Origin of the sequence: Mesorhizobium sp. M0678, assembly GCF_040320505.1 — a bacterium.
Taxonomy (GTDB): domain Bacteria; phylum Pseudomonadota; class Alphaproteobacteria; order Rhizobiales; family Rhizobiaceae; genus Mesorhizobium.
Genome location: NZ_JAMYPT010000004.1, coordinates 343,334 through 397,420, shown reverse-complemented (window position 1 = coordinate 397,420; position 54,087 = coordinate 343,334). Strand labels below are relative to the sequence as shown.

The window sequence follows — 54,087 nt, the reverse complement described above, 5'->3', positions numbered from 1 at the left end:
CGCTCGGGACAGCCGATCCGAATGTTAGCACTCAAGTCGGAAGTAAATCTATTCCCGGTGGTCCGGGTTCGGCTGGAACGGAGCGGCGCTTTTCGCAGTTGTGTCGAATGCTGTCTGCAGTCGAGCAACTGGCTCAATCGGTAAAAGAGCGGCGAGCGATCTTGTTCGTTGGAGCCGGGGTGTCGATGAGCGTCGGCTTGCCGTCCTGGCAAAAGCTCATCGAACACATGCAAAAAGAACTCGGTCTGGACGAGGATACGATCGGTGCGCCGGAGGCCAGCTATCAGGCGCTTGCCGAATACTACCGGCTGAAGCAGGGGAGCCTCGGCCCCTTGCGCAGCTGGATGGATCGTGAATGGAGCGTCTCGCGGGAGAAAGTGCAGGGCTCGGCGATCCACAAGCTCATCGTGTCGCTCGATTTTCCGATCATCTACACGACAAACTACGACCGAAATCTCGAAGTTGCCTTCGAGATCCATAGCCGGCCCTTTGTGAAAGTGGCCAATGCGAAGGATTTGCCCAAGGCCACTGGCGAGGTGACGCAGATCATCAAATTCCACGGCGATTTCGACGACGATAAATCTTTGGTCCTGGCGGAGACCGACTATTTCGACCGGCTGTCGTTCGATTCGCCGCTCGACGTGAAATTTCGGGCCGACGCGCTCGGGCGCACCATCCTGTTCATCGGCTACAGCATGTCCGACATGAACATCCGTCTGCTGCTGCACCGGCTTTGGCAGACCTGGCGCCGCTCCGGCTATGACAAGAATCGCCCGAAATCCTTCATCTTCATGTCGCAGCCGAGCATCGTCCAGGAGGCTGTCCTCGGCCACTGGGGCATCGATATGCTGACCGAAGAGGCAGACGATCCTGAGGACGCGCTGCTCGCGTTCCTTAACGAACTCGAGGACAGGGTGGGCCGGCCAGACGGCGCGTGAGAAAACTTGCCGAAACGGATTGGCCAGGCGCTGGGAACCGGCTGATCCGGGACCGAGTCTGAATGGGCGCACGCAAACACCAGCGAAAAATGCATGCCAAACACGACCTGTCGGCCGAGTTGCCTATGAGATCGATTGTTTTGCCCGCAGGTGCGGTCTGACCAGGGACGAAGCACTCAAGATGATGCAAAATGCCGGCAGGTCCAACGATGGCACCAAGGCATCTGGCGAATCCGGGCCGAAGTAGCCGCATGGATTCTACATAGCGGGCGGCCGGGACGGTCATCCGGCACAGCTGCTTCGTCGTCGGTCTCGGTATCCGCATTGCAGTCGGTGGTGGCGCGCACCGCTGAGGATCAAGCGATGCACCGGCCACCACCGATGGAACATCCGCCGACAATTTTCGTTGACATGCTCCACAAGGCGAGAGGTCGAACATGTCGAAGTTCCAAGCCGCTACTCCGGAGCGTTTGCAGCAGCTCAGGCTCGAGGCGACAGCGCACTTTGCGCCGCTCATACTGCGCGAGGCGCTGGTGCGTCTCTGCCGAGCGTGTGGAAGCGAGAGCCTCGAACGGTTCGAGAAGACCATGGTTGACCAAATCGAGGCATCGCGTGACGAAAAGGCCGATTTCGACACAATGAAGGAATTTGCCATCGAACAGCTCTATGGCTGGATTCGAGAAGTCAGGTCTTCACCGGACATGACACAGCCGCTGGAGAATGTAGACACCCGAAGGACCGCTGGCCGCTCGGAAGAGCCGCAGACGCTGGAAGACCAGCTGCAGGCGGGTCTGGAGGATTCTTTCCCCGCAAGCGACCCGCCGGCTGTTGTTTCCACCGCGATCCCCGGCGGATCGAAGAAGCTGGTCGGAACCGACGAGGTCCTCAGACAGCAGCAGGAGAAAAAGGCCGAGGAAGCCAGCCATTCGCGATAAACGGCTCTGCGGGGAAGCAGCCTGCCGGTTCACCCGCCGTCCGGCATGAAGGCTGTCCGGGCATGTGTGTCATGCGGCTCGCCTTCGACAAGAATCTTCGCTTCCAAAGCCGCGTCGATAAATGCTTCGCGGGCTTCCGCTGCCGTAATCTGGCCGATCTGGGCGCCATCCAATGCATCTCCCGCCATCAGCGACAACGGGGCATTGCGGGCAGGCCATTTCTCGCTTTTGAGGCAGTAAGAAGCCTCGAAAACGGAGCTGACCATTCGCGATCGTCCCGGTTTGCCGAAGTAGATGCAAACCGGAGCATCGAACTTTATCTCCAGCATGGCGGTCCTCCCGATTTAACCACCCTTGATATAAATTAGCCTCAGCGGGTCACATGGCCTGCTGGGCATTTTAGCCGACGTCGCGAACCGCAGTGGGATTGGTGCCTGCTGGTATTTCGGCGGCGACATCGTGCGCCAGAATGCCCGCCTTGCGGGCGAATGCTTCGAACGCCGCGCGCACGGTCTCGGCATCGACCTCGTCAGCCAGCCCGGCGCGACAGGCGTCGAACGCCGCCTTGTGCGCCGGGCCGCGACTCGGCCATTCGTTCAAGACGTCATAGGCCTGCCAGATATTTTCGACATGGCGAGGGAAACCAAGGCCGACGAGAATTGGAACGGGGCGGCCAAACGATTTTTTTGTCATCTGTGTCTCCGCGAAAGAGCCTGTCGCATCAACGCTGGGCGGACGCGAGGCCCATGCTCTTTAACGCGGGATTGCTGCACGGGTTGCAGCGGGTTTGTTCGATCGTGCGCCGGCCGATGCTGGCGTCATTTGTTGGTCCGCATCTTTTGCCGGGGATTGATACCGCCTTGAGGCGTGGTGTCGTTCTCGACATCGCCTTCGAACGTGTTGTCGCCCTGATCGAGCCGGTCGCCCTCCTTGATCGTGCCCTTGGAACTGCCGATGCCGGGATCGTTGGCAAGGTCGCTATCGGCCGGCGTTTTGCCTTTGGCGTGCTTGTTTCCTGTCATGGGTTCCTCCTGTTTTGAGGTGGCGGACTGTCCTTAAGGTGGCGGCCCAGGCTCGCTGCGAAAATCGCGTTTCGACACGCCAATGGCGGCGCCCCGGATTTTCGGACGGCCTGGATTCCAACTCCGCGATACCGGTGGTTGTTCCGTCAAAAATATCACCGCCGGCTGGGTTGCCCAGCCAAGCCGCTCCGGTTCCCGATCCGGGTGATTTTCGCCAGCCGGAACGATCTTTCGCCCAATGCATTTAACTGGTCTGCGCTCACGAACTCATTCTGGACGGGAGCTGGACCATTGCCACCTACAGCCTACGCCTTGGCGACTCGCGAAACCGAAGAAGTTTCCATCGTCGACCTCATACCCGCTTTGAGGGCTTTCGCCCGCACCTTCTGCCGCACTCCCGATGATGCCGACGACCTGGTCCAGGAGACGCTGACCAAGGGCTTGGCCAACATTGACAAGTTCGAAGCTGGAACGCGCATGAAGTCATGGCTCTTCACGATCATGCGCAACACCTACTACACGCGTGTCAGGGCCGCGGTGAGGGAAGCGCCCGGCCTGCTCGACTGCGCTTCGCTGCGGCCGATCTCGGAAGCGACGCAGGAATGGTCCGTACAGGGCAAGGAGGTCCACCAGGCCATCCAGAGTCTTCCTGAGCACCAGCGCGAGGTTCTGATGTTGATAGGCGTTCTGGGCATCAGCTATGAGGAAACGGCCGAAATATGCGGTTGCGCGGTGGGAACCGTGAAGAGCCGGCTCAACAGGGCACGCGCCGGCGTGCTGGAATACCTTGGCGAAAGTTCCTCGCAAACCCTGATGGAAAGGCGCAGCTATCTGTCCGAAGGACAACTGGACTTCGAAGCCGAGAGGCGCCGCTAATACACGTCACGTTAGTTACTGGCTTCGCGCAAGCGCCTTTCGATAAGCGCATGCTGCAATTCGATCGCAAGTTTGGTCAGCCGGTCAGGAACCCTTTCCTGCTCGATGGCCGCAAGCAAGGAAGCGATTTCCCGATCTATCGTCAGATCGGCACGCCTGCTGCCGGAATCTTCCCTTGAGCGAGACATCGCGTTCTCTTGGCAAATGTTGGTTCCTTCACCTCACTCTGGTGGCAACAGTGCGAGTTTGCAAGAATTTGCAGGGCGTCCATGCGACCGGCATCGGTCCTTGCACAGCTTCGTCAGCGGTTGGGCTCTCGCCGCCTTTCAATTGCTCACCGGCTGCAAGCCACATGCTGCCGCAACGATCAGTCTTCAGGCCGCCGATCCGCTGAATGATCCTGGTACTGCTCGGACTTGACCCGATTGCCGTCGAGCCCACGCTCCTTGGTGTGCTGCTTCTTGTCTCTGTTGGACAGAACGGCGTTCTCTCCGATCTTGTCCTTGGGAAGATCGGTCATCGCGCCAGCGCCAGCGCCTTTGCCGTGACTGCCGCGACCGATGTGCTTCTTGCTGCCGGACGCCATCTTGTCCTCCTTCATACTGTCGAATAGCGGCTTTTCCCGTTCGGCATCCGAACCATCGTTGGGCCGCAATGTTCCGCCGGAAATCGTAAGCAGGAAGGCATCGCCGTCCCAGTGCCGGAACGGCTTTTCGCCGTCGACGAGGACTTGCATGCCATTTGCGTTGGCGAAGTTATGGACATCGGCGCGATCCAGCGCCGGCGATCCGCGATATGAATAATTCAAAAGCGCGGCCATGCCCGGCCTCTTCAGCACGCGCGCGATTTCCACGAAATGTCGCTCCGCAAGGCCGGCCAGCACCAGATAGGGAAAGCTGTCGACGGCCAGCACGCGGTCGAAGCTGGCATCGCAAAAATCGGCAAGATCGAAACCGCGCGTAGGGCGGAATTCTACATTGCCGAGCCCGGCGCATCGCCGGCGGGCGATCGAGATCATCGCTGGGGATATATCGCTGCCGACGATCCGGTGCGACAGAGCGGAGAGCGCCTGTTCGAACCGACCGATACCACAGCCGATATCCAGTATGTCGCGGTCAGTGCCGGTAAAGCCTCGCCTCTCCAGCCATGCAACGATCTCAGCCGTAGCGGCAGAGAGCTTTTCCTCATTGCCCAGCGATGACAGCTGGATGCTCGCCGCCGGGGAGATCGCCGCCGCCGCGTCAAACCCGGCCGCCAGCCGCTTGACGACCGCATCGTCGGTCTCGCCCTCGCCACGCTCGTGCCGAACGGCAGCACCTATTTTGCGCAGCGTGGCGAAGATCTCGGGCCTGCGCTGAAGCAGGTCGGCAATCCGTCGTAGTTTTGCCGTCTTTCGCGCATCGGCCGAATGTGTGTTTTGTGCAATCTTCGCCAGTTCTGCGGCTTCGATTCCTGTCTCGAAACGGAGAGCCAGCCTGGCGATGACGGCTTCGACGCCGGCACCGTCTGCCATGCAGTCCTCCAGCACCCGCCTTGCTGATGTCGACCGCCGAGATCCTGGCTGCGTCGCGCTCATCGCCCTTTGCTCCGCGTCCAGATCTTGCGCATCGTCCACCGGTCTACGGCGCCCCAGCTGTACTTGTAGGCCTCTTGCCCGCGCAGAAAATCGAACTCTTCCGCGCCTTCGCAGATCGCCTGCCTTATCGCTTGGCCGATGAGCAGCGCGCCGGGACTTTCCTCGGCATAGGCCGGATCGAAGCCACCGAGATAAGCGCAAGCGCGGCCACGATGATGGAACCCGTAATAGGCGCCCACGATCGCGTTACCGATCGTGATAAGCCAGCATCGGGCAAGCGCTTGGGCAGCCATTTGCGGCAGCGCCTGACGGTGGAATTCTTCCACGCGGGAATCGGACAGCACGCCGTCGCCGTGTCCGGCCCAGCGCGCGCGGTGAAGGCGGATCAGGTGGTCGAGGAATGTCTGCGGATCGGACACGGGTTCGATGGAGACACTGCCGCGTCTCGACGCGGCCCTGTGGGCGCGGCGCAATTGGCGCCTCCGCCGCGCCGGAACACAGCCTTCAAGCGTCTGGTCGCCGGCGAGGGCGAGCACCGGGCAAGCGGCGTGACCGACGGCTTGGCACGATTCGAGCGCGGCATGCCTGATGGCAAGGCCGGCGCCGCCGGGAGGCAGATCCTGCAAGATCCACTGTGACCAGCCGACGGAAAGAACGGCGCCACCGATGACTGCGCCGACCGGTTCGGCGATCTCGGGAAGACAAAGGACATCCAGATAGTCGCTCAACGAAATGCCGAGCGGAAGCAATCGCGCGCCGGCGTCGTGGCGTTCCAGATAGAGTGGCGCCAGGCCGACCAGATCGTCGCCACGCCAGATGGCGACCGTCGCTAGCTCGCCGGGAGCAAATGTCCGCCACCATGGCAGCAACCATGCGGGAGACTGGAACGGCGTCGCCGAGGGACTGCGCGACCAGAGTTCCCACCAGTGCGGCTCGAGGGCTTCGAGGTCCGCCGGATCGTCGATGGTCTCACTGCGGAGCATGTCGCGCTCACTTTGCCGTCGCGAGCTGCCCGCTGTCTGTGCCGAGCCGTGCCAGCGCCCGATAGGCGTCCATGTAGGAGGAAACCATGCGGTCGAGTGAAAAGCGCCGCCGCGCCTCGGCCCGGCAGGTCTCGGGGTCCAGGCTGGGTGCGGCAGCGATGGCTTCGGCCATCTCGTCGACATCCCCGACCAGATACCCGGTCTTGCCGTGCTCGACCACATCCGGCAGTGCGCCATTCGGGAAGGCCACCACGGGGGTGCCGCAGGCGAGCGCCTCCATGGCGACGAGCGAACTGGTTTCCGCGGCAAGGCTCGGGATGACTAGGCAGCGGGCTGTGTTCAGCAGGCGCCGCTTGGCGACAAAGCCGAGCGGACCAAGGAAGCGGCGCCGGTCGTCCAGCCGGGGTTCGACCTCGTCGCGAAAATACGCTGTGTGCGTTTCATAGGGGTAGACCTTGCCACCGATGACCAGCGGCACTCTGGCCTTCTTGGCTGCGTCCAGCGCCAGATGGATGCCCTTTTCCGGGCAGACGCGGCTGAGCACGAGCGCAAAGTCGTGTTTGGCCTGCGGTTCGCTCAGCGCGTCGACGTCCACTCCGTTGGGAATCGGCCCGATCAGCCTGGCTCCCGGTGGTGCGGTTCTTTGCTGAGCCGCCGATACGGCATGCAGCCACAGATCGTTTCGCGCCGGACGCAGAGCGTCGGCCGGATACCAGTCGAGCGGCAAATGCAAGGTCACCAATGTCGGCCCGTCGCCCGGCAGATAGGCGTCGAAATCGATGCCGTGCAAATGAACCACGTCGATTGGCCAACGGGCGCGCGCGGTAGCAATTGCGGCGCGATGAGCACGCTGTGCCCGGTGCCTCGCCGCTTCATCGAGCACGCCCGGTTCGGCCGGCGTCTCGATGAGGACACCCGCAGCGCTCGAGCCCTGGCAGCCGATCACGATCGAGCGGTGTCCGGCCTGTACGAGCGCCTGGTCGAGCATCGACAGCACCTGCTCGGCACCACCGACCGCATCCGGCCCGACCGGGGCGAGGGGATAGGCGACGTTGAGGACGGTGAGCGTCATGGCTGGAGAGCCGAAGCTCCTCACGCTGCGGAGGCGCGCAGCCTGCCGACCGAAGGGGCAGCGATGCTGCCGGCATATCGGCGCGTCATTGCCGCGCAGAAGTCGGCGAATTCCTCCGGCACCAGCGGCGGACTGCTGTGGTGCGGCATCATTCCGCGGTGTTCCGGCGTGAAGCAGAAGGTGACCGTCACGTCGAAGTCGGCCAACGCCTCCATCTGCCTGTCGAACCAGTCAAGTGCGTTCGGCCTGAAGCTGTCGGCCCAGGAAAGCCCGGTGCGCAGATTGGTGACGCCGAGCCGTTTCATCCAGGCGACGGCGTCACCCAGCCGGTGATCTTCGAAATGGAACCACTGCACCAGTCCCATTGCCGGCGCGTGGCGCAGGAATTCCTCGAGCGCGGGCTTTGGCGTGCCGTCCTGGCGCAGCAGGCCCATGTAGAAATGGCGGTAGTAGGAAGAGCCTTCCGCCTCGCGATGGCGCGTCGTCGCTTCCCATTCTCGCGGCAGGTCGTAGAGGCTATACCATTGGATGCGCGGTGCGTTGCCGATCAGCAGTTCCGCGGTCCGGCGCAGGCCCCAGACCTGCACCTCCTCGGCGCCGAAGGTCGACACGCCGACCTCGCTGACCCATACCGGAAGATCGGTGACAGCCGAAATCTCCCCGATCTTCTGCGGCCATTCGTGGATCTGCCAGAGGTTCCAGTCGAGCGGGAAACCGTGCACGGCGACAGCATCGACATGATCGAGCACGTCGAACTCCTTCATCCGTGTCATGAAACCGGCATCGATCGGCGAGATGCCGCCAAGAACCTTGGTCAAGGCCGGATTCTCCGACGCGATCGCGTCGGCGGCCAGGATTGCCATGTTGGCGAAGCGGCTCCAGTCGGGGTCGAGCTCGGGATCCCAGTGGGATTTGTTGTTGGGCTCGTTCCAGATCATCGCGGCTTCAATCATTTATCGGTCCTTTCGACGGGTAGACGGCGGCGCCGCCGGCCGGCACGTCGCCGGTGCGGCAGAAATAGACCTCCTGCTCCGGTTGCAGCACGATCTCGAAGCCGGCGCTGCGCAGCATGGCTTCGGTGCAGGCGCGATTGGGAATCCACCAGTTGGTCGGGTCGTCGGCATAGCGATGCTCGATGAAATGCAGCTTTGGGAACTCCGGCCGGTCGAACAGGTCGTGGGTCCAGAAATGATAATTCTGCTCGAGCGCCGGCACGTTGGTGCTGCCGCGCTGCATCGACTGGAAGATCATCAGGTCCCGGGCGACGTGCTCCCGGATCAGATCGAGTGCGAGCAAGGGATGGCGCAAATGGTAGAGCACGCCCATGAACAGCACGATGTCGAACCGCTCATGCAGGGCGCCAACGTCGTAGACCGAGAGCTGCCGGAATTCGATGTCGCAGTCTGCTACCTCAGCGGCAAAGCGCGCCTGCGCCAGGTAAGCCTCATCGAAATCGATGCCAAGCACGCGGCCGGCGCCGCGGCGTTTCATCTCGATCGAATAGAAACCCGCATTGCAGCCTATGTCGAGCACCGCCTTGCCGGAAAGATCGGCGGGGATGGCGTCGGCGAATTTGCGCCATTTGATCAGGGGGTAATTGCCGAGGAAATGATCGGGAGCCGTTTCGACGCCGGCCAATTCCATGTTGTGGAACCATGGGCCGAGCGCATCGATACGGCGGCGGATTTCGGCATCGGAATGCAGCATGGCTAGCCTCCTTCGCCTGCGAGGACAGGGACGTGCTGGTGGCCGGGCAGCGTAATGGCGACTTGGTCGTCCTTGGTACCGCCGGCGCTTTCAAGCAGGCGAAGTGCGGTGCGGTAGCCGTTGAAGGTGCCGACGTCGACATAGGCGGTGCCAGCCTTGATGCCATAGGCATCGCCTCCGGCGGCGAGATAGGCATTGACCAGCGTGCCGATATATTCGTCGCACCGGTCCCGTTCCCGCCACAGCGCGGCGAGCTGGTGAAGGGTGCGGCCGGGCATCTTGAACGCACCCCAGATCCAGTTCGATTGGGCATTCTGCTGCTTGACCTGGATTTGCTTCACCCGGTCGTCCTGGTCGACAACGACGGCATCGAAGAACTCCGGCTGGTCCACCGGAAACAGCAGGAAGGACAGGCCGTCGTCCGGGAGGGCCAGGAAGCCGTCTTCGGGAAACCAGATTGTATCGGGCAACCCGACCAGAACGGTCTCATCGGCTGTGACGAGCGGTGCGGCACGGAAGATGGCGTCGCAAAGGCCGACCGGAGAGGGCTGCACCACAAACAGCGCAGTCGCGTCGGCATAGCCGGCAGAATAATATTCGAGGATATCCGACTTACCCGAGCCGATGACGAAGCAGATCTTGTCGGCCCCCGCGCGCACCATGCGGCGCACCAGGTATTCGCTGACCGCGCAAGGCCGCTCGGTGTTGCCGTCGATGCGGCTGCCGACCGGCAGAAGCTCCTTCGAAAAGCCGAGCGGCTGGATGCGGCTTCCCCGTCCGGCTGCGGGCACGATGCCCAACATCAAACTGCCTCCTTCAACGGCTCGCCATGCGTGGAGCCGTGCAGTGCATCGGACAGGATGCGGTCGAATTCCTTCGCGCGCCGCGCCGAGGTGTGTTCGTCCAGCACCCGCTCGCGCGCTCGGCGGCGGATAGCGTCAAGCTCGGCGTCGGACAGGTCGAGCGCGGCGACCACGTCGTCGGTGCTGTTCGCCACGACGATCTCTTCGCCGGGCCGGAAAAAGGCCTCCAGTCCCGGCCATGTGTCGCTCACCATCGCGGCACCGCAAGCGGCGGCTTCGAACAGCCGGCCGGAAGGACACCAGCCCCTTTCGGCCATCGCCTCGCGGGTCACGTTCAGGGTCAGCCGTGATGATGAAAAGAAGGCGGGGTGGTCGGCCGGCGGCAGATGCCGGACGAAGAAAATATTGTCGCTCCACGGGAATTCCTGCGGATATTGTGCGCCGCCAATGATGAAGCGGCGCTCCGGCAGGCGCGCAGCCGGACTGACCAGCAGCCTCTCGACCCCGACCTGGCGGTCTGCCGCATAGGTCCCGAGATAGGAAAGGTCGCCGGCAAACTCCGGCCTGGGCGGAGCCGGCCGGTGTCGCTCTGGATCGACATGGCCGTAGAGCGGCATGACGCGGCGCGCACCCAGCATCGACTTCAATGCGTCGATCGCGGTGCCTCCCGTGTAGCTCAGCACGAGATCGAAATCGCGAAGCCCTTCCGGCCCGAAATAGGCCGGAGGCTCACCTTGTTCGATCCGCGCCAGTGTCACCGGCGTATCCAGATCGTAGAACACCTTCAGCCCGCGACAGGCCTGGAGGGCAAGGCGCGACGCGCTCACGGCATCGGGGCAATAGGAGGTGACGATGACCACATCGGCCTCATTCATCGCCTGCTCGGCAACGCGCTGGATGTCCTCCCAATCCTGATAAAGGACGAGGTTGCCGCCATCCAACTGGTCGAGGTCGCGCGTCCCGGCATAATAGGGAGTGTTGCGTTCGAAGAAGGTGATAGACCAGCCCAGCCCGGCCATCGCCCGGATCAATCCGCGCCACAGCGTAGCGTGCCCATTGCCCCACGACGATGTCACGGTAAGACCGAAAATGACCATGCGCATCCGGCAATTCCTCGTCAGGCAGCTTCGTTGAGTCTGATCAGCTTCGACCCCCAGTCCCCCCAAACAACCGTGGTGATCGACGCTGGGTCGATATCGAAGCGAAAGCAGTTTCCCAGCGACAGGCCGAGCACCTTGCACACGGCGGCCTTGATGACGTCGGCATGGCTGACCAGTGCGACGCCCTGGTTCTGGTAGGTGCCGCGGACCTGCTCGATCAATGAGACGACGCGTTGCTGCACGTCCAGCATGGTCTCGCCGCTCGGTGTTCTCGCCTGCTGACGCTGGTCGTTCCACACTCGCCAGTCGGCATCCTGGTTCAGCTCTTCGAAGGTCTTTCCCGACCAGGTGCCGAAGTCGATCTCATCGAGTTCCTCGCGGATCACGATCTCACCGGCATTGCAGGCGAGCGCGATCGGATTGGCAGTCTCCTGCGTGCGTTCGCGCGGGCTGCAGAAGATTGCCGCTATCGCGTCGCGTGCCATGCGGTCTGCCAGATGCGAGGCCTGTGCCTTGCCGGCTTCGCCGAGGCAAACGCCGGCCATCCGTCCGGCAAGATAACAGCCGACATTGTCGTGCGCGGCGTGGCGCACCAGAAAGAACGTCGTCGTCATTCCGCGGCATCGAGCATCGGCTCGTCCTTGCCGGCGATGAACGAGAGCGTGCGCTGGCGGGCTTCCGCGTCGGTGAACTGCTCGGGCGGCGATTTCATGAAATAGCTGCAGGGACCGGTCAGCGCGCCCGCGATACCGCGGTCGAGCGCCAGCTTGGCGCAACGCACCGCATCGATGACGACGCCGGCCGAATTGGGCGAATCCCACACTTCCAGCTTGAGCTCGGCATTCAGCGGCACACCGCCGAAGGTTGTGCCTTCGACCCGGATATAGGCCCACTTGCGATCGGTCAGCCACGGGACATGGTCGCTCGGCCCGACGTGAATGTTGCCGGGCTCCAGGGGAACGTCGATCTGGCTGGTGACGGATTGCGTCTTTGAGATCTTCTTCGATTCCAGCCGCTCGCGTTCCAGCATGTTGAGGAAGTCGGTGTTGCCGCCGAAATTGAGCTGATAGGTGCGATCGATGCGCACGCCGCGCTCGCGGAACAGGTTGGCGAGCAGCCGGTGGACGATCGTCGCACCGACCTGGCTCTTGATGTCGTCGCCGATCAGCGGCAGGCCGTGCTGCTCGAAGCGCCGGCGCCACTCCGGCCGCGAGGCGATGAAGACGGGTATGCAGTTGACGAAGGCACAGCCCGCCTCGAGCGCGCACTCGGCATAAAAGCGCGTTGCCTCCTCCGAACCGACAGGCAGATAGGACACCAGGATTTCGGCGCCGCTTTCGGCGAGGATCTTGCCGATGTTGGCGACCGGCTCGTCGGCCTCCACGATCTCGTCGCGCAGATATTTGCCGATGCCATCCAGCGTCGGTCCGCGTTCGACGCGGGCGCCGGTAGGCGCTACATTGGCAAAGCGGAAAGTATTGTTCGGCGCGCTGTAGATCGCGTCTGCCACATCGCGTCCGACCTTGCCGTTGGCGACGTCGAAAGCGCAGACCACTTCGATGTCCTTGACATGATAGCCGCCAAGATCGGCATGCATCAGCCCGGGTATGGGCTCATTGCTCCTTGCGTCGCGGTAATAGGTGATGCCCTGAACAAGGGAGGAGGCGCAGTTGCCGACGCCGACTATTCCGATCCGAACTTTCTTCGATCCCACGAAACCGCTGCCTATGCTGTTGAAGGTAAGTTCTTCGTGCCAAACCGCCTGCCTCGCTGATTGTTCCTTGCCGGCTGCAAAAATCGTGCAACCGATGGTGGATCAAAGTAGCGCTCGCCGAGTTGTGCAGTGAGGCCAACCGGGACGGGACAATGATCGTCTATGGCGACCACAAGCGAATTGAGAGCGCGCGATATGTTCGCGGCTCGGCCTGCAAAGCGGCCGGGCACATTGCGGATATGCCAAGCGGGATCGGACGGCACGCAGCCCTGGTCGGCCTGTTCATCAAGATCTCGGAATTGGTCCAGGGCCTTGCCGATGCTGAATTCGAGGCCAACGGCATGGACAGGAATTCCCGACAGCGGATCGCGGGCGCAAATCTCCTGGTCGGCTTGGCCCGGGACGTGGGCAGATCGTGGGCGGCCGGATTCGCCATCGACGGCCCGGTCGATGCCGAAGTGCCGCGAATGCTGGCCGAACTCGATTGCGATGGCGAAATCCTCATCGGCACGGCCGAGGGCTACGCCCATTACGCGCTCTATCCGGAGAGCTATTTCGTCGCCGCGCGGCAGTCGGGTCTCGATGCGAACACATGCGTAATCGGCATCCGCAGCATCGGCCTGGGGCTTGCAGCGATGGTGGCTGCAGCCATCGGCGCACCGGCACCCGTCAGCGTCCGTCCGACCGGTCATCCGTTTCGCAGGCGGCTTGCCGCCGATCCGGAACTGATCGGCGGCTGGAGGACAAGGCCATCGGCCCATTTCGCTGTCGTCGATGAGGGCCCGGGCCTGTCCGGCAGCTCGTTTCACGCAGTCGTCGCATGGCTGCAAGCGCTGGATATCGATGCCGGGCGCATCCATCTGTTCCCCAGCCATTCGGGTGGGCCGGGCCCCGAGGCATCGACGAACAGTCGGGAGGCATGGACGGTTTGCCAAAAACACAGCGTGGATTTCGAACGGACTTTCCCTGCTGGATCCGCTGTCCCGACGTTGCGGGATTGGGTGGCCAGGACGATCGGCCGCACAGCGGCCAGCCTGACCGAAACATCCGCCGGAGAGTGGCGTCGCTTGCACTATGGCTCGCTGGATCATTGGCCACCTGTTCACCGCGGCTTCGAGCGGCGAAAGTTCCTCGCTTTTGCGGGCCGGGGAAAATGGTCGGTCAAATTCGTTGGCCTCGGCGAAATCGGAATGCAAAAGGCCGAGACCGCCAGGAAGCTGCACGATGCAGGCTTTGGCCCGGAAGTCGCCGGGCTGTGCCATGGCTTTCTCGTCGAACGCTGGATCGACGGTGCAACGCTGGACCGGGCAAGGCTTTCGAAAGAAAAAATGGTCGCTCATCTCGCGCGCTATCTGTCCTGGCGCGCAGCCAATCTGCCCGCCTCCCAGCCGGGCGCCTCGCTGGAGGCCCTTGCCGACATGGCCGTGCGGAATACAAGTGAGACGCTGGGCGAAAACCGCGCGGCGGAGCTGCAGAACTGGTTTTCGACACGGGCTCCACCCAAGAACATGCAGCGGGTCGAGATCGACGGGCGGCTTCATCCGTGGGAGTTCATCCTTTCGCGCGGCGGAACGCTGATCAAGACGGACGCCCTCGACCATTGCCGATCGCACGATCTGATCGGCTGCCAGGACATCGCCTGGGACATTGCCGGCGCCCGTGTCGAGTACAGCCTCTCCGACGCAGCGACTGCGGCACTGTGCAAAGCTGTCGAGGCGACTACCTCTCGTCGCGTCGATGCCAATCTGGTCCACTACTACGAGCCCTGCTATCTCGCCTTCCAGCTTGGCTTGTGGAGCATGGCTGAGCGATCGGGCGATGATCGGGAACAGATCCGGCTGGCGGCCGCGGCAAGACGTTACGCTGCCGCGCTGCTTCGTTTCCTGGAAAGCCAAGGCGACCTGCCGCCGCTCGACCAGGATCAGTCCAGCCGGCGCAGCATATCCGCTTCCTTTTCGAGGATGGCCGCTACCTCCTCGCGCTGAAGATGCGTCATCATCAGGCTCACACAACATTCCAGATAGGTGATGGAGGCGCGCCGCAGGAAGGCAGCCGTCTCCTTTGCGGCCATTTGTTCGATGTCTTTGGCGGATCGCTTCGGATGCACAATCGTCTCCATGCCGGTACCTTGACAGAACCAGAAGCTGGACGGGTTGTTCCCGCAACGAGAAAAAGTGACCAAATCCGAGACGACGGCGCTTTCCGTCGTGACCAAGCAGCGGCCAGACGCTCCCCGCCTTCAGGCCGGCAGGTTTTGCAGCCGGCCTGATGCAGAACGCACGGTGGCGGCAATTCGACGTCTTCTGTCGACCATCTGCGCCGTCTCAAGCTCGGCAAAATAGCCGATTGTGCGCATCAAACCCTGCCTGAGCGGCACTTTGGGCGACCAGCCGAGAAGCTTCCTTGCACGGGAAATGTCGGGTTGCCGACGACGAGGATCGTCTTGCGGCAGCGGCAGGAATTTCAAGTCCGATTTGGTGGCGGTCATGCCTCTCACCAGGCCCGCCAGTTGCAGGATGGTGAACTCCCCCGGATTGCCTAGATTGATCGGCTGGCGCGGGTTGGGATTGACCTCCATCAACCGGATCAAGCCGTCGACCAGATCGGAAACGTAGCAGAACGACCTGGTCTGCAGCCCGTCGCCGAATATCGTCAGCGGCCGTCTCTCGAGTGCCTGCATGATCAGATTGGAAACGATCCGTCCATCCGCAGGATCCATCCTGGGACCATAGGTGTTGAAGATGCGCGCGACACGGATATCGGCCTTTCCCATTCTCAAATAATCGAAGCACAAGGTTTCGGCGGTGCGCTTGCCTTCGTCATAGCAGGCGCGGGGGCCGATGCAGTTCACGTGGCCGACATAGTCTTCCTTCTGCGGATGCTGTTCGGGATCGCCATAAATTTCGCTGGTGGACGCCTGCAGGAAGCGGGCGCCATTACGGGCGGCGAGCTCCAGCAGATTGAGCGTCCCGATGACGCAAGTCCGTGTCGTGTGGACCGGGTCGGCCTGATAGCGTGGTGGCGAGGCCGCGCACGCCATGTTGAAGATGCGGTCAACCGGTTCGCCAAGCTCCAACGGTCGGCAAATGTCTTGCTTGATCAGCCGAAAATCCGGACGATCGGCGATCGATGCTATGTTCTCCATGCGGCCGGTAAGGAAATTGTCGACGCAGATCACGCGCCAGCCGGCCTGGAGCATTGTCTCGCAAAGATGCGAACCGAGGAAACCTGCGCCGCCGGCGACAAGCACGGTCTTGGTCCGTTGCGCCTTTCTTGATAGCTGCATCTCTATCTTCTCCCGTCTGCGGGTCATGCTGCGCTCTCGACGTCCAGATCGAGAACAGAACGTGGCGATTTGGCCTGCGCCAGCAGCGAAACGAATTCGCGGGCTCTTGCGATGCTTGTGTGAGCTGCGAGGATGAGCACGCGCGCCTGCCTGGCCATGGCAAGCCGGGCGCCGTCGGATTCCCCAGACAGGATACCGATTACGTCCTCGGTCCTGCGCGCCGTGTGGATCGTCCGCTCTGGAAACAGGCTGTCCAGTCCGGCCCAGCTATCGCTGATGATCGCCGTGCCGCAGGCGGCTGCCTCGAAGAGGCGCACGCTGGGCGACCATCCGGCCGCGATCATGGAACTGCGCGTGACGTTCAACGTGTAGCGTTGGCGGCTGTAAAAGGCGGCGTGATCTGCCGGCGGCAGGTGTTCGATGCGATCCACATTGTCCGGCCAGGCGATTTCGCGCGGATATTGCGAGCCTGCCACGACGAAGCGGCGCTCCGGCATGCGACGCGCCGGTTCGAACAGCAGGGCCTCTAGCGTCGCCTGGCGGTCGGGGCTGTAGGTGCCGAGATAGCCGAGATCCCAGCGGATTGGATCACCGGTTCCGTGATGCCGTTCCGGGTCGACGGAGCAGTAGAGCGGCTCGGCCCGCCTCGCGCCGAATTCCGCCGTCAGACGGGCAAGCGTCGGCCCGCCGGTGAAGGAGAAGTAGACGTCGAAATACGGGACCTGCCGCCTGGCAATGTACTCGCAATCATCGGTCGAAAGCTTTGCCAGCGTGATCGGCGTGTCGATGTCGTAGAAGCAGAACTGACCCGTGCACAGCGATGCCACGACGTCGATGATTTCAGGGCCTTCGGGAACGAAGGAGCCGACGACCACGATATCGGCATCGCGCAGACAGCGCGCAAAATTGCGGCGAAGATCATCGATCGTTTCATAGTAGCGCAAGGCGCAGAAATCGGGATCGCGCAGATCCCGGTGACTTGCGTACCACGGCACGTCGCGTTCGAGAAAAGTGACGCGGTGGCCGAGTTCGTGGAGACCTTTAAGCAGCCCCCGAAAGGTGGTGGCGTGGCCGTTTCCCCAGGATGAGGAGAGCGACAGGCCAAGAAAGACGATGTCGAGCGGCTTTGTCATTCGGCCGCCTCCACGGTCGGACGCTCGAAATGGCGCCTGAAGATGGCGTCGGCTAAAACGGCACGTGTCGTGTAGGTATGTTCGCCAAGCACGCGCCGAAGCGCCGATGTCCCGATCGCCTTAGCCCGTTCGGCACTAAGGCTTTGCATGATCTCGGCGACGTCCTCGCCATCGCGCGCGACCAGGATTTCCTCGCCGGGTTTCAGGAACAGGTCCACGCCGAGCCAGGCGTCGGTGATGAGGCATGCGCCGGCGCCCGCCGCCTCAAAAACGCGCGTCGCAGGTGAAAAGCCATTGGCCGCCATGCTGTCGCGGCTGATGTTCAGCACCGCCTTGGCCGTGACGTTCAATGCATTGTGGTCGCGCGTGCCGACATGGCCGAGCCATCGGACATTGGCGGGCATCTGCTTGTCGCCCCAGCCCGATCCGCCGAGCAGGAAGCGCTGATCGGCGGAGCGGCCGGCCGGGTCGAGGAAGAAGGCTTCGACGCGCGCCTCGCGGTCCGGCAGCCGGTTGCCGAGAAAGGCGAGATCGCAGGCAAAGCGCATGTCCTTGCCGACCGGATGATGCGTTTCCGGATCGAGCGCATTGTAGATCGGCACGCATTCGGCCGCCCCCATTGCCCGATAGGCCCAGACCACCGGGTCGCCGCCGCCATAGGTCAGCACGAGGTCGATTTCCTGCAGCGCGCGATGCAGCGGATGGTCGGGCTCGTCGCGCAACTGGCCAAGCGTCGCCGGCGCATCGACATCCCAGAATACGGTGAGCGCATCGGCACGGGCGTGATCGAGCACCGCCCGCAACAGCGCGTCGTCGGCGAAACCGACGCCGCTTGCCTTGACGACGATATCTGCCTCCGCCGCCCGCGCCGCCACCTGCATCATGGCATGCGGAGTGGCCTCGTAGACGACGACGGCACACCAGTCCGGCGCCGCGATATCGCGGTTCTTCTGGCGATCGTAGACGTCCGGCTCGTAGAAGGTGATGTCATAGCCGAGCCTTGCCAGGGCCTTGAGCAGTCCGCGGTAATAGGTGGCCGCGCCGTTCCAATAGGACGACAGCAGGCTCGACCCGTAAAATGCGATCTTCATTCGGCGGCCTCCTTTGCAAGGATCGTGTCGGCGGCTTGGCGGTGCCCGCATTCGGCGAGCACGCCGAACAGCTCATTCGCCCGGTGCCGGCATGTGTGCCGCAAGCGGATGGTCTCGAGGCCCGAAGTCGCCAGAGAGGCGGCGAGATCCGCGTCGTGCAGCACGGCGCGAAGATGACGCCGCATCTCGGAACCGTTGTTTGCAAACAGAAAATCTACGCCGGGCCTGAACAGGCGTTCGACATCGGACCACGGCGCCGAAACCAGCGGGATGCCGCAGGCGAGCGCCTCGAACATACGGATGGTCGGGATGCCTGGCAGGCTTTCGCGGTATGGACGCCTGGGGATGTGCACTGTGATGCGGTTTGCTGCAAACGCCTTCGGCACGTCGGCGTTGGCGATCCAACCTTCGTAGTGCAGGCCGGCGGCCGCAAGGTCGGCGAGCGCTTGCCGTGGATAGCGAACGCCGTGGACAGTGCCGCTCAATCCGAGCTCACGCACCGGCTCGACCAGGAATTCCCTGATTTCGGCGCTGCGCTCGTCGTCGCCCCAATTGCCGATCCAGATCAGGTCGGCGCAGCGCTCGATTTCAGGATGGGGCTCGAACAGATGGTCATCGGCTGCCTCGTGCCAGGTAAAGACCCGCTTGCCCCATCCGGCGCGAAGATAGCTTTCCCGCAGCGCCGCGCCGAAGGCGAGCACGCCGTCGTAATGTTCAAGCTGCAAGGCAGAAATCGCTTGCGTGGCCGAGATGGCGCGATGGTGCGTGTCGTGGAACAGCAGCGTGAAACGGCCGCCAGTTGCTTTCGCCTTGCCCAGCCGCGCAACAAGGTCCGGCTCGGTCCACTCATGCACGATCACCACATCGGCATCGGATATCCAGGCTTCGTGGTCGAAAGCGGCATCGTAGGTCACCGGCATCAACTCGGGGAAATCCTTCCGGAATCGCTCGATCGCGAAGGACCCTTTCTCGGCTACCAGGTTCGACCGGCTCCAACCGTCGGCGGGTTCCAGCGCGATCGCCTGGTGCCCGCGCGCGACCAGCTCGCGCATGATGCCGCGCAGGAAATGTGCGTTGCCGTGGTTCCAGTCGGAAACGATCGAATGGGTGTAGAATAAAAATCGCATAATCAATTATCCGCCATGGTGGCCAGGGCCGCCTTGTCGTAGACGCCGCGCATGGCGGTCGCCTGCCTTGCCAGTGAAAATCTGCGGCTTCGGCGCGCCGCCGCCTCACCGAGCTCTCGCCGGCGCTGCGCGTCATTGCAAAGGCCATTGATGCAGCTGGCGAGATCACTCGGATCGCGCACGTCGTAGAACAGGGCCGCGCCGTCCCACAGTTCCTGGTAGGTCGCGATATCGGCGAGCACCAAGGGCGTTGCCGACATTGCGGCTTCCAGCGTGGCCAGGCCGAACGGTTCGTAGAGCGACGGCGATACGAAGATACCGGCCCGAGCCATCAGCGAGCGCACTTCCTCATGTGGCACCGGCCCGAGGGGAACGGCGCCACTGAAGCCAACATGCTGGCCGTCCGGCCCTTGCTGCGAGCCGGCGACGAAGACCGGCCATTGCGTCAGGGAGGCGGCCTGGTCAAGCACCGCCGCGTTCTTTCCTTCATCCCACCAGCGCGCAGCGGCGAAAACGATCGATTCCCGCCTTTCGCTCTTCAGGCCGGGCCGTGCGCCGTTGCCGACGACACTCAGGCGCGCGATCGGCCCGTAGCAGGTTTCCAGCATGTCGGCATGGCTGCGGCTCGGCGCAACGACCATTCCTGCTTTGTCGAGACCGCGCCGGTTGCGGTCCTTCTGCCAAGCCCATTCGCCGTCCGCCGCCTGTCCCTTGACGGCGTGGAACCATGTCACCACGCAGGAATGCGACACCGCCACGACGGGGCAGGGCACGTCGAGCCCCGCGGCCTGCGTCGGCGCGTTGAGATGGACGATTTCGACGGCGTAGTCACGTATGAGCGGGTGCAGCTCCTGCTGCAATGTGTCGAGGTCGTGCTCGTTGCGGGTCATCCAGTCGGGCGGCGTGTTGAGCCATGTCAGCGTTGCGAATGACTGGGCCTCCTCCGCCTGCTGCCTGGACGGTTCCGGACCAAGCCCGGCAAGCACGACGCTGTCGCCGCCGGCGACCAGTTGCCTGGCCAGATCGAGCGCATAACGCCAGACGCCCCCAACGGCATCGACAGTCATCAGGATACGCCGCGGCCGCGGGCTCAGTGTCCGCAACATGTGGCCTCCAATTCGGCCAGCGGACGCGGCCGCTTCTCCTGGATGTCGCTGAACGTTCGGAAGGATGCGAGATAATGTTCATGCGCGCGCTCCCAGGCGAGATCGTCCGGCTCGCCCCAAAGTTCGCGGTAGCTCGGCGAACTCGGATAAGGATAGAGCGGCACCGGTTCGTTGGCCCAAACGCCGTTGTCGATCAGGTGCTTCCGCCAATAATCGACGAGCGCGGGATCGTCCTCGACCACGCCGATCAGATTGGCCTGCACGAACGGCACGTGGCGCCTTGCGTCGACCAGCAACGCGGCTAGCTCCTCGGTGCCCAAACGGCAGCGTTTTGCCAGCATGGCGCGGCCTTCCACCGTCAGGCTTTCGAGCCCCGCCTCTATGGAGACGCAGCCGGCGGCGCCGAGCAGCTTCAGCAATTCCGGCTTCCAGAGGTCGATACGGGTCTGCACGCCGAACTTCACATCACGATCGACCAGCGCCTCCAGCAATGCCTTTTGCGGCAGGAAGATCTCGTCGATGAAATAGATGTAGCCGACGCCCTGTGCGATCAGCCGGTCGATCTCGGCGATCACTGCTTCGTGGTTCCGGCGGCGATAGGCATCGCGGAAATCGATCTTGGCGCAGAAACTGCAATTATACGGGCAGCCGCGCGACGCCTCGACCTCCGCTCCAAAGCCGACCTGGTCGTCGTCGAAGCGGTGATGATGGTGCGAATGGGCGGCAATCCAGTCTGATGGCCATTCGAGCGCTGGGTGATCGATGAACGAGCTCGCATGCACGCCGCCGTTCGAGACCAGTTCTCCATCCTCGAAGTGGGCGGTGGACGGCACCGCACTCCAGTCGTCGCGCCGGGCAAGTTCCGCGACCACTTCCTCGCATTCGCCGCGCACGACGATGTCGACGCCAAGCTTGCGCAAAGTCGGCGTCGGCGTCGCCGAGCCATGCGGCCCGACGGCGACGGTGCGACCGCCGCGCCCGGCAAGATGGTTGAGGAAATCGGCCGGCACGCGCAACTCGGGCGGTGCGCAGCGCCAGAACAGGTAGGTCGGCGCGGTGCTGACGATGGTCATGTCAGGCTCGAATGCGGCGACGCGATCGGCGAGCGCGGCGTTGTCGAGCTTCTGGATCTGCCCGTCCAGCATCAGCACCTCGTGGCGGGCTGCTTCGAGCAGCGCTTTCGAATAGCCGAGTTCGAGCGGCAGATGCGGCTGGCGGCAGCCGAAATAGATGCTGTCCTGGTACGTCCAGGACGGATTGACCAGAGCGACCCTCATGCCACGTACCTCGCCGGTTCGGGATGCGGGTCGAGGCGATGACGCTGCAGCCAGTCGGCGAGGTCGCGGATGCCGTTTTGCCACGGGACGTGCGCTTTCCACCCCAGCGCCGCCTCGATCGCGCGCGTGTCGGCGACGAAGAACGGTTGGTCGCCGGTGCGTTCGCGGTCGTAACGAATCGGAACGTCCCGTTTCGTTATGTCGCGAATCTCCTTCAGCAGCATGCGCAGGCTGACGGCGTTTTCCGGTCCGCCGCCGAGATTGAATGCTTGGCCCTTGATCGCCTCGATGCGGTCGAGCACGGCGCGATAAGCCGCGACCGCGTCGGCAACATGGAGGATGTCGCGCACCTGCTTGCCATCACCGTAGATGGTGATCGGCCGGTCGGAGAACGCGTTAAGCAGGAAATGGGCGACCCAACCCTGATCCTCCGTCCCGAACTGGCGCGGTCCATAGATGCAGCTCATGCGCAGCACCGCCGTCGGCAGGTCGTATGACTTGGCGTAGTCGAGGACATACTGGTCCGCCGCGCCCTTGGAGCAGCCATAGGGCGTGCAGAAATCGAGGCCGCGCGTCTCGTCGACGCCGTGCGCTCGGACGCCCGCGTCGCGAGGCGCGTATCTGCCGTCTTCTTCGCGCATAGCAAGGTCGGCGAGGCGGCCATAGACCTTGTTGGTGCTGGCGAAAACGACGGGGATGCGCTTGCCGCTGCGGCGAGCGGCTTCCAGGACGTTGAACGTCCCGCGCAGGTTGATGTCGAAATCCTCGTCCGGCCGAACCAGGCTCGTGGTGACGGCGGTCTGCGCGGCAAAGTGGAAAACCGCCCTCGAGCCTGCCACCAACGGCGCGAGCGCCTCGGCGTCACGGACATCGGCGATTTCGACGGCGAGGCGGTTGCCGTGCTTTTGCGTCAGCCATTCCAGGTTCTGCTCGACGCCGGGACGGCTCAGATTGTCGATGACCAGCACCGGCTCGCCGTCCGACAACAGGCTGTCGGCGAGGTTCGAGCCGATGAAGCCGCTGCCGCCGATAATGGCGACGGGCGCTTCGCGAAAATTGCGTGAATCCGGTCTCATGATACCAGCCCTCGCGCTTCGAGTTCCCGCTTCATCTCGGCGCTGCGATCGATGGCGACCGTGTTACGCACCCAGGCGACGAAATCGCCGAGCGAATGCTCCAGCCGGTGCTGCGGCTGGAAGCCGAGCAGTTCGCGCGCCTTGGAGATGTCGGCAAAGCAGTTGCGGATATCGCCGGAGCGTGCCTTGCCGAGGATTTCCGGCTGGCGTCCAGGCACGCCCATCGCTTCGGCGAGCAGCCGGGCGACCTCGCTGACCGCGTAGGCCCGCCCGCTGCCGATGTTGATGACGTGGCCGCGCGCCTGAGGCTGTTCCAGCGCCAGCCGGAAGGCGAGGGCGACATCGCGTACATGAACGAAGTCGCGCTGCTGTTCGCCGTCTTCGAAAATCAGCGGCCGCTGGCCATTGGCGATGCGCGAGGCGAAGTTCGCCAACACGCCGGTATACGGGTTGGAGAGTGCCTGTCCGGCGCCGAAGACATTGAACAGGCGCAGCGCCACCGCGTCGACGCCATAGGCTTCGCCGAAGATCAGCACGGCTCGTTCCTGGGCGTATTTCGTCAATGCGTAGATCGAGGCGAGGTCGACCGGTTTCTGCTCGTCGGTCGGCAGCGGCAACAGGACTTCACCTTCCGGCGACAGGGGATTCCATTGGCCGCTACGGATGTCGTCCGGCTGCCGTCTTGCATTGTCGATGCGCCGGCCGTCCGGCGTGGCATAGAGACCCTCGCCATAGACGCTCATCGACGACGCAACGACGATCCGTTCGATCGGCCGTTTGATCAGCACTTCCAGCAACGTGGCGGTGCCGAGGTCGTTGGCGCCGACATAGCGGGCGATCTCGTACATGGACTGGCCGACGCCCACTTCAGCCGCCAGGTGAATGATCGCGTCGACATCGTCGACCGCCTCTGCGATGGCGTCGCGATCGCGAACGTCGCCTTTGATCAGCTTCGCGCCTGGCGGCAGGCTGATTGCCTCGCCGCCATGCACCTGGTCCAGCAGCGCATCGAGAATTGAAACCCCATAGCCATGTTCAACGAGTTCCTGGGCGACGTGGCGGCCGATAAAACCGCAGCCTCCCGTGACCAGTATACGTTTCACGACAACTCCTCATACGAATGGCTTTGCCGCCCCAAACTTCCGGGCGAAAGGTTTGTTCCCTTGCTTCAACAAAGTTCAGGAGGCTCGCCGGGGTAGGTTCAACCAGGCGTGGGAACATCGAAGGCTGCTTGGTGTTAGGAGCCATGTTCGACCAACCGCGCGCACATGCCGGGCAGCGATGCATCTGCTGGTTGTGTGGAGGCAGACCGGCAACGCGGGGGTCTCGCGGTCTGCGGTGGAATCGAAGGGAGATTGCGATGTCTGAATCGAAGACGACCACCGATCACGACGAAATCCGCCGTTGGGCCGAGGATCGCGACGGGCGGCCGGCGGTGGTGCGCACCAAGGGCGAGGGCGGCATACTGCGCATCGACTTCGGCGAGCCTGAAGAGACGTTCGAGCCCGTCGAATGGGACGAGTTCTTCAGGATCTTCGATGAGAACGAACTGGCGTTCCTCTACCAGGATGAGACCAGCGGCGGAAAGACTAGCCGCTTCAACAAGTTCGTCGAGCGCAGCCGGAAAGGCTAACATCGTCTAGTACCCCTGCACAGAGGATTCGACGGGTTCGATGGGTTGTAGCCTGGGTAGGATATCGGGTTTGACGAGCAGTTCAAATGCTGCGCCGAGGCCCGGTTGCCTGCGGATCAATCCGACCCGCTCGAGGGTGAGCACCATCTGATGGACGGAAGGCGCGGTGACGCTGAAGAAGCGCTGCATGTCGCGTTGGCCGCAGAACTATTCGAGACGACGGAAGCGATCGAGCGCGTCCTCGTCATAAGGGATGCCTCCCAACTCTCGGGGTGCGCCGAGGCTAGACTTCGCCTGGAAAAGGCGACGACGCGCATCATCGACTATGGCAGCGGCGACCTCACGCAAGAACCCTTTCACGTGAGGATCGTGCTTGCAGATGGCGTCGCCGCCTACGTCGGATCGGCCAACCTGCTCAGGCGCTCGAAGGTAGCAAACCCGAGTGCGGAATATTATCGAGTCCGGCTGTTCATGCCGTCAAAGTGCTCGTCGATGCGGTTGCCAACATGGCGGAAGCAATCTCCACGAGGTGCTGACCACGAAACGGTATCATGGAACTATTGCCAATGCCGTCATGGCGAGAGTGTTAGCGCAATCTGTCACCGGAAGCGCGCGCTTATGTGCCGTGCTGGAATGCACATGAAGAATCCGCGTCCGCGCGGCCTCGTCGATTTCCTTGCCTTCGAGGAAATCGTCGATCTGTTCATACGTGACGCCATGGGCATCTTCGTCAGGACGAAGCGGGACAAGGTTCTCCAGGTCGGCGGTCGGGATCTTGTCGACGAGTTCGGGCGGAGCGCCCAGATGCGCGGCCAAGGCTCGCACCCTGCGTTTGTTTAGCCCCGAAAGAGGAAGGATATCGGCGGCGCCGTCGCCGAACTTGGTGAAGAAGCCCATCAGTGCCTCGGCCGCATGGTCGGTGCCGATGACCAGTCCTCGGCTGGCGCCGGCGAGCGCGAACTGGGCAATCATGCGCTGACGCGCCTTGATGTTGCCAAGCAAGAAATCCTCGCGGCCTGCGTCGCCGAACTCGACACCAGCCCGCTTGATCGAATCTAGCATTGCGTCGGCAGCCGGCTTGATGTCGACCCGATGCACTTCGTCCGCCCCTATGGTGTCCAAAGCCCGCTGGGCGTCGCTCTCGTCGGCCTGGTTGCCATACGGGAGCCGAACGGCCAGGAATTTGGCGTCGTATCCAGCCGTTCGCAGTTCCTCAACGGCCCGTTGAGCCAGAAGGGCCGCGGCAAGTGAATCCACCCCGCCGCTGATCCCCAGTACATAGGTGCTGAGCCCCGATGCACGCAGATACGTGCCGAGAAAGTCGATACGCCGGCGTGCCTCCAGCGCGACGTCAACACTGGGAGCGACACCCAACGCGTTGATAATCATTTCCTGTTCGGTCATTGGCAGTGGGTGCTCCTGATATCACAGCAATGACGGGTTCGATGGGTTGTAGCCTGGGTAAGATATCGGGTTTGACGAGCAGTTCAATGCTGTGCGCGAGGCTGGGTTGCCTGCGGATCAATCCAGCGCGCTCAAGGGCGAGCACCATCTGATGGACGGAAGGTGCGGTGACGCCGAAGAAGCGCTGCATGTCGCGTTCGGCCGGCGCGCGATCGTTGAGCAGGCCGTAGGTCCAGATGAAGGCGAGGTACTGGCCCTGCTTTTCGGTGAAGCGGGGTCGGTCTGGCGGCCGTCCGTCACCTAATTGATTCATTTTCTGATTCTTCCGGAACCTCCGCAACCGAAGGAGGCCTTCCGGGATGAATGTACGCTATCGCGTCGATCTCGACCAACCCGAACGCGACGAACTCACAGCCATGCTGGCAGGCGGCAAGCATCCGGCGCGCAAGCTCAAGCGGGCGCAGATCCTGCTTGCTGCCGATGCCGCCCGCAGTGACGAGACCATTGCCACAACGGTGGCGGTCGGCGGCTCCACTGTCTACCGCACCAAGCGCCGCTTCGTGGAGATGGGCCTAGAGGCGGCGCTCAGCGAAGAGCCACGCGCAGGCGCGCAACGCAAGCTGACGGGCAAGGAAGAAGCCCTGCTGGTGGCCACCGCCTGCTCCAGTCCGCCGCCGGGTCGGGCCTGTTGGACACTGGATCTGCTGGCCGATGCGTTCGTCAAGCTGACCGAGCACGAACAGCTGGCGCGCGAGACGGTGCGCCGGCGCCTGGCCGAGAACGATCTCAAGCCGTGGCGCAAGGACATGTGGTGCATTCCAAAGGTTGACGCGGAGTATGTCGCGCGCATGGAGGATGTGCTCGACCTCTATGCCGAGGCACCGGACCCGAAGCGGCTGGTGGTGTGCTTCGACGAAAGCCCGACCCAACTCATCGGCGAGGTGCGTCAGCCAATCCCGGCCGCGCCGGGAAGGCTGGAGCGCTACGACTGCGAGTACAAACGCAACCGCACCGCAAACCTGTTCGTCTTCCTCGACGCGCATCGTAAGCGCTGTTTGCCTCGCACCTTGACCACGACGCCGTTGTGCCGTTTCGAAGACTGCCGCTGTGACGGAGATGGCAACAAATGCGCCAACAGCGGACGTTGTTGGATTGCGATCCGCAGCACCAAGGTGACGAAGGCCGTCAATATTCTTCGCGTTGACAGCGGTTCTGTGGGACGCGAAAGCTGCGTCCAATAGGAAGCTCGCGCTACCTCTTCTCCAGGCCTTTGAGATGTTCGATGAAGGCCCGCAGTTTGGGGTGAACTTGAGACCGCTGCGGGTAGTAGAGGTACACACCCGAGCTTGTCCCGGTGAAGTGGTCCAGAACGACTTCGAGCTTGCCGCTCGTCAACTTGTCGCTGATCGCTTCTTCAGGGCTGTAAACGACCCCTAAGCCGTCGACGGCCGCATCGATCGCCAGCAGAACATCATTGAGGATCAGCGGCCCCTTTACCTGAACCTCAAATTCCTTGCCGTCGCTCTCGAACTCCCACCGATCGTACACACGATTGCCAGCTCCCGCGCAGATGCAAGGATGGGCCAACAGGTCTTTTGGATGTTCAGGGTGCCCATGCTTGTCAAGGTAGGCCGGTGCAGCAGCCACAACCCATCGGACGGGACCGAAGAGTTTGAGCGCCACGACATCTTTGGCAAGGATGTCCGACACCCGTATTCCTGCATCAAACCCGCGCTCGAATATGTTGGTGGCCGCGTTCTCGAAGAAGATCTCAACCGTCACATCCGGGTACTTTTCGATAAAGGTCGCGATCAGCGGCCTAAGGAAGTTCGGATAGACGGTCTGCGGGACATTCAAGCGCAGACGACCGGCAGGCTTGTCCGCTGCGCTTCCCGCGTCCTTCATAGCGGAAAGGATCGCATCCAGCGCCGGTCCCGCCTGTTGCAGGAATTTCTCCCCGGCTTCGGTCAAGCTCGTAGCTCGTGTCGTTCTTGTAAGCAGGGTGACGCCCAGGCGAGTTTCGAGGTGTCTGATCATCTTGCTTATCGCAGGCGGCGAAACCCTGAGTGCTTCTGCCGCCGCCGTGAAGTTCCGCTTCTCGGCGACAAGCGCAAACGCCACAAGCCCATCAAGCTGATCCTTGTCCATTATGAACCTCTGGTTAATGTCGCATCAACCCGAATGCCATTTTTTGAAAGGAACGGCCATCGTATTCTGCGCTCACTCACGAAGACACAGCCGCAAACGCTGATGTGTTTCGGAGGTTGATCAAACCCAGTGGAGGTGCAGCACCATGAAGAACTATGCAGACGATTTCGAAACAGGCGCTCCCGAGATGCCAAGCCGCCGTAAATTGTTCGCCGCTGGGCTAGGCATCGCCGCAGCGTCGCTGCTGCCTCTTTCCCGAGTCGAGAGCTCAAACGGCAACATCGGGTGCCGCAGCCACAGGTGCAAGGTCATCGAACCTTCAGCGTCGCATGCTCGGCTCGCTGGAAGTCTCTGCCATGGGGATGGGCTGCCAAAACTTTGCCGGGATGTACAGCCCGCCCACGAACAGGCAGGAGGCCGTGCGGATCATCCGGGCGGCGCATGACCGGGGCGTGACCTTTTTCGACGTCGCTGAAGTCTATGGACCCTTCCTGGGCGAGGATATTGTTGGCGAGGCGCTTTCGCCGATCCGCGACCAGGTGATCATCGCGACCAAGTTCGGCTTCGACATCACGCCCGAAGGCCAGGTCACAGGCGTCAACAGCCGCCCTGACAATATCAAGCGGGTGACCGAGCAACAGCTCCGCCGCTTGAAGACGGACTACATTGATCTTCAATACCAACACCGTGTCGATCCGACCGTGCCCATCGAAGACGTGGCCGGAGCGGTGCAGGAATTGATCCGTGAAGGCAAGGTCCGCCACTTCGGCCTGTCCGCTGCAGGCGAAGCGACCATCCGCCGCGCCCACAAAGTGCAGCCAGTCACGGCGGTGCAGAATGAATACTCTGTCTGGACCCGCGATCCGGAGGTGGAGGTTCTGGCGACCTGCGAGGAGCTTGGCATCGGGTTCGTGCCATGGAGCCCGCTCGGCATGGGATACCTGACCGGTACTGTCACCCCCATGTTCGTGCATGGCCCTGCCGACCTACGGGCCAACCTGCCGCGCTTCACGCCTGAAGCCCGCCGCGCCAACTGGCCGGTGGTCGAACTGCTACAGCGTGTAGGCGCACGTCATCAGGCTGCGCCCGGCCAGGTCGCCCTTGCCTGGTTGCTCGCCCGCAAGCCGTGGATCGTGCCCATTCCCGGCCCGATAACGGAGGACCAGATGGACCAGAACATGGACGCGCTGCAGGTCCAGTTGAGTGCGGCCGATGTCAAGGAGATCGATGACGGCTTTGCCCGGATCACGGTCCAGGGCGCGCGTCTGAGCCCACCAATGCTCGCGATGATCGATACCGGCGCAAAACTTGGAACGAGTTCCAAGGGCGGAACCGGCATGTCACCGGTCAGGTGACCAACCCACAAGAACCGACGGGCTGAAGTCTAGCCGGGTACCGGCGGCGCTTCTTGTCCGAGGCGCTGCCACCTCTGTGGTCCTCGCTCCGGTCTTTCCGGATCGGTAGGGCCAGCCAGAGAGCACAACGAAGGGGACTACCATGAATAACAACAATCGGGTCGCTGTAATCACTGGTGCATCCTCCGGAATCGGTGAGGCGCTGGCACGTGAGCTTCTTTCAGAAGGATATCGCGTAGCCCTTCTAGGGCGGCGCCTCGAGCGTGTCGCGGCACTCGCAGACGAACTCGGCGAAGGCGCTATCGCGATCCAGGCTGACGTGACCGACCGGGACTCCATCGCTGGAGCCGCCGCGCGCGTCCAGGAGTTCGGCGGCGCCGATGTTCTAGTCAACAACGCAGGCGTGATGCTCACAGCGCCGTTTGGATCGGCCAAGCGATCCGAGCATCGGCAGATGGTCGAAACCAATCTCCTGGGTGTCATGACTGTGACTGAGGTTTTCCTTGACCAACTCCGCGCCAAGAAGGGAGATCTGGTGAACATCTCTTCTGTGGCAGGTCGCGTAGCTCCAGCCGGGTTCGCTGCCTATTCGGCAACCAAATGGGGGATCAACGGCTGGTCCGAGGCGCTTCGCGTCGAACTCCAGCCAGACATCCGCGTGATAGTCATCGAGCCTGGTGCGGTGGCGACAGAATTATCCGACCACATCACACACGAGGAAAGCAAAAAGTCTGCTCAGGACTACCGCGACAATGTTGCAATTCCGGCTCAGGACATCGCCGAAATCATAGCCTTTGCTCTCAGCCGGCCGAAGCGGACGTCCCTCAACGAGATCCTGGTCCGCCCGACCGTGCAGGCGATGTGAACAACTGTCTTACAGCCCCATGCGCCGCAAGATCGGTGAAGGGCTGACAACATGAAAGGACACATGAGATGAGTAACAAAGTGTGGTTCATCACCGGGGCAGGACGTGGCCTCGGCCTGGACATTGCCAAGGCGGCCCTGGCAGCCGGCCACAAGGTGGTCGCGACTGGCCGTAATCCAGACAAGGTGGCGAACGCTCTAGGTGCTTCCGACGACCTTCTTGTCGTGAAACTCGATGTCACCAAGGCCGCTGACGCCGACGCCGCCGCGCAGGCGACCCTTGAGCGGTTCGGACGGATCGACGTGCTGGTCAACAACGCGGCCAGCTTCTACGCCGGGTATTTCGAGGAACTGTCTCCCAAGCAGATGCAGTTGCAGCTAAGCACGAGCCTTGACGGTCCGATGATCGTGACGCGGGCGTTCCTTCCGGTCATGCGCAAGCAGCGCTCCGGCCAGATCGTCTCGATCTCCTCGACGGCAGGTCTGATGGGCTTTGAATTCTGCACAGCCTACTCTGCTTCGAAGTTTGGCCTCGATGGCTGGATGGAAGCGCTGCAGACTGAAGTCGGTCCGTTCGGCATCGAGACGATGATCGTCAACCCAGGCTTTTTCCGCACGGAGCTTCTGACGGAGGAGTCCACCAGTTACGCGGAAATCGCGATCGAAGATTATCACGAGCGACGCACGGCACAGATTGCCTTCTGGAAGTCCCAGAACGGCAAGCAGGGCGGTGACCCCGCTAAGCTGGCACGCGCTCTAATCACGCTCGCTGAGCAGGACGAACTGCCACGGCGCTTCCTCGCTGGCTCTGACGCTATCCAGGTGGCGGAGCAGAAGATTGCTCTCTTGCAGCAGCAGATCGAAGCGTACCGAGAACTGTCGAGTTCTCTCGCCATAGACTGAGGACGCTGGAACGCCCTGAGTCCACACCCTGCGTGCGGGCTTTGGGGCATTCGCCGATCCTCTATCTGCGTACCTTCCGAAGTCCGCTTTGGGCCGACTGTAGTCTTCGGGGCCACATTACTTCCCCTTGTAAGCCCAAGGCAGCAGCTCATCGATCCGGCTCTGCTTGTGACCGTTGACGATGGCGGTGAGCGTATTGGTCAGGTAGGCCTGCGGATCGACGGCGTTGAGTTTGCAGGTCTCGATGAGCGATGCGATGGTGGCCCAGTTCTCGGCTCCAGCGTCGTGCCCCGCAAAGAGTGCATTCTTGCGATTGAGGGCTATCGGCCGGATGGTTCGCTCGACGCTGTTGTTGTCGATCTCGATGCGGCCGTCGGTCAGGAAGAGCTTCAAACCATCCCAATATTTGGCGATGTACGCCAAGGCCTCGCCGAGTGGAGACTTGGTCGCGACACGGGCGCGGTGATGGACGAACCAGGTCTGCATGTCGGTGACCAGTGGTGTTGATCGTTCCTGTCGTCCGGCGAGGCGAGCCTCCGGATCAAGGCCACGCAGTTCGGCCTCGATCCGACCCAGTTCGCTGATCCGCTTGACGCTCTCTTCGGCGATAGGTGCTGCTCCGTTGCGGGTTATCTCCACCAGCTTGCGGCGAGCGTGTGCCCAACAATAGGCAAGCCGGATGTCCGAGCCGACACGGTCAGGTGCGATCAGTCTGTTGTATCCGGCATAGCCATCGACCTGCAGGATGCCGGAGAAGCCCTGCAATATCCGTTCGGCATGAATGCCCCGAGCGTAGGTGAAGGCCACACCAGGCGGAGCACCGCCGCAACTGGATGTTCTCAACCGAACAGGCGCGCCTCAAATTGGCCAAGGCCTATCCAAAGCCAACCGCCAAAGAGTCATAATCCATGTGCAGAGATACTAGTTGCCGGCGGGCATGGTCAGTGCAGCAGGTTTGCTCCGCGTGCCTTGACGATGTTTCGCATGATGCCGTTAAGCCAGTCCTCGGTGGAGGAACCGGATCGTCTCCTGTCGATCTCGCCGATCGCCTGCTCGAGCGTCCGCTCGACCAGCCGGTCGGAAGCGTCAACGTCTCCCAGCAGCAGACGCGCTGCGAGCCTGAGCTTAGGCAGCAGGGAAAATACGTCGTCTGACGGCTCGGTCGCCAGATTTCCGCTTGATGCTTTGGGCTCGGAGGGGAAGAGAGCATCGAAAACAGCCTGGCCGTCCGAGGATTTTCTGAGGCTGCTGGCATACCGAAGGCGCTCAGGAATAACGATGTCTTCGTCGCCGCTGAAAAACACGAACGGCACGCCGCGGCGCATCAGTTCGTCCGCGATCGGGAATACCCGTCTTCCATTGAGATTGACGTCCAGGATTGCGGCTTCCGCCTCATCGGTATGCTTCGACGCCTGTTCGACCGTCGCCACGGGGCCAAGCACGACGGCGCCCATCTTGCTGAAATAACGTGCAAGATCGCCCGCCAGCATCCATTCGTCCTCGACGATCAGGATATGCAAGCCTTGCAGGTCGCGCACCTCTTTGTTCCTTCTTTCTGCGGGAGTCACGGCTGTCGGCGCGGACTTGTACAAAATGACGGGACAAAGCCTCTTGCAACCGTTCCGCGCGCGCGAGCAGACGAGGCGGGATTTCTTCGGATACCGGGACCTTGGCCAGATCCGGCGAACGTAACGAGATTTGTTTTGCCGGCTTTATCTCAGGTGGTCGTTTTGCCATTGGAACCGCCTCGAAAACCGGATGTTAATGCCCACCGGCGGTGCTTTGTTCCGTTCGAGGACTATTTACTGGCCTGAGGCTCGGTCCGGTCCTAAAGCACGTCGCGTTTTGCCGGCCTCATGCGACGCGCTTTAGGCTGTTGTTTTTATTCATCTCGTTATCGCAAAACCGCTGCACACTTTTGCGCGACATGCATTAGTCTGAGGTCCGATTTGGCGGTTTCGCAGCCGCGGCTGTTACCGAGGCGTGGCATGGTGTTCCAGAACGGAAGATTTCCCATTGTCGGCGTCGGCGCATCGGCCGGCGGCATTCCCGCGATGGAGGGCCTGTTCAAAGGACTGACCGGCGGCACCGGCATGGCGTTCGTCGTCGTCACTAATCTGAGCCCAGAGCGCGAAAGCCTGCTGCATGACGTTATCGCACGTTACACCGGCATGCCGGTCATCGTCGCCGAGGAGGGCATGGCGGTCCAACCCGACCAAGTCTATGTGATGCCGCAAAACGTCGTCCTCACCATCCGTAAGGGCGCGCTTTCGCTGCGCCGGCCGAACACGCTTAACCGCGAGCGCAAACCGATCGACATCTTCTTCCGTGCACTGGCCGAGGACCAAGGGGAGTACGCCATAGGCATCATCCTGTCGGGGGGCGATTCGGACGGCACGCTGGGCGCCCGGGCGATCAAGGAACATGGCGGACTGACGATTGCCCAAGCCTCCAACGGTTCCGGCGCGCGCAACCCGGACATGCCGCAAAGCGCGATTTCGAGCGGCCTGATCGATATCGCAGCGCCCGCCGAGGAGATCGGCGCAAAGCTTCAGGCGTTTGGCCGCGGCTTCAATGTGCTGAACGGGCTGGCCGAGGGGGGTGGCGAGCACAAGGCTGACATGGGTCGGGCCGCCGATGAAATCGACCCCACTCTGCGCGGCCATTCCGGTCACGACTTTTCCAGCTATAAGACGAAGACGTTCTCCGCCAATGAAGAGGCGCAGTCGACTAATGAGGAGCTTGAGGCCTCGAAGGAGGAGAAGCAGTCGCTCAACGAAGAGCTCAGCACCATCAACGCGGAGCTGACCAGCAAGATTGAGGAGCTCGACCGCGCCAACAGCGATCTCAGAAACCTGTTCGAAAGCACAGAGATCGCAACCATCTTCCTCGACCGCAACCTTGTGGTGCGGACCTTTACCCCCGCTGCATCGGCCTTCTTCAATCTGCACCCATCCGATGTCGGACGGCCGCTGACCGATCTTTCGAGCCAGCTCGACTATCCCGAGCTGAAGCCTCACATCGAGGCAGTGTTCGAGACGGGAGAGACCCTGAACCATCACCTTGCGCGCGACGACAAGGGCCGGTTCTACCTGGTTCGCATCAACCCGTGCCGGGACAAAGGCGGCGGCATCCAGGGCGTCGTCGTGACCTTGATCGACGTGACGACGCTGGCGCAGGCGGAAGAGCGTCAGCAGGTGCTCATCTCCGAGCTGAACCATCGCGTCAAGAACATGCTGGCGGTCGTGGCCAGCATCACCAACCGGACCCGTGAAAACTCGGCATCGAAAGAGGAGTTCGCTGAAGCCTTGATCGGGCGCCTGCATGCAATGTCACGAGCCTATAGTCTGCTCTCGCGCGAGAGCTGGACGGAAGCCTCCGTCGAGGAACTGCTGCGTCAGGAACTCGATCCCTTCGGCCCCGAACGGTTTGAGCTCGATGGCAGGAGGGTAAATCTCAAGCCGGCACAAGGGCTTTCCTTCGGCATGGCCATCCATGAACTGGCGACGAATGCCGCCAAGTATGGCGCACTGTCGAAACCTGCCGGGCGGATAGTTGTCAAATGGTCGGTGGCCGACGGAACCTTCAAGCTCGTCTGGCGCGAGAAGGGCGGCCCCCGCATCAAGGAGCCAACCGACAGCGGCTTCGGCCTTACCCTTCTGCGCGGAGAAATCGGCTATAGGCTGGGCGGAAGAGTTGAAACAAGTTTCCGCTCAAATGGTTTGGAGGCGGAAATCGCATTTCCTCTGACCCGCGAGGGCTCGTCGTGACCGGAAAGGTGCGTGTGCTGATCGTCGAGGATGAATGGCTGATCGCCGACGATGCGGCGGCTTACCTACGCAAAGCCGGCCATCAGGTGGTTGGACCTGTTTCGTCGGTGACGGCGGCACTCCGGCTCGTTGGCGAAGGCGGCGTCGACGCGGCGTTACTGGATATCCAGTTGAACGACGAAACCAGCTATCCGATTGCGGAAGCGTTGCGGACGCGTGGTGTTCCGTTCGCCTTCCTCTCAGGCTTTGGTGAACGCGAAATTCCGGCCGGGTTCCGCGCTTGCAGGATCGTGCAGAAGCCGGCGAGCCAGAGTGCGATCCTGAATGCCGTGGATGAACTCGCGCGAGCCGGCTGAGGTCGCGATTTGAAAGTCGCGCCAGGTCACATCGGCGTGGTGCGTGCCTGCCGCGAACGACGAACGCCTATGGCAATATCCGCACCGGTACCGATTTGACCGCCGGAACATGAGCCTTCTCGGCTCTGTGCCACAAAGGAACCAGCGGGTTGAGCTCGGGGTAGTAACCGGCACAATTTCCCTCCGGCACCGAGTAAGGTGTAACGCGCAGCCCGTGCACGCGGCGCTCCACACCGTCCTGCGCATTGGCTTCGAGATCGACTTCCTGTCCGGCGCTCAAACCGAGGCGCTGGATATCCTTCTCGTTCATCAACAGCACCATGCGTGTGCCGCTGATGCCGCGCAGCCGGTCGTTGTAGCCGTAGACGGTCGTGTTGAACTGGTCGTTGGAGCGCACCGTGATCAGTGTCAGCACATCACGGCCGGCGACATCGATGTCGGGATCGGTTTCAAGGCCACTTGGCAGCTTGAAGTTGGCCTTCTTGTTCGGCGTCTCCCACACCCGCTTGCTCGCCTTGATGTCGCGATGGAAGCCGCCGGGCGTCAGGAAACGCTCGTTGAAGTCGCGGAAATGTTGGGGGTAGCAGCGCTCGATTTCGTCGCGGATGCGGGAATAATCCCCAACCCACTCGTCCCATGGGATCGAACTTCTGCCCGGCACTGTCGCCTTGGCAAGCTCGGCAACGATCCTGGGCTCGGAAAGCAGATGCGGCGAAGCCGGAGGTCGCGATCCGAACGAGCCGTGGATACAGGCGGTGGAATCCTCTACCGACACCCTTTGGTCGCCGCTTGCCTGATGATCTCTTTCCAGCCGTGACAGGCAAGGCAGCAAATAGGTTGTCCGCCCGGCGATCAGGTGGCTGCGGTTGAGTTTGGTCGCGATCTCGACATGCAGGTCGAGCCCACGCCAGGCCTTTTCGACCAGGCCGGTTTCCGGAACGGCCCGCACGAAATTGCCGCCCAGTCCGACGAAGCCCTTGACCGATCCGTCGATGACGCCTTCGCAGGTTTCGACCGTATCGCGACCTTTCTCGCGCGGCGGTTCAAAGGCATAGAATTCGGCGAACTTGTCGAGCGGGACGAGCTCGGGTTTTTCCGATATGCCGACGGTGCGCTGCCCCTGGACATTGGAATGCCCGCGCAGCGGCGAAATGCCGGCGCCGGCTTTTCCGATATTGCCGCGCAGCATCAAAAGGTTGCACAGCATCTGGACGTTCTCGGTGCCGTGCCGATGCTGGGTCAGGCCCATGCCGTAATTGCCGATCACCGCGTTGGCATGGCTGTAGACCTCGGCGACATGTTCCAGGTCGGTCTGCGCAATGCCGGATCGCGCGACGATATCGCTCCACTGGGTTTTGCGCAGGAAGGCTTCGAACTCGGCGAAGCCATGCGTGTGCTCGGCGATGAAAGCCGTGTCGAGGACACGCGTCCTGCCGCTTTCGCGGGCGGCATCGTCGAGCGCCTGCAACGCTTTGGCGATGCCCGTTATCGCAGCAATGTCGCCGCCGGAACGAACCTGGAAGAAGTCGCTGGACATTTTGGTGCCAGGCCCGGGCGACAGCATGTCGACAGGGTTTTGCGGGTTCTTGAAGCGTTTCAGTCCCCGCTCGGGCAAGGGATTGAAGGTGAAGACGGGCACGTTGCGTTGACGTGCCTCCTGCAGCGGATGCAGCAGGCGCGGCGCCGTCACCCCGGTGTTGTGCCCGAAGAAGAACATCATGTCGCATTTCGCAAAGTCTTCGAGCTGCACGGTCCCGACCGGCGAGCCGATCGATTCCGGCAAGCCGACCGAGGTCGATTCATGACACATGTTGGACGAATCGGGCAGGTTCGAAGACCCATAGATTCGTGCAAAAAGCTGGTACATGAACGAGGCTTCGAGCGAGGCCCGGCCAGACGTGTAGAACACTACCGATTTGGGATCGAGCCGCCGCAGTTCGGCAGCTATGTCGCGGAACGCATCGTCCCAGGAGACCGGCTCGTAACGGTCGGTGGCGGCACTGTAGCGCATGGGCTCTGTTAGCCTGCCCTGTTTTTCCAGATCGTGGTCCGGCCAATCGAGCAGTTCCGTCACCGAATGCTCGGCGAAGAAAGCGGGTTCGCAGCGCAGCTTGGTCTGGTCCCACATCGTCGCCTTGGCGCCGTTTTCACAGAATTCGAAAGGCCTCGGCTGGGCTGGCTTTGCCCATGAGCAAGACATGCACATATAGCCGTCGGCCTTGTTCTGCTTGAGCAGCGTGCTCCATATCCCGGACAATAGCAGGCCTTCGCCTCGCGCCTTGCGGACCAAGGATCTCAGCGATCCCCAGCCGCCTGTCGGGTGGTCGTATTTCTTGGTTTCGATGCGATCGGTTACGGCGGGTCTCATGCAAGCCACTCCCTGTGGAAGAGCGCTCATACGAACCCGCGGTGAGGCTGAATGTTCCGGGCTGGGTCCGTACCGTCACGCCGTCCGTCTAACCGGAACCATTTCCGCCATCGTTTGTTCGGCTCGAAGAAAGGAGCCGCGCAAAATGGAGCGACGTAATGCATTAATTGCGATGGTGATTTCGGCCATCATCATCGTCGGCCTTCTCATAGGCTTTTTGTACGGCGATATGGGCTGGCAGACTTCGCCGCTCAAAAGAGCCCCTGAACAGAACCAGGGTGGCAATGCTCCGGCCGATACCTCGCCTGCCGCCGGCATCAAGAAGAACCCCAAGGAAAATACCGAAATGCCAGGCCAGCAATGACGTAGGGCCAGCAATGAAATTCAGCAGCAAGGCAATGCCACGAACTGAAACGGGTTCCTGTTTTTGCGGCGCCATAACGGCGGAGATGCGCGGCGAGCCTTTCTGGATTTGCTCCGATCACGATGACGACTGCCGCAAGGCGATAGGAAGCCCTCTGTCGGTGTGGGTCGGTTATCGGCCTTCCGAATTCACATTGCTCACCGGCACACCGAAGATATTTTCGAAAACCCCAGGCGTGCTCCGGTCCTTCTGTGCGGATTGTGGAACATCGATCAGCTATGTCGACCAGGGCCTGCCCGACGAACTCTATCTGGCGATCGGCTTCCTCGATCATCCCGAACGGTTTCCGCCGCGGGCCCACGCATATTGGGACATGAGGCTTCCCTGGGTCGACTTTCCAGACGAGCTGCCGCGGGTGGGGACGTATTCGAGGCGGCGCGATCCGGCGTTCGGAAATCCGGCAGACCGATAGCCTACTGCCCGCCTGCAGGTGGAAACGTACCGTTCGCAGCCCCGTACGAAAACGACAATTGGCGCACGGCTGAAAACGCGCGATCATGTGCCAATGGGCCGCCGTTTGGATGACAAGCTCGATTGCAAGGCGTGCGGGACGATCCTGATGGAGATTCCCGACAATCCGAAGGATTCGACGCCGATCCATTGCAGCAATTGCGGCGCCTATCTCGGCGAATGGGGCGATCTGCAGGAGGATTTCTTCAGGCAGGCGTTCGGTGCCCAGGCCTTCGATCTGAACAACGGAAACATTATCAAGAAATAATCCTGGATCCCGCCGGCCCCAAGCCACGGCCTGTGGACCCGGCTCGTTGCGGCAATCACCGTTAATGTCGGACCCTCGGGAACCTTTCTCCCGAGCCGCTTGTTTGGGTGGCGGAAGGAGAAACGCCATGAGCACAAAACCTCCCCCTGTGCCGCCGAAGAATCTGAGCCCAAAGGGCGCCGGTGACAAAAAATCGGTAGCAGCCGAACAGGGACCGCAATCAGCCGTTCCGGATCCCGACAAGCAGGGCCAGCAAGGCAATACGAAGGTCAACACCACCCATCAAGGCAACGTCCAGGATCGCTAGGTCATGTCCACGTCGAAGAAGACTCCTGCCAGCATCCGCCAGGGCGGTCCCGGCGCCGCGCACGAAAACGCCAAGAAGCCGCTGAGCGTCGAAAAGCCGCCGGCCGACTCCGACCGTCGCAGCCACAGCAAAGTCTCCGGCGGCGGCGGCGAACGCGACAGCCACCATACCCACGACCCCGAAAAGAAAGGCGACACTCGGCCCGCGCATCAGGACAAGTGAAATCGGGCGGCGACGCGACGATCGGTGAGGTTCGAGCGAAGTGTCAGCGGGAACGGCGCGCCAAGGCAAACGGCACGACGTTGTCGACCACCGGCAAGTCGAACAGCATCGGAAGCCCCCGCGTCGCGGCCATTTCCACGATCAGCTCCTCGATCGAGTGATCGGTCAGACGGGTCTCGACGCCCAGCCGGATCATCGCCGCCAGCTTGTGCACCGGCACCGGCACGGACTTTGCCCGGTCGTCGAGCAGCTTGCTGATTTCGATCACGACGTCGGCGTCGATATTCCTGGGCAAGTCTCGCATAAGCGCCTCCCCGCCAAACGAAACGAAAAGCCCGCCGCACCTTTCGATACGGCGGGCGATCCAGTAATGCGTACCGGCGAGGGGATCGGGGTGGGCGTGCCGGCGCGCGCAGATCGCAAGTAATTTTAGTTAAATCCGTCAACTTCGATGTGTCACGGAAAAACGTCTGTACGTTTTTTACCGAACCGCGCGGATCGTTAGCTGTCCCCGCCGTCGCGCGGCGCGGCAGCACGGATGGCGCGATCCATTGCCCTCCGGACAGCGAACTCAAACAGTATACATTATAAACTTAAAACATCTTGCCAGGTGATCCAGCCTATGCTCCACTTGAGCCGGGAACATGGCTGATAGGTCGATTTCTGCCGACACGTGGCTGCATTTCAAACGGCACGACTGCGAGAACACAGCCTCAAACGATATACGAAATCTTCGCATGGGAAGGCGTGGATGACGGAAACGATAGAGCTCAAACGGGTTGGCGATGGCAATCTGCGTGCCCAGGTCTATCAACAAATCCGGCTGACGATACAGCATGGCGAATTGGCGCCTGGCCAGAAGCTCGTCGACGTCGATATTGCCGCCCAGCTCGGCATTTCCAGAATGCCTGTCCGCGACGCCTTGATGCAGTTGGTGCATGAGGGCTATCTCGTCGGCACCACACGCGGCTTCACCCTGCCCACGCTTACCGCGACGGATGTCGCCGACATCTTCGAGGTCCGCCGCCTGCTTGAGCCACGGGCCGCCGCGCACGCCGCACGGACACTTGACGCCGCTGGCCTCAAGACCCTGGCAGCCGCGCTTCGGGAGGCCGAGGCTGCGGCCGCCGCCGGCGATGCCGACCGCTTTTTCCAGGCCAATTCGGCATTCAGGAATTGTTGGCTCGGCGCCGTCGAGAACGAGCGCCTTTCCCAAACGATTGCAAGGTTCGCCGACCACGTGCTCGTCGTCCGCTTAAGGACGCTGTCGCACCAGCCGACGCAGGCCGTTATCGTTGCCGGCATGCGCGCAATCTATGAGGCATTCGTCAAGCGCGACGCCGTCGCCGCTTACGACCGCATGACCCACTTCATTCAGAACGCCGAGGAGCGTTTCATGAAGCTTAGCCCACCGTTTCAAGACTCCAACGGTGAAGGTGAGGGCATGTCGCGGCAGGGGAAAGCATGATCAGGAAGCAGCACCCGCTGAAAGGGCCGAACAGGTTCAAGCTCGGCGTCTTTTCCATGAACGCCGATGGCGGCCTGGCAATGACCACCGTTCTCGAGCGCTGGCATGCCCGCTGGGAAGACAACCTCAACTCCGCCTGCATCGCCGATCGCGCCGGCCTCGAGTTTCTGCTGCCGATCGCCCGCTGGCGCGGCTTCGGCGGTTTGACGCATGTGCGGGAATGGTCGTTCGAGACTTTCACCTGGGCGGCGGGCCTTGCTGTCGCCACGGAAAACATCGGCCTGTTCATGACGGTGCATGTGCCGCTGGTTCATCCGCTGCAGGCTGCAAAAGCGCTGGCGACGGTCGACCACATCTCCAATGGGCGGGCCGGCTTGAACATTGTCTGCGGCTGGAACCCCGACGAGTTCGCCATGTTCGGGCAGACGGTCGGCGATCGAACCTACGATCAAGCCGAGGAATGGATCAACATCATCGTGCGTGCCTATCAATCGAGGGAGCCGTTCGATTTCGGCGGCGAGTTCTATGATCTGAAGGGGGTCGTCAGCCGCCCACCAAGTCTGCAGGCGCCACGACCGGTGACCATGAACGCCGCCTTCGGCGCGCCAGGGCGCAACTATGCAGCGCGCCACTGCGACTATTTGTTTTCGACTTTTTCCGAAATCGCCGACGGCCGTGCGCATGTGGTCGACATCACCAACCGAGCGGCCGAAGTCGGACGCGAAGTCGGCGTCTATACGGTCTGTCACGTCGTCTGCCGGGAGACCCAGCAGGAAGCCGAGGACTACTACCGGCATTACGCGCTGGAATGCGCGGACGAGGGTGCGGTCGACGAGCACATGCGCAAGAAGAAGGAATTCGCGAACTCGCACGACGCGAAGGCTTTCACCGAATATCGGCAAAGGTTCGCCGGCGGTGCCGGAACGTTCCCGCTCATCGGCACGCCGGAAAAGATCGTCGACGATCTCACTGAGATCATGGACCAGGGCTATTCCGGCGCCGCCCTTACATTCGTCAACTACACCTACGAATTGCCCTTCTTCTGCGACCGCGTGCTGCCGCTGATGCGCCAGGCCGGGCTTCGAGTCAATTGATGCCGGCGGCCGCCATTCCGACCCCGTGGGTGGATGGGCACGACGCCATCAATCCGCGCGCCTTCAAGCAGGCGATGCGGGCGGTGGCGGGCTCGGTCGCCATCCTTGCCTCGGAACATCACGAGATCGGCTTTTGCGGCATCACGGCGACGGCTCTCTGCTCGTTCAGCGCCGAGCCGCCGTCGCTGCTGGCCTGCGTCAACCGCGGCAGCACCTTTGCCTCGGCCATTCGCGAAGACTTGCCGTTTTCGGTCAATCTTCCCGCCGGCGACCAAGAGAACGTTGTGCGTGCCTTTGGCGGCATGACCAAAGCCAAGGGCGCCGCGCGGTTCTCGTCCGGATCATGGGTGCGTGGCGAAACCGGCGCGCCCTTGCTTGTCGGCGCGCGGGCAATGTTCGAATGCCGGGTGGCCGAAATCATTGTGCGGGCGTCGCACATGATCGTTATCGGCATCGTCTCGGGCGTTGCGCTGGACCGCGCTCATCGATCGCCGGTCTTCTACGCGCATGGGCGGTTCCTGACAGTAGGAGATGATGCCAACTAACCGCCGTTCACGTGGCGGCGCGGCGATTGCAATTTCAGATCGGCCCGATCATGGGCCGGATCATGGGCGAACTATCAGAGGGAGTACGGCAATGCGCATTTGGAAATCCCTTGTTCTGGCTGCACTCATGTCGGGTGTAGCGGGTATCGCCACGGCCGAAGAGGTCGTCCTCAACGCCGTGCATTTTACGCCGACGCAGAACGGCTACGCCCAGAGCTTCCTGAAGTTCGTTCAGAAGGTGAACGAAAAGGGCAAGGGCGTGGTCCAGATCAACGTGCGTGGCGGGCCGGAGGTCATTCCGCCGATCCAGCAGGGCGCGGCGCTCAGGAGCGGCCTGATCGACGTGATCGACACACCGGCAGGGCAGTTCCTCGAACTCGTGCCCGAAGGCGAGGTTTTCTCCGCATCGACGAAGACGCCGTGGGAGGTCCGCGACAATGGCGGCTGGGATTTCATCAGCGGGATTTTCGAGAAGAAGGCCAATGCCCATCTGCTGGCGCATGTCGACGCGGGCTCGGGCTTCAACGTCTTCACCGTCGACGAACCTAAGCTCAACGATGAAGGCAGCATCGAGTGGAGCAGTTTGAAGATCCGCTCGTCGCCGCTCTACCGCGATTTCCTTGAATCCTTGGGCGCAACGGTGATCGTGCAAGCGCCGGGAGACGTCTACACTTCGCTCGAGCGCGGCGTCGTCAATGCCAACGCCTATACCGTATTTGGCTATGCGTCCTTCGGCTGGGACAAATTCACAAAATACCGTGTCGACCCGCAGTTCTTCAAAACCGACGTGCTGATCTCGATCAACAAGGCGAAATGGGACACGCTGTCACCCGAGGCGCAGAAGCTGCTTGCCGACGCGGCCGTCGAATACGAGCGCGTGAGCTATGACGCCAATCTCGCCGAGTCCGAAAAGCAGGCACAGGCAATGATCGGCGGCGGGCAGAAGGTGATCAGCTTGACCGGCGCCGGCCGCGACAAATTCCTGGCGGCTGCCACGCAGGCAAGCTGGGCGAGAATGACCAAACGCGATCCCACCAACATCGATCAGTTGAAGAAATTCTTCCAGTAGCCCGAGCGGAGGGCGCTGGTGCGCCCTTCATCAAGGTGGACATGAGGGTCGTCGGAAATGGACGGATTGTTTGCAGCGATCGGGAAGCTGAGCCTTGCGTTGGCGGCGGCGGCAAAAGTGGTGCTTGGCCTGATCATCGTCGCGGTGGTTGCTGATGTGTGCGTCCGCAATCTCGGCCTGAGGCCGCTTGCCTGGGCGGTGTCCGCGACGGAATACGGCCTGCTCTACGCGGCATTCCTGCCGATGCCCTGGCTGGTCCACAGCAAGGGCCATGTCTTCGTCGAGTTCCTGCGCCAGGCGCTGCCGGTGCGGGCAAGGGCGGTGCTTGAAAAGCTGGTCTATCTCGCCTGCATTGCCGTCAGCCTCTACCTCGGCAGCGTCGCTCTGTCTTCGCTGACAAGTGCCGTTGCGGGCGGCGAATACGAAACGCGCAGTTTCGATATGCCGAAATGGCTGGTCTTTCTGCCCATCATGCTCGCCTTCTATCTCTCGGCGGTGGAATGGCTCAGATATCTGCTCGGCCGTGACACGCTGTACACTCTCGATCCGCTGGAAATGGAAGGGCTCTGACCGGTGGCCTGGCTGTTTCCATTCGCCGTGCTCGTTGGCACCATCCTGCTGTTGATGGGGCTTGGGCTGCCGGTCGCCTTCGCGTTCTTCGTCACCAATGTGATCGGGCTGTACCTGTTCTTCGGCGGTTCGATCGGCGTGACGCAGATGGTCGCCAACTTCTCCGACGCTGTCTCGACCTATGCGCTTGCCCCGCTGCCGATGTTTCTTGTCATGGGCAGCCTGTTCTTCCGCTCCGGCCTCGGCGAGAAGGTCATCTACGCGCTCGACCTGTGCGTCGGCAATCTGCGCGGACGTCTTGCCTATGTCGTCCTCGCCGCCGGCACGATCTTTTCCGCGCTGTCAGGTTCCAGCCTTGCCAACACCGGCATGATGGGCTCGCTGATGGTGCCCGAGATGCTGAAGCGGGGCTACAAGCCGCATATGGCCTACGGCCCGGTGCTTGGCGCAGGAAGCCTTGCCGTCATCATCCCGCCATCCTCGCTGGCCGTCTTGCTCGGCTCGCTGGCCCAAATCGACGTCGGCGCGCTGCTCATAGCGGGGGCTCTGCCCGGACTGCTGCTCGTTGTCATGTACGCGGCCCTGATCTTCGCGCAGACAAAGATCGATCCGGACGCCGCTCCGCATTATCCGGTGCCCGCCGTCCCTGCGGCCGAGAAGGTGAGGGCGGTTGCCGTAAACATCATTCCGATGAGCGTCATCGTATTCATGGTGGTCGGCACGATCATCCTTGGGATAGCGACGCCGACGGAATCGGCCGGACTCGGCTGTGCCGCCGTCTTCGCCTTGTTGTTTGTCTACCGACGGTTCAGCTGGTCGGTTGTCTGGAAGTCGCTGGACGATGCGATGAAGGTCACCGGCATGACCTTCCTGATCATCTCGGCTTCGACGACGTTCTCGCAGATATTTGCCTTCTCCGGCGCCTCCAACGGCTTTATCCAGTTCATCGTCGGCTACGATCTTGGACCGTATCCCATGCTGCTCATGATGGTGCTCGTCATCCTGCTGCTCGGCATGTTCATGGATCAGGTCTCGATGATGCTGATCACGCTGCCGATCTTCCTGCCGATCGCCCAGCAATTCGGCTACGAGCCGGTATGGTTCGGGCTGATCCTGCTGCTCGCCTACGAGGTCGGCTTCACCACGCCGCCGTTTGGTCTGCTGCTGTTCATCATGATCGGCGTTGCGCCGAAAGGCACATCGCTCAAGACGGTTGCCATGGCTGCGGCGCCTTATATCGCGCTGACGCTTCTGCTGATCCTGCTGATTGTCCTCTTTCCGCAGATCGCTCTCTTTCTTCCGAATTTGATCTAGTCGAACTCGATCCAGCAGGTGTCCACATGCGCTTTGCCTATCTTGCTTTCTTCCACGATGACCGCGAGGCAAATTTGGCCATCGCCGGCGAAGATGTTGACGCCGTGCGGCGTGTGATTGCTTCAACGCCGGGCCTTGCGCTTGCAAACATCTATCTACCCGAAGTGGCGACGGACATGTTCAACAACGATGGTCCACCGCCGGTCTTTGGCTTCCAGCTCTATTTCGACGAACTGGCGGACATGGAGGCGGCGCTGGCGCCGTCCGGCCATCTGCAGGCGCTTGCCGCACCTGGTATGCTGTCGAGCATCGCCGGTTCGAGGCCGACGCAACAGGCAATGTGCGTGCGTCCGTTTCCCGTCGACGACGCTGGCGTCAAGACGTCCGGGCTCCCCTGCAGCTATCTTGTCCACTATCCCGGGCCGGCCGAAGACATGAATGCCTGGCTCTACCACTATGTGACGCATCATCCGCAATTGATGCGGGGCTTTCCCGGCATTCGCCACATCGAGGTTCTGTCGCGACTGGATTGGTGCGGTTCGCTTCCCTGGCCGCGGATCGACCATATGCAGCGCAATCGGGTCATGTTCGACAGTCCCGCGGCATTGACGCACGCGCTGCAATCGCCGGCGCGGCTGGAGATGCGCGCCGACTACAAGACTTTTCCGCCGTTTTCAGGCGGCAGCCGGCATTTTCCGATGTCGACGGAAGCCGTGCATCCTTCGTCAAGGGCCACATAGGCAAACAGGTTTTTTGCCGACGCCGAAAATTTCTGGAGATTTCATGTACGACTTTCGCAAGAAATGTATCTCTCTCGATCGCCTCATCGGCACCTTCTGCGCCATCCCGCACCCTGTGGCGGTCGAAGTGGCCGCCGCCAGCGGGGTCGATTTCCTGTGCATCGACTGGGAGCATTCGCAGATCGGCCGCGGACGGCTCGAGGATCTGATTCGCGCGGCCGATGTCCACAGGATTCCCGCGATGGTGCGCGTTCCCGGCCACACGCCGGAGTGGATGGCGGCCGCGCTCGACGCCGGCGCGTCGGGTGTCCTGGTACCCCGCGTCTCCACGGCCGAACAAGCGCGCATGGCGGTCATGGCCTGCCGGTACCCGCCGGTCGGCGCCCGCGGTGTCGGCCCGGGCCGCGCCGCCGGTTATGGCTACAGGATTCCGGACTACCTCAAATCGGCCAACGAGGTCCTGACGGTCGCCATCCAGGTCGAGACGGCCGAAGGGTTCGCCAACATCGACGACATCGTCCAGGTCGACGGCGTCGACGTGGTCTTCATTGGCCCCGGCGACCTGTCGGTCTCGATCGACGCCATGGGGCCGGCCGGCCAGGACAAGCTCAATGCAGCGATTATGAGGATCGCGGCCGCGGCGCGCACGGCCCGCAAGGCCGTCGGCATCTTTCGCCCTTCGGCGGATGATGTCGGCAAATGGTCGCGGCACGGCATCAGCTTCTACATGCTGGCCAGCGACACGATGTTTCTCGGGGCCGGCCTTGCCGCCGGCGTCGCCTCGGCGCGCAGCGCCTCATAGCAAGAGTTTGCCATGAAGATCATCAAGACCGACGGTGTGCTGTCAGTCGAGGAGGAGCAGCTGCGCTACCTCGACGGCTTGAACGTCGAATTTGTCGAAAAGACGCTGCTCACGGAAGATGCCCTGATCGAACACTGCCGCGACGCCGACGCATTGATGGTATTGCGGGAGCCGATCACGGCTCGTGTTTTGGCGGAACTGAAGAGGCTCAAGGTCATCGGACGGTTCGGCGTAGGGCTCGACTCGATCGACGTCGAGGCCGCCAGCCGTGCCGGTGTTCAGGTAACCTACGTGCCGGACGCCAATCTGGTTGAAGTCAGCACCCACGCCATGGCCCTGATCCTGGCCTTGACGCGCAGGCTGAAACAGTTCGACAGCGCGGTGCGCGCCGGCCGCTGGACTGCAATGGCCGACGGCGCCGGCATCACGCGGCCCGACAGGCAGATCCTCGGCCTGATCGGCTTCGGCCAGATCGGGCGGCTGACTGCCGAGCGGGCGCGGGTCTTCGGCTACCACATCATCGCCCACGACCCGCATATGCCGGCCGAGCGCATCGCGGCCGGTGGTGCCGAACCGGTCGGCTTCGACGAGCTGCTGGCCAGGGCCGACATCGTCTCGCTGCACGTTCCAGCGACACCGGAGACCAGAAACATCATGTCGGCACAAGCCCTGTCGCGGATGAAGGAAGGGGCGATACTCATCAACGTGGCCCGCGGCGGCCTGGTCGACGAGGTCGCATTGGCGGACGCGATCCGGCGCGGCCATCTGGCAGGCGCCGGCATCGACACGTTCGAGCGGGAGCCGCCTTCGCCCGACAATCCGCTGCTGGCGCTGGACACTGTCCTGGTCAGTCCACACGCGGCGCACTACTCGACCCAGTCTTACGCGGAGGTTCGCAACAAGGTGTTTGCCGATGTCGCATCGGTCCTGCGCGGCGGCAAGCCGGTATATCCGGTCAACCGGATATGACCAATTCCCGATGTCGGCACCACCTCTATCCGCCTGCTCCGCGGAACCCAAGTCCTGCAAGTCGGGGTTCGCAGGGCGATAAGGGGCAGCGCAACCTGTCGCGATTTGTCCGGTTGCCACATTTTGTTCTTGCTTTGTGCCGGCAGCTATGCTAGTAATTTGCGTATGGTGCTGATTCGGACCGAGGACCGCCGCAAGGCGGTTTTTTTTGTCTTTAGGTTTCAGTGCCATCCGTCGAGGCTCAACTCGGCTTGTCGCGACGCTCGACGATGTAGATGTGATCGGCGACCAGCACCACGTCGCCATGCTGGTTGATCACCTCGCAGCGCTCGACGACCCGGCCTGAATCGGGTCGCTTCGGGTCGTCTTCCTTGGCCGAGATGGTGGTGCGGGTCCTGATCGTATCGCCGATGAACACCGGCTTGATAAAGCGCAGCCGGTCGTAGCCATAGGAGAAGGCAACCGGGTTGACGACGCTGGCCGTCAGCCCGACGCCGACCGAAAAAACCAGCGTGCCGTGGGCGATGCGCTGGCCGAACGGCGTCGTCTTCATGAACTCGGCGTCCATGTGGTGGGGAAAGAAATCACCGGTATGGCCGGCATGGACGACGAAATCGGTCTCGGTGATGGTGCGCCCGCTGGTCATGCGCGACGAGCCGATCCGGTAGTCCTCGAAATAGACAGTCTGCTCCATGTCAGGGCCTCGCCGCTATCGGCGTTGCCGGCGCCGCGCTCGATCGGTAGGCGGCTTCGACCAGCGCCATGGTGTTCCAGCCGTCCTCGACGGAACTGACAAGCTCGGCGTCCTCGCCCGACGCGTAGCGCTGGACATTGGCCATGCGGCCGGCAAAGGCGTCCGGAAACCATGCGCCGACGAGTGGAACCGCAATCCAGTCCGTGCCGCCTTTGGGGTAGATTTCGAGAATGTCCGGCTCGCCGCACGGATAGTCGAGGTTGACGCCTAATTTGAGGTAAGCGGCGCCCTCGGTACCGCAGATGCGGAATTCGCAGGCCTGGTGTTTTCGACCGAATTTGTGATCGTGGTTGATCGACAGTGCACAGCGCACGGTGTCGCCATAGTCGAGGATCGCGCTGGTGCGCGTTTGCGCAACCTTGTGGCCGGGATGGCCGAGCGTCTTGGCGTGAACCCCCTTGGGGTCGCCGAGCAATTGCCGGATCAGGTCGAGATAATGGATCGAATGCATGGCGATCTCGACGCGCGGCGCCTGCAACAGGAATTCCCAGAGCTGCCAGGGTGTCGCCAGCGCCAGCCATGCGTCGAAATCGACCACTTCGCCCAGCCAGCCCTTGGCGATCGCATCCCTGAGCGCCAGCATCATCGGCGCGAAGCGCAGCTGGAAATTCACCGCCGCCTTCAGATCTTTGGAGCGGCAGATTTCAAGGATCTGGGTCGCCTCGGCGAGATTGCTGCCCATCGGCTTCTGGATCAGCGCCACCGCACCATCGGGCAGCGCCCTGAGCACGCCGGCATGATAGGCCGGCGGTGTCGCCAGATCGAAGACGGCGTCCTTGATTGACGCAGCTTCCTCGACCGACCGGTAAGCGGTGACGCCCCATCTCTGCGCCAGTTTTTCCGCCTTGGCCAGGTCGGGGTCGAAAAGCCCGGCAACCGGGAAACCGGCGTTCCCATAGGCCGGGAAATGCGCATCGCCGACGATCGAGCCGGCGCCGAAAATCACGATCGGCCTGGGCTTTGACGGCTGTGCCCAGGCCTGGGAGAGCGAGGCAGGATCGAAAATGTCATCAGTCATAATGGAAGACTTCGTCCATCGACGCCCACCACTCGCCCTCCTTGCGGGTCGGCAGCGGCTCCTGGCACGGCATGCAGAGCGCCCACCATTCCTGCGTCGTGGGATCGGCGGCCATCTTCGCCATGTCGGCGGCATAGTCGGTGCCGTGGTACTCGAAGGTGCTGAACAAAAGGTGCTCCGGCTCCCTCAGATAGATCGAATAATTCTTGATGTTGCAGGCGGAAATCATCTTGAGGACGTCCGGCCACACGGCGGCGTGAAGCCGCACATACTCGGCGACTTTCTCCGGCTTGAGGCCGAGCACCATTCCCATTCGCTGCATGTCCGCCTCCTATTTTTCTATCGCCATGGTGAATTCCGCGATGCTCTTCGCCTTGATCGCATCCCAGTCCCAGTCGATGCCGATGCCGGGTTCGTCCGGCGCCAGCGCGTGCCCGTCCTCGATACGCATTTTCTTGCCGGTCAGCTCGTCGAGCTGGGGAATATACTCGACATATCTGCCGTTCTGAACGGCGCATGTCAGGCTGACATGCAATTCCATCAGGAAATGCGGGCAGACCGGTATGTCGAACGCCTCGGCTGCATGCGCCACCTTCAGCCACGGCGTGATGCCGCCGATGCGGCCGACATCGACCTGCACGATCGAGCACGCGCCCTTCTGCATATATTCGCGGAAATGCCGGATCGAGTAGAGCGACTCGCCGACGGCGATCGGCGTCGACGTCGCATTCGACAGGCGGATATGGCCGTCAATGTCGTCGGCCGGCAGCGGTTCCTCGATCCAGGCGAGGTCGAGTTCACGCAAGCGCTCGGCCCGGCGGATCGCCTCGTCGACCGAAAAGCCCTGGTTGCAGTCGGTCATGATTTCGTAAGAGTCTCCAACCGCCCGGCGCACCGCCGTCAGCCGGGCAAGATCCTCAGAGCCGTGCGGCTTGCCGATCTTGACCTTCGAGCCGCGAAACCCCTTGCCCTTGGCGGCCAGCGCATCCGCGACCAGCGCCTCGGTTTCGATATGCAGCCAGCCGCCTTCGGTCGTGTAGAGCGGGCAGCGGTCCTTGGCGCCGCCGGCAAGCTTCCACAGCGGCAGGTTTTGCTTCCTCGCCCGCAGATCCCAAAGGGCAGTGTCGATGGCCGCCAGCGCGATTGCCGTGATCGCGCCGATCGTCGTGGCATGGGTGGCGAACTCCAGCTCGTGCCAGATCGCCTCGATCATGTCGGCGTCGCGGCCGATCAGCCGCGGCGCAAGGTGGTCGGCCAGCAGCCGCATCACCGAGGAGCCGCCCGTGCCGATCGTATAGCTGTAGCCGATGCCGACCGCGCCGTCGGCGTCGGTGATGGTGACGATCGGTGTTTCCTGGCTGACAAAACTCTGGATGGCATCGGTGCGCTTGACCTTCGGCACTAGGTCGACCATCCGCAGTTCGATTTTCTCGATCTTTGCCATGATTTTAACCTCGCAATGTCCTGCCTGTTTCGGCGGAAAACAGATGGGCCTGCGACAGGTCCAGGCTCATCTTGACCCGGTCGCCGGCTTTCAGCGGCTTTGGATTGAGCATCCGCGATACCCAGTCGCTGCCGTTGAATTCGGCGAACACCAGCGTCTCGTTGCCGAGCGGCTCGGTGACGGTCACCGGCAACTCCATCTGGTGGACGTCGACGTCTTCGCCGGAGCTGATGCCATGCCCGGTCGGATAGATGTCGTCGGGCCTGAGGCCGAAAACGACTTTGTCGCCGGCCTCGATATTGGCCTTGAACTGGCTGGGCAAAGGCAGCCTCTCGCCGCTGGCGAACAGCAACTGTCCGTCGTCGACAACCGCCTCATGCAGATTCATCGGCGGCGAGCCGATGAAGCCCGCGACGAAGCGTGTCTGCGGCCGGCGGAAGACCTCGTCGGGTGTGCCGACCTGCTCGATGAAACCGTCACGCATGATGACGATACGGTCCGCCAATGTCATCGCTTCGACCTGGTCATGGGTGACGTAGATCACTGTCGACTTGACCTTGGCGTGCAGCTTCTTGATCTCGGTGCGCATCTGCGTCCGAAGCTTGGCGTCGAGATTGGAAAGCGGCTCGTCGAACAGGAAGACGTCGGGATCGCGCACGATGGCGCGGCCCATGGCGACGCGCTGGCGCTGTCCGCCGGACAGCTGCGACGGCCGGCGCTCGAGCAATTGGTCGAGGCCGAGAATGCCGGACGCTTCGGCGACGCGACGGTCCATTTCTTCTTTCGCGGCGCCCGCTATCTTGAGCGAGAAGCCGAGGTTTTCGCGCACGGTCATATGCGGGTAGAGCGCGTAGGACTGGAACACCATCGAGATGTTGCGCGAGCGCGGCGGCAGATCGTTGACCATGCGGCCGCCGATCTCGATGACGCCGTCGCTGATCGCCTCGAGGCCGGCGATCATGCGCAGGGTTGTCGACTTGCCGCAACCGGACGGCCCGACCAGCGCGATGAATTCGCGGTCGGCGACCTCGAGATCGATGCCGTGCACGACCGCCACCGGGCCGTAGCTTTTGGTGAGGTTCTTGAGCGATACGGTTGCCATGTCAGCCTTTCACCGCGCCGGAAGTGAGGCCGCCGACGAGGTGTTTCTGGACGATGAAGGTAAGCGTGAGCGCCGGTATGACCATGACCACGGCGAGCGCGCACATGCCGCGCCAGTCGATGGTGAATTCGGCCGTATAGTCGAGCAGGCCGACCGGCAGCGTCTTGGAGTTGATCGAGCGCGTCAGCTGCGAAGCCAGCGCGAACTCGTTCCAGGAGGTGAGGAAGGCAAAGATGCCGGCCGAGGCGATGCCGGGCCCGGCGAGTGGAAACTCGACCTGCCAGAAGGCCTGCCAGCGCGTGCAGCCGTCGATCTGCGCGGCTTCGGCGAGATCTTTCGGCACCTGGCGGAAAAAGCCGTCGATCAGCCAGACGGTGAACGGCACGTTGAGCGCGACGTAGACCAGGATCAGCCCGAAATGCGTGTCGACGATGCCGAGCCGCGCAAAGACGAAGAACAGCGGCAGCGACAGCGCGATGCCGGGCACCGTGCGCGTCAGCATCAGGCCGAGGAACATCGCCGACTTGGCGCGAAAGCGGTAGCGCGCAAAGGCGTAGCCGCCGGCCATGCCGATGACGATGGCGATCACCGTCGAGGTCACCGAGATGATCAGCGAATTGCGGAAATAGTCGAGCACCGGAATGCCACCCTGGCCGACGCCGCTGAACATGGCGATGTAGGCGTCGAGCGAAAGCTGCTGCGGAATCCACACCGGCGGCTTGGCCATGATTTCGACGGTCGGCCGCAGCGACGAGAGCACGATCCAGATGCCGGGCAGGCAGATGACCAGCATGGCCAGGAACAGTCCGATGCCGTGAACGATTCGGAGCGCTTTGTTGCCGACGCGATGCAGGCTGTTCTGGTCCATCCTCACCACTCCGCCGCGATCTGCGTGCGCGCTGCGGCGAGCTTGCGGTAGAAATAGACGGTGAACAGGATTGACAGCAGGATCGAGAAATAGGCCATGGCATTGGCCATTCCCATCCTGGCATCGCTGTAGGCGGTGCGGGCGACCAGCGTCCAGACCAGTTCGGTGCGGCCGGCGGGGCCGCCGTCGGTCATGATCTTTACGATGTCATAGGCGCGCGCGACGTCGAGTGAGCGGATGGTCATGGCGATAAAGGCAAACGGCATGATGAACGGCCAGGTGACATAGCGGAATGTCTGCCACGGCGTGCAGCCGTCGACGCGGGCCGCCTCGACCGGTTCGCGCGGCATCGCCAGCAGCCCGGCCAGGATCAGGATCGCGAACACCGAGGTCGACGACCAGATCTCGGCGATCAGGATGGCGATGAAGGCGAGATTGCCGTCGATCAGCCACGGGATGGCGCGATCGGTCAGGCCGAGCCCCTGCAGGGCGTTGTTCACCAGGCCGATATTGTCATTGAACATGAATTTGAACTGGAAGCCGACGAGGATCGGCGAAAACATCATCGGAAACATCATGATGGTGCGCAGGATCCGCTGGCCGCGCGATGCCTTCTCCACCAGCAGGGCCAGCCCGAGCCCGATCAGCATTTCCAGGTTGAGCGCGACGGTCAGCAGCACCACGGTGCGGGCAAAGGCGACCCAGAAAGCGCGGCTGGTCAAGATGGTGACGTAGTTGCGCGCGCCGATGAAGACCCAGAACGTCTCCGGCCTGGTCAGCCGGAACGGCGTGAAGCTGGAATAGAGCGAAAGCAGCAGCGGCACCACCACCACCGCCGCCAGAACGATCACCGCCGGCAGCAGGAGCAGCAATGGCGGCGAAGGTCTCCAGCCTTTCATGGCGATCCGGTTCTGGTTGGTGCCCGGACACCGAAGGCCGCCATCGGCGAGCTGGGATCAAGACAAAGCGTGTTGCGCATGGTTCGTAAAAAGTTCGGGGACGCCGCTCTTCGATGAGCGCGGCGCCCCCTTGGGAG

At 62.3% G+C, this 54,087-nt stretch carries 60 protein-coding genes and 3 pseudogenes; 26 read left to right on the top strand and 37 right to left on the bottom strand.

Annotated elements, in window-relative coordinates:
• The first annotated feature begins 107 nt into the window (after nt 1-107).
• Both NKI29_RS10870 and NKI29_RS10865 read left to right on the top strand, forming a co-directional pair.
• Nucleotides 108-938 carry an SIR2 family NAD-dependent protein deacylase gene (locus NKI29_RS10870; RefSeq protein ID WP_352796248.1) on the top strand — a complete coding sequence of 277 codons (831 nt, stop codon included), beginning with the start codon at nt 108-110 and terminating at the stop codon, nt 936-938.
• 437 nt (nt 939-1,375) lie between these two features.
• Nucleotides 1,376-1,873, top strand: coding sequence for a hypothetical protein (locus tag NKI29_RS10865; RefSeq protein ID WP_352569236.1), 498 nt, complete (start codon nt 1,376-1,378; stop codon nt 1,871-1,873).
• Nucleotides 1,874-1,902: 29 nt separating this feature from the next.
• Here NKI29_RS10865 and NKI29_RS10860 read toward each other — a convergent pair whose 3' ends face one another.
• The 3 genes from NKI29_RS10860 to NKI29_RS10850 all read right to left on the bottom strand — a co-directional run bounded on the left by NKI29_RS10860 (nt 1,903) and on the right by NKI29_RS10850 (nt 2,895).
• Entirely contained in the window at nt 1,903-2,202 is a 300-nt protein-coding gene (locus NKI29_RS10860; protein ID WP_023676146.1) for a DUF982 domain-containing protein, read from the bottom strand.
• A gap of 70 nt (nt 2,203-2,272) precedes the next feature.
• Nucleotides 2,273-2,566, bottom strand: a complete 294-nt coding sequence (locus NKI29_RS10855) for a DUF982 domain-containing protein (protein ID WP_023676145.1) — start codon at nt 2,564-2,566, stop codon at nt 2,273-2,275.
• Nucleotides 2,567-2,691: 125 nt separating this feature from the next.
• Entirely contained in the window at nt 2,692-2,895 is a 204-nt protein-coding gene (locus NKI29_RS10850; RefSeq protein WP_023676144.1) for a hypothetical protein, read from the bottom strand.
• Nucleotides 2,896-3,207: 312 nt separating this feature from the next.
• Here NKI29_RS10850 and NKI29_RS10845 point away from each other — a divergent pair, with 312 nt between their 5' ends.
• The gene (locus tag NKI29_RS10845; RefSeq protein ID WP_023676143.1) at nt 3,208-3,771 is read left to right on the top strand and encodes a sigma-70 family RNA polymerase sigma factor; all 564 of its coding nucleotides are present in this window, start codon (nt 3,208-3,210) and stop codon (nt 3,769-3,771) included.
• 50 nt (nt 3,772-3,821) lie between these two features.
• On the top strand, nt 3,822-3,950 hold the full coding sequence (locus NKI29_RS10840) for a hypothetical protein (protein ID WP_352569237.1): 129 nt from the start codon (nt 3,822-3,824) through the stop codon (nt 3,948-3,950).
• 188 nt (nt 3,951-4,138) lie between these two features.
• Here NKI29_RS10840 and NKI29_RS10835 read toward each other — a convergent pair whose 3' ends face one another.
• The 10 genes and pseudogenes from NKI29_RS10835 to NKI29_RS10790 form a co-directional block, all read right to left on the bottom strand.
• A complete protein-coding gene (locus NKI29_RS10835) occupies nt 4,139-4,357 on the bottom strand; it encodes a hypothetical protein (protein ID WP_023676213.1) in 219 nt (72 codons plus the stop codon).
• 225 nt (nt 4,358-4,582) lie between these two features.
• Nucleotides 4,583-5,284 (bottom strand): annotated as a pseudogene (locus NKI29_RS10830) (class I SAM-dependent methyltransferase); the annotation flags it as partial.
• 59 nt (nt 5,285-5,343) lie between these two features.
• Entirely contained in the window at nt 5,344-6,330 is a 987-nt protein-coding gene (locus tag NKI29_RS10825) for a GNAT family N-acetyltransferase (protein ID WP_352569238.1), read from the bottom strand.
• A 7-nt stretch (nt 6,331-6,337) separates the two neighbouring features.
• Entirely contained in the window at nt 6,338-7,402 is a 1,065-nt protein-coding gene (locus NKI29_RS10820) for a glycosyltransferase family 4 protein (protein ID WP_352569239.1), read from the bottom strand.
• Between the two features lie 20 nt (nt 7,403-7,422).
• Nucleotides 7,423-8,355, bottom strand: coding sequence for a glycoside hydrolase 5 family protein (locus NKI29_RS10815; RefSeq protein WP_352569240.1), 933 nt, complete (start codon nt 8,353-8,355; stop codon nt 7,423-7,425).
• On the bottom strand, nt 8,348-9,109 hold the full coding sequence (locus NKI29_RS10810) for a TIGR04290 family methyltransferase (RefSeq protein ID WP_352569241.1): 762 nt from the start codon (nt 9,107-9,109) through the stop codon (nt 8,348-8,350). Before NKI29_RS10810 ends, NKI29_RS10815 begins: the two co-directional genes overlap by 8 nt.
• Nucleotides 9,110-9,111: 2 nt before the next feature.
• Complete coding sequence (locus NKI29_RS10805; RefSeq protein ID WP_352569242.1) at nt 9,112-9,912, bottom strand: nucleotidyltransferase family protein; 801 nt, start codon at nt 9,910-9,912, stop codon at nt 9,112-9,114.
• Nucleotides 9,912-11,015, bottom strand: coding sequence for a CgeB family protein (locus tag NKI29_RS10800; RefSeq protein ID WP_352569243.1), 1,104 nt, complete (start codon nt 11,013-11,015; stop codon nt 9,912-9,914). The genes NKI29_RS10805 and NKI29_RS10800 overlap by 1 nt, the downstream gene beginning before the upstream one ends.
• 14 nt (nt 11,016-11,029) lie before the next feature.
• Entirely contained in the window at nt 11,030-11,626 is a 597-nt protein-coding gene (locus NKI29_RS10795; protein WP_352569244.1) for a histidine phosphatase family protein, read from the bottom strand.
• On the bottom strand, nt 11,623-12,726 hold the full coding sequence (locus NKI29_RS10790) for an inositol-3-phosphate synthase (RefSeq protein WP_352569245.1): 1,104 nt from the start codon (nt 12,724-12,726) through the stop codon (nt 11,623-11,625). Before NKI29_RS10790 ends, NKI29_RS10795 begins: the two co-directional genes overlap by 4 nt.
• A gap of 239 nt (nt 12,727-12,965) precedes the next feature.
• Here NKI29_RS10790 and NKI29_RS10785 point away from each other — a divergent pair, with 239 nt between their 5' ends.
• Nucleotides 12,966-14,711 (top strand): hypothetical protein, encoded by a 1,746-nt coding sequence (locus tag NKI29_RS10785; RefSeq protein WP_352796197.1) that lies wholly within the window; start codon nt 12,966-12,968, stop codon nt 14,709-14,711.
• On the opposite strand, the gene NKI29_RS10780 is transcribed toward NKI29_RS10785, so the two are convergent.
• From NKI29_RS10780 to NKI29_RS10740, 9 genes are read right to left on the bottom strand one after another with little or no spacing between them, the layout of a single operon-like run.
• A complete protein-coding gene (locus NKI29_RS10780; RefSeq protein WP_352691144.1) occupies nt 14,648-14,941 on the bottom strand; it encodes a hypothetical protein in 294 nt (97 codons plus the stop codon). The genes NKI29_RS10785 and NKI29_RS10780 overlap by 64 nt on opposite strands.
• 24 nt (nt 14,942-14,965) lie before the next feature.
• The gene (locus NKI29_RS10775) at nt 14,966-16,012 is read right to left on the bottom strand and encodes a UDP-glucuronic acid decarboxylase family protein (RefSeq protein WP_352691146.1); all 1,047 of its coding nucleotides are present in this window, start codon (nt 16,010-16,012) and stop codon (nt 14,966-14,968) included.
• Nucleotides 16,013-16,035: 23 nt separating this feature from the next.
• Complete coding sequence (locus NKI29_RS10770) at nt 16,036-17,145, bottom strand: CgeB family protein (protein ID WP_023676130.1); 1,110 nt, start codon at nt 17,143-17,145, stop codon at nt 16,036-16,038.
• Nucleotides 17,142-18,236: a CgeB family protein gene (locus NKI29_RS10765; protein WP_352697982.1), complete on the bottom strand. Its 1,095-nt coding sequence runs from the start codon at nt 18,234-18,236 to the stop codon at nt 17,142-17,144. The genes NKI29_RS10770 and NKI29_RS10765 overlap by 4 nt, the downstream gene beginning before the upstream one ends.
• Nucleotides 18,233-19,363: a CgeB family protein gene (locus NKI29_RS10760; protein WP_352723996.1), complete on the bottom strand. Its 1,131-nt coding sequence runs from the start codon at nt 19,361-19,363 to the stop codon at nt 18,233-18,235. Before NKI29_RS10760 ends, NKI29_RS10765 begins: the two co-directional genes overlap by 4 nt.
• A gap of 2 nt (nt 19,364-19,365) precedes the next feature.
• A complete protein-coding gene (locus NKI29_RS10755; protein ID WP_352796194.1) occupies nt 19,366-20,469 on the bottom strand; it encodes a glycosyltransferase family 4 protein in 1,104 nt (367 codons plus the stop codon).
• Nucleotides 20,454-21,746, bottom strand: a complete 1,293-nt coding sequence (locus NKI29_RS10750) for a TIGR04295 family B12-binding domain-containing radical SAM protein (RefSeq protein WP_023676126.1) — start codon at nt 21,744-21,746, stop codon at nt 20,454-20,456. Before NKI29_RS10750 ends, NKI29_RS10755 begins: the two co-directional genes overlap by 16 nt.
• Nucleotides 21,743-22,822, bottom strand: coding sequence for an NAD-dependent epimerase/dehydratase family protein (locus tag NKI29_RS10745; protein ID WP_352569254.1), 1,080 nt, complete (start codon nt 22,820-22,822; stop codon nt 21,743-21,745). Before NKI29_RS10745 ends, NKI29_RS10750 begins: the two co-directional genes overlap by 4 nt.
• Nucleotides 22,819-23,925, bottom strand: coding sequence for an NAD-dependent epimerase/dehydratase family protein (locus NKI29_RS10740; RefSeq protein WP_352796192.1), 1,107 nt, complete (start codon nt 23,923-23,925; stop codon nt 22,819-22,821). The genes NKI29_RS10745 and NKI29_RS10740 overlap by 4 nt, the downstream gene beginning before the upstream one ends.
• A 257-nt stretch (nt 23,926-24,182) precedes the next feature.
• On the opposite strand from NKI29_RS10740, the gene NKI29_RS10735 reads away from it, so the two are divergent.
• Nucleotides 24,183-24,455, top strand: coding sequence for a hypothetical protein (locus NKI29_RS10735; RefSeq protein WP_023676123.1), 273 nt, complete (start codon nt 24,183-24,185; stop codon nt 24,453-24,455).
• A gap of 6 nt (nt 24,456-24,461) precedes the next feature.
• Here NKI29_RS10735 and NKI29_RS10730 read toward each other — a convergent pair whose 3' ends face one another.
• From NKI29_RS10730 to NKI29_RS10720, 3 genes are all read right to left on the bottom strand, one after another.
• Complete coding sequence (locus NKI29_RS10730; RefSeq protein WP_352579605.1) at nt 24,462-24,644, bottom strand: hypothetical protein; 183 nt, start codon at nt 24,642-24,644, stop codon at nt 24,462-24,464.
• A gap of 360 nt (nt 24,645-25,004) precedes the next feature.
• Complete coding sequence (gene nadE / locus NKI29_RS10725; protein WP_352796189.1) at nt 25,005-25,859, bottom strand: NAD(+) synthase; 855 nt, start codon at nt 25,857-25,859, stop codon at nt 25,005-25,007.
• A complete protein-coding gene (locus NKI29_RS10720; protein ID WP_352579606.1) occupies nt 25,807-26,172 on the bottom strand; it encodes a LexA family protein in 366 nt (121 codons plus the stop codon). Before NKI29_RS10720 ends, nadE begins: the two co-directional genes overlap by 53 nt.
• A gap of 46 nt (nt 26,173-26,218) precedes the next feature.
• Between NKI29_RS10720 and NKI29_RS10715 the strand changes: the two are divergent.
• Nucleotides 26,219-26,905, top strand: a pseudogene (locus NKI29_RS10715) (IS630 family transposase); the annotation flags it as partial.
• Between the two features lie 205 nt (nt 26,906-27,110).
• Here the strand turns inward: NKI29_RS10715 and NKI29_RS10710 are convergent.
• A complete protein-coding gene (locus NKI29_RS10710) occupies nt 27,111-28,007 on the bottom strand; it encodes a LysR substrate-binding domain-containing protein (RefSeq protein WP_023676118.1) in 897 nt (298 codons plus the stop codon).
• A gap of 329 nt (nt 28,008-28,336) precedes the next feature.
• Here NKI29_RS10710 and NKI29_RS10705 point away from each other — a divergent pair, with 329 nt between their 5' ends.
• The 3 genes from NKI29_RS10705 (at nt 28,337) to NKI29_RS10695 (ending at nt 31,129) form a co-directional block, all read left to right on the top strand.
• On the top strand, nt 28,337-29,362 hold the full coding sequence (locus NKI29_RS10705; protein ID WP_352755521.1) for an aldo/keto reductase: 1,026 nt from the start codon (nt 28,337-28,339) through the stop codon (nt 29,360-29,362).
• A 142-nt stretch (nt 29,363-29,504) separates the two neighbouring features.
• Nucleotides 29,505-30,227, top strand: coding sequence for an SDR family oxidoreductase (locus NKI29_RS10700; RefSeq protein ID WP_352569258.1), 723 nt, complete (start codon nt 29,505-29,507; stop codon nt 30,225-30,227).
• Between the two features lie 68 nt (nt 30,228-30,295).
• A complete protein-coding gene (locus NKI29_RS10695) occupies nt 30,296-31,129 on the top strand; it encodes an SDR family NAD(P)-dependent oxidoreductase (protein ID WP_352569259.1) in 834 nt (277 codons plus the stop codon).
• 117 nt (nt 31,130-31,246) lie between these two features.
• On the opposite strand, the pseudogene tnpC reads toward NKI29_RS10695, so the two are convergent.
• Together tnpC and NKI29_RS10685 are read right to left on the bottom strand one after the other, a co-directional pair.
• A pseudogene (tnpC, locus tag NKI29_RS10690) lies at nt 31,247-31,954 on the bottom strand (IS66 family transposase); the annotation flags it as partial.
• A gap of 116 nt (nt 31,955-32,070) precedes the next feature.
• Nucleotides 32,071-32,667, bottom strand: a complete 597-nt coding sequence (locus tag NKI29_RS10685; protein WP_036238319.1) for a response regulator — start codon at nt 32,665-32,667, stop codon at nt 32,071-32,073.
• A gap of 450 nt (nt 32,668-33,117) precedes the next feature.
• Here NKI29_RS10685 and NKI29_RS10680 point away from each other — a divergent pair, with 450 nt between their 5' ends.
• Both NKI29_RS10680 and NKI29_RS10675 read left to right on the top strand, forming a co-directional pair.
• Nucleotides 33,118-34,899 (top strand): chemotaxis protein CheB, encoded by a 1,782-nt coding sequence (locus NKI29_RS10680; protein ID WP_352569261.1) that lies wholly within the window; start codon nt 33,118-33,120, stop codon nt 34,897-34,899.
• Nucleotides 34,900-34,913: 14 nt separating this feature from the next.
• A complete protein-coding gene (locus NKI29_RS10675) occupies nt 34,914-35,255 on the top strand; it encodes a response regulator (RefSeq protein WP_245274673.1) in 342 nt (113 codons plus the stop codon).
• A gap of 67 nt (nt 35,256-35,322) precedes the next feature.
• Here the strand turns inward: NKI29_RS10675 and NKI29_RS10670 are convergent, their stop codons facing one another.
• Nucleotides 35,323-37,623: an FdhF/YdeP family oxidoreductase gene (locus NKI29_RS10670; RefSeq protein WP_023676111.1), complete on the bottom strand. Its 2,301-nt coding sequence runs from the start codon at nt 37,621-37,623 to the stop codon at nt 35,323-35,325.
• A 145-nt stretch (nt 37,624-37,768) separates the two neighbouring features.
• Here NKI29_RS10670 and NKI29_RS10665 point away from each other — a divergent pair, with 145 nt between their 5' ends.
• The 5 genes from NKI29_RS10665 (at nt 37,769) to NKI29_RS10645 (ending at nt 39,294) form a co-directional block, all read left to right on the top strand.
• Entirely contained in the window at nt 37,769-37,987 is a 219-nt protein-coding gene (locus NKI29_RS10665) for a hypothetical protein (protein ID WP_023676110.1), read from the top strand.
• Nucleotides 37,988-38,021: 34 nt separating this feature from the next.
• A complete protein-coding gene (locus NKI29_RS10660) occupies nt 38,022-38,459 on the top strand; it encodes a GFA family protein (protein ID WP_023676109.1) in 438 nt (145 codons plus the stop codon).
• A gap of 93 nt (nt 38,460-38,552) precedes the next feature.
• Nucleotides 38,553-38,765, top strand: coding sequence for a hypothetical protein (locus NKI29_RS10655; protein ID WP_036238316.1), 213 nt, complete (start codon nt 38,553-38,555; stop codon nt 38,763-38,765).
• A gap of 127 nt (nt 38,766-38,892) precedes the next feature.
• Entirely contained in the window at nt 38,893-39,072 is a 180-nt protein-coding gene (locus NKI29_RS10650) for a hypothetical protein (RefSeq protein ID WP_023676107.1), read from the top strand.
• A gap of 3 nt (nt 39,073-39,075) precedes the next feature.
• Nucleotides 39,076-39,294, top strand: a complete 219-nt coding sequence (locus NKI29_RS10645) for a hypothetical protein (protein WP_023676106.1) — start codon at nt 39,076-39,078, stop codon at nt 39,292-39,294.
• A gap of 43 nt (nt 39,295-39,337) precedes the next feature.
• Here the strand turns inward: NKI29_RS10645 and NKI29_RS10640 are convergent, their stop codons facing one another.
• Complete coding sequence (locus tag NKI29_RS10640) at nt 39,338-39,598, bottom strand: hypothetical protein (protein WP_023676105.1); 261 nt, start codon at nt 39,596-39,598, stop codon at nt 39,338-39,340.
• A 447-nt stretch (nt 39,599-40,045) separates the two neighbouring features.
• On the opposite strand from NKI29_RS10640, the gene NKI29_RS10635 reads away from it, so the two are divergent.
• The 9 genes from NKI29_RS10635 to NKI29_RS10595 all read left to right on the top strand — a co-directional run bounded on the left by NKI29_RS10635 (nt 40,046) and on the right by NKI29_RS10595 (nt 47,865).
• On the top strand, nt 40,046-40,762 hold the full coding sequence (locus NKI29_RS10635) for a GntR family transcriptional regulator (RefSeq protein ID WP_352569263.1): 717 nt from the start codon (nt 40,046-40,048) through the stop codon (nt 40,760-40,762).
• On the top strand, nt 40,762-41,856 hold the full coding sequence (locus NKI29_RS10630; protein ID WP_023676103.1) for an LLM class flavin-dependent oxidoreductase: 1,095 nt from the start codon (nt 40,762-40,764) through the stop codon (nt 41,854-41,856). Before NKI29_RS10635 ends, NKI29_RS10630 begins: the two co-directional genes overlap by 1 nt.
• Nucleotides 41,856-42,401 carry a flavin reductase family protein gene (locus NKI29_RS10625; RefSeq protein WP_352569264.1) on the top strand — a complete coding sequence of 182 codons (546 nt, stop codon included), beginning with the start codon at nt 41,856-41,858 and terminating at the stop codon, nt 42,399-42,401. The genes NKI29_RS10630 and NKI29_RS10625 overlap by 1 nt, the downstream gene beginning before the upstream one ends.
• Before the next feature lie 91 nt (nt 42,402-42,492).
• Complete coding sequence (gene dctP / locus NKI29_RS10620) at nt 42,493-43,470, top strand: TRAP transporter substrate-binding protein DctP (protein WP_352569265.1); 978 nt, start codon at nt 42,493-42,495, stop codon at nt 43,468-43,470.
• Between the two features lie 57 nt (nt 43,471-43,527).
• Nucleotides 43,528-44,040, top strand: coding sequence for a TRAP transporter small permease (locus NKI29_RS10615; RefSeq protein ID WP_352569266.1), 513 nt, complete (start codon nt 43,528-43,530; stop codon nt 44,038-44,040).
• A gap of 3 nt (nt 44,041-44,043) precedes the next feature.
• On the top strand, nt 44,044-45,354 hold the full coding sequence (locus NKI29_RS10610; protein ID WP_352569267.1) for a TRAP transporter large permease: 1,311 nt from the start codon (nt 44,044-44,046) through the stop codon (nt 45,352-45,354).
• 26 nt (nt 45,355-45,380) lie between these two features.
• Nucleotides 45,381-46,094, top strand: coding sequence for a hypothetical protein (locus NKI29_RS10605; protein WP_352569268.1), 714 nt, complete (start codon nt 45,381-45,383; stop codon nt 46,092-46,094).
• A gap of 43 nt (nt 46,095-46,137) precedes the next feature.
• Complete coding sequence (locus tag NKI29_RS10600) at nt 46,138-46,896, top strand: HpcH/HpaI aldolase family protein (protein WP_352569270.1); 759 nt, start codon at nt 46,138-46,140, stop codon at nt 46,894-46,896.
• A 12-nt stretch (nt 46,897-46,908) separates the two neighbouring features.
• On the top strand, nt 46,909-47,865 hold the full coding sequence (locus tag NKI29_RS10595) for a C-terminal binding protein (protein ID WP_352569272.1): 957 nt from the start codon (nt 46,909-46,911) through the stop codon (nt 47,863-47,865).
• Nucleotides 47,866-48,106: 241 nt separating this feature from the next.
• Here the strand turns inward: NKI29_RS10595 and NKI29_RS10590 are convergent, their stop codons facing one another.
• From NKI29_RS10590 to NKI29_RS10560, 7 genes are read right to left on the bottom strand one after another with little or no spacing between them, the layout of a single operon-like run.
• On the bottom strand, nt 48,107-48,559 hold the full coding sequence (locus NKI29_RS10590) for a MaoC/PaaZ C-terminal domain-containing protein (RefSeq protein ID WP_352569274.1): 453 nt from the start codon (nt 48,557-48,559) through the stop codon (nt 48,107-48,109).
• A gap of 1 nt (nt 48,560) precedes the next feature.
• Nucleotides 48,561-49,637 carry a Gfo/Idh/MocA family protein gene (locus NKI29_RS10585; protein WP_352796182.1) on the bottom strand — a complete coding sequence of 359 codons (1,077 nt, stop codon included), beginning with the start codon at nt 49,635-49,637 and terminating at the stop codon, nt 48,561-48,563.
• Complete coding sequence (locus tag NKI29_RS10580; protein WP_023676093.1) at nt 49,630-49,959, bottom strand: L-rhamnose mutarotase; 330 nt, start codon at nt 49,957-49,959, stop codon at nt 49,630-49,632. Before NKI29_RS10580 ends, NKI29_RS10585 begins: the two co-directional genes overlap by 8 nt.
• Nucleotides 49,960-49,968: 9 nt before the next feature.
• Nucleotides 49,969-51,081 (bottom strand): mandelate racemase/muconate lactonizing enzyme family protein, encoded by a 1,113-nt coding sequence (locus tag NKI29_RS10575; RefSeq protein WP_352796179.1) that lies wholly within the window; start codon nt 51,079-51,081, stop codon nt 49,969-49,971.
• A 4-nt stretch (nt 51,082-51,085) separates the two neighbouring features.
• A complete protein-coding gene (locus tag NKI29_RS10570; RefSeq protein WP_352796176.1) occupies nt 51,086-52,183 on the bottom strand; it encodes an ABC transporter ATP-binding protein in 1,098 nt (365 codons plus the stop codon).
• A gap of 1 nt (nt 52,184) precedes the next feature.
• Nucleotides 52,185-53,051 carry a carbohydrate ABC transporter permease gene (locus tag NKI29_RS10565; RefSeq protein ID WP_352796174.1) on the bottom strand — a complete coding sequence of 289 codons (867 nt, stop codon included), beginning with the start codon at nt 53,049-53,051 and terminating at the stop codon, nt 52,185-52,187.
• A 2-nt stretch (nt 53,052-53,053) separates the two neighbouring features.
• Nucleotides 53,054-53,950 carry a carbohydrate ABC transporter permease gene (locus tag NKI29_RS10560; RefSeq protein WP_023676089.1) on the bottom strand — a complete coding sequence of 299 codons (897 nt, stop codon included), beginning with the start codon at nt 53,948-53,950 and terminating at the stop codon, nt 53,054-53,056.
• Nucleotides 53,951-54,087 lie beyond the last annotated feature (137 nt).

What these genes read in the sequence shown, in the direction of transcription:
- NKI29_RS10870 (WP_352796248.1), top strand. Translation starts at nt 108, where the DNA reads ATGCTGTCTGCAGTCGAGCAACTGGCTCAATCGGTAAAAGAGCGGCGA.
- NKI29_RS10865 (WP_352569236.1), top strand. Translation starts at nt 1,376, where the DNA reads ATGTCGAAGTTCCAAGCCGCTACTCCGGAGCGTTTGCAGCAGCTCAGG.
- NKI29_RS10860 (WP_023676146.1), bottom strand. Translation starts at nt 2,202, where the DNA reads ATGCTGGAGATAAAGTTCGATGCTCCGGTTTGCATCTACTTCGGCAAA.
- NKI29_RS10855 (WP_023676145.1), bottom strand. Translation starts at nt 2,566, where the DNA reads ATGACAAAAAAATCGTTTGGCCGCCCCGTTCCAATTCTCGTCGGCCTT.
- NKI29_RS10850 (WP_023676144.1), bottom strand. Translation starts at nt 2,895, where the DNA reads ATGACAGGAAACAAGCACGCCAAAGGCAAAACGCCGGCCGATAGCGAC.
- NKI29_RS10840 (WP_352569237.1), top strand. Translation starts at nt 3,822, where the DNA reads ATGCTGCAATTCGATCGCAAGTTTGGTCAGCCGGTCAGGAACCCTTTC.
- NKI29_RS10835 (WP_023676213.1), bottom strand. Translation starts at nt 4,357, where the DNA reads ATGGCGTCCGGCAGCAAGAAGCACATCGGTCGCGGCAGTCACGGCAAA.
- NKI29_RS10825 (WP_352569238.1), bottom strand. Translation starts at nt 6,330, where the DNA reads ATGCTCCGCAGTGAGACCATCGACGATCCGGCGGACCTCGAAGCCCTC.
- NKI29_RS10820 (WP_352569239.1), bottom strand. Translation starts at nt 7,402, where the DNA reads ATGACGCTCACCGTCCTCAACGTCGCCTATCCCCTCGCCCCGGTCGGG.
- NKI29_RS10815 (WP_352569240.1), bottom strand. Translation starts at nt 8,355, where the DNA reads ATGATTGAAGCCGCGATGATCTGGAACGAGCCCAACAACAAATCCCAC.
- NKI29_RS10810 (WP_352569241.1), bottom strand. Translation starts at nt 9,109, where the DNA reads ATGCTGCATTCCGATGCCGAAATCCGCCGCCGTATCGATGCGCTCGGC.
- NKI29_RS10805 (WP_352569242.1), bottom strand. Translation starts at nt 9,912, where the DNA reads ATGTTGGGCATCGTGCCCGCAGCCGGACGGGGAAGCCGCATCCAGCCG.
- NKI29_RS10800 (WP_352569243.1), bottom strand. Translation starts at nt 11,015, where the DNA reads ATGCGCATGGTCATTTTCGGTCTTACCGTGACATCGTCGTGGGGCAAT.
- NKI29_RS10795 (WP_352569244.1), bottom strand. Translation starts at nt 11,626, where the DNA reads ATGACGACGACGTTCTTTCTGGTGCGCCACGCCGCGCACGACAATGTC.
- NKI29_RS10785 (WP_352796197.1), top strand. Translation starts at nt 12,966, where the DNA reads ATGCCAAGCGGGATCGGACGGCACGCAGCCCTGGTCGGCCTGTTCATC.
- NKI29_RS10775 (WP_352691146.1), bottom strand. Translation starts at nt 16,012, where the DNA reads ATGCAGCTATCAAGAAAGGCGCAACGGACCAAGACCGTGCTTGTCGCC.
- NKI29_RS10770 (WP_023676130.1), bottom strand. Translation starts at nt 17,145, where the DNA reads ATGACAAAGCCGCTCGACATCGTCTTTCTTGGCCTGTCGCTCTCCTCA.
- NKI29_RS10765 (WP_352697982.1), bottom strand. Translation starts at nt 18,236, where the DNA reads ATGAAGATCGCATTTTACGGGTCGAGCCTGCTGTCGTCCTATTGGAAC.
- NKI29_RS10760 (WP_352723996.1), bottom strand. Translation starts at nt 19,363, where the DNA reads ATGCGATTTTTATTCTACACCCATTCGATCGTTTCCGACTGGAACCAC.
- NKI29_RS10755 (WP_352796194.1), bottom strand. Translation starts at nt 20,469, where the DNA reads ATGTTGCGGACACTGAGCCCGCGGCCGCGGCGTATCCTGATGACTGTC.
- NKI29_RS10750 (WP_023676126.1), bottom strand. Translation starts at nt 21,746, where the DNA reads ATGAGGGTCGCTCTGGTCAATCCGTCCTGGACGTACCAGGACAGCATC.
- NKI29_RS10745 (WP_352569254.1), bottom strand. Translation starts at nt 22,822, where the DNA reads ATGAGACCGGATTCACGCAATTTTCGCGAAGCGCCCGTCGCCATTATC.
- NKI29_RS10735 (WP_023676123.1), top strand. Translation starts at nt 24,183, where the DNA reads ATGTCTGAATCGAAGACGACCACCGATCACGACGAAATCCGCCGTTGG.
- NKI29_RS10730 (WP_352579605.1), bottom strand. Translation starts at nt 24,644, where the DNA reads ATGCAGCGCTTCTTCAGCGTCACCGCGCCTTCCGTCCATCAGATGGTG.
- nadE (WP_352796189.1), bottom strand. Translation starts at nt 25,859, where the DNA reads ATGACCGAACAGGAAATGATTATCAACGCGTTGGGTGTCGCTCCCAGT.
- NKI29_RS10720 (WP_352579606.1), bottom strand. Translation starts at nt 26,172, where the DNA reads ATGAATCAATTAGGTGACGGACGGCCGCCAGACCGACCCCGCTTCACC.
- NKI29_RS10710 (WP_023676118.1), bottom strand. Translation starts at nt 28,007, where the DNA reads ATGGACAAGGATCAGCTTGATGGGCTTGTGGCGTTTGCGCTTGTCGCC.
- NKI29_RS10705 (WP_352755521.1), top strand. Translation starts at nt 28,337, where the DNA reads ATGCTCGGCTCGCTGGAAGTCTCTGCCATGGGGATGGGCTGCCAAAAC.
- NKI29_RS10700 (WP_352569258.1), top strand. Translation starts at nt 29,505, where the DNA reads ATGAATAACAACAATCGGGTCGCTGTAATCACTGGTGCATCCTCCGGA.
- NKI29_RS10695 (WP_352569259.1), top strand. Translation starts at nt 30,296, where the DNA reads ATGAGTAACAAAGTGTGGTTCATCACCGGGGCAGGACGTGGCCTCGGC.
- NKI29_RS10680 (WP_352569261.1), top strand. Translation starts at nt 33,118, where the DNA reads ATGGTGTTCCAGAACGGAAGATTTCCCATTGTCGGCGTCGGCGCATCG.
- NKI29_RS10670 (WP_023676111.1), bottom strand. Translation starts at nt 37,623, where the DNA reads ATGAGACCCGCCGTAACCGATCGCATCGAAACCAAGAAATACGACCAC.
- NKI29_RS10665 (WP_023676110.1), top strand. Translation starts at nt 37,769, where the DNA reads ATGGAGCGACGTAATGCATTAATTGCGATGGTGATTTCGGCCATCATC.
- NKI29_RS10660 (WP_023676109.1), top strand. Translation starts at nt 38,022, where the DNA reads ATGCCACGAACTGAAACGGGTTCCTGTTTTTGCGGCGCCATAACGGCG.
- NKI29_RS10655 (WP_036238316.1), top strand. Translation starts at nt 38,553, where the DNA reads ATGGGCCGCCGTTTGGATGACAAGCTCGATTGCAAGGCGTGCGGGACG.
- NKI29_RS10650 (WP_023676107.1), top strand. Translation starts at nt 38,893, where the DNA reads ATGAGCACAAAACCTCCCCCTGTGCCGCCGAAGAATCTGAGCCCAAAG.
- NKI29_RS10645 (WP_023676106.1), top strand. Translation starts at nt 39,076, where the DNA reads ATGTCCACGTCGAAGAAGACTCCTGCCAGCATCCGCCAGGGCGGTCCC.
- NKI29_RS10640 (WP_023676105.1), bottom strand. Translation starts at nt 39,598, where the DNA reads ATGCGAGACTTGCCCAGGAATATCGACGCCGACGTCGTGATCGAAATC.
- NKI29_RS10635 (WP_352569263.1), top strand. Translation starts at nt 40,046, where the DNA reads ATGACGGAAACGATAGAGCTCAAACGGGTTGGCGATGGCAATCTGCGT.
- NKI29_RS10625 (WP_352569264.1), top strand. Translation starts at nt 41,856, where the DNA reads ATGCCGGCGGCCGCCATTCCGACCCCGTGGGTGGATGGGCACGACGCC.
- dctP (WP_352569265.1), top strand. Translation starts at nt 42,493, where the DNA reads ATGCGCATTTGGAAATCCCTTGTTCTGGCTGCACTCATGTCGGGTGTA.
- NKI29_RS10615 (WP_352569266.1), top strand. Translation starts at nt 43,528, where the DNA reads ATGGACGGATTGTTTGCAGCGATCGGGAAGCTGAGCCTTGCGTTGGCG.
- NKI29_RS10605 (WP_352569268.1), top strand. Translation starts at nt 45,381, where the DNA reads ATGCGCTTTGCCTATCTTGCTTTCTTCCACGATGACCGCGAGGCAAAT.
- NKI29_RS10600 (WP_352569270.1), top strand. Translation starts at nt 46,138, where the DNA reads ATGTACGACTTTCGCAAGAAATGTATCTCTCTCGATCGCCTCATCGGC.
- NKI29_RS10595 (WP_352569272.1), top strand. Translation starts at nt 46,909, where the DNA reads ATGAAGATCATCAAGACCGACGGTGTGCTGTCAGTCGAGGAGGAGCAG.
- NKI29_RS10590 (WP_352569274.1), bottom strand. Translation starts at nt 48,559, where the DNA reads ATGGAGCAGACTGTCTATTTCGAGGACTACCGGATCGGCTCGTCGCGC.
- NKI29_RS10585 (WP_352796182.1), bottom strand. Translation starts at nt 49,637, where the DNA reads ATGACTGATGACATTTTCGATCCTGCCTCGCTCTCCCAGGCCTGGGCA.
- NKI29_RS10580 (WP_023676093.1), bottom strand. Translation starts at nt 49,959, where the DNA reads ATGCAGCGAATGGGAATGGTGCTCGGCCTCAAGCCGGAGAAAGTCGCC.
- NKI29_RS10575 (WP_352796179.1), bottom strand. Translation starts at nt 51,081, where the DNA reads ATGGCAAAGATCGAGAAAATCGAACTGCGGATGGTCGACCTAGTGCCG.
- NKI29_RS10570 (WP_352796176.1), bottom strand. Translation starts at nt 52,183, where the DNA reads ATGGCAACCGTATCGCTCAAGAACCTCACCAAAAGCTACGGCCCGGTG.
- NKI29_RS10565 (WP_352796174.1), bottom strand. Translation starts at nt 53,051, where the DNA reads ATGGACCAGAACAGCCTGCATCGCGTCGGCAACAAAGCGCTCCGAATC.
- NKI29_RS10560 (WP_023676089.1), bottom strand. Translation starts at nt 53,950, where the DNA reads ATGAAAGGCTGGAGACCTTCGCCGCCATTGCTGCTCCTGCTGCCGGCG.